Annotated in this window: 57 protein-coding genes (2 of these 57 running past the window's edge); 20 read left to right on the top strand and 37 right to left on the bottom strand. The window is 52.4% G+C overall.

Annotation, left to right across the window (positions count from 1 at the left end; genetic code table 11):
* The 3 genes in view from HYX42_RS08660 to HYX42_RS08650 are tightly spaced (at most 8 nt apart) and all read right to left on the bottom strand, a layout consistent with a single transcriptional unit that may run on beyond the window.
* On the bottom strand, window positions 1-875 hold the 5' portion of the coding sequence (locus tag HYX42_RS08660; protein ID WP_293401870.1) for a VOC family protein. Its footprint begins 55 nt before the window's first position; the window shows 875 of its 930 coding nt (coding positions 1-875); the start codon lies at window positions 873-875; the stop codon falls past the left edge of the window.
* 8 nt (window positions 876-883) lie between these two features.
* On the bottom strand, window positions 884-1198 hold the full coding sequence (locus HYX42_RS08655) for an NIPSNAP family protein (protein ID WP_293401867.1): 315 nt from the start codon (window positions 1196-1198) through the stop codon (window positions 884-886).
* On the bottom strand, window positions 1195-2112 hold the full coding sequence (locus tag HYX42_RS08650; protein WP_293401865.1) for an NAD(P)-dependent oxidoreductase: 918 nt from the start codon (window positions 2110-2112) through the stop codon (window positions 1195-1197). Before HYX42_RS08650 ends, HYX42_RS08655 begins: the two co-directional genes overlap by 4 nt.
* A 99-nt stretch (window positions 2113-2211) precedes the next feature.
* On the opposite strand from HYX42_RS08650, the gene HYX42_RS08645 reads away from it, so the two are divergent.
* A complete protein-coding gene (locus HYX42_RS08645; protein WP_293401863.1) occupies window positions 2212-3105 on the top strand; it encodes a LysR family transcriptional regulator in 894 nt (297 codons plus the stop codon).
* 10 nt (window positions 3106-3115) lie between these two features.
* Here HYX42_RS08645 and HYX42_RS08640 read toward each other — a convergent pair whose 3' ends face one another.
* From HYX42_RS08640 to HYX42_RS08595, 10 genes are all read right to left on the bottom strand, one after another.
* Window positions 3116-4324, bottom strand: a complete 1209-nt coding sequence (locus tag HYX42_RS08640; protein WP_293401862.1) for an ABC transporter substrate-binding protein — start codon at window positions 4322-4324, stop codon at window positions 3116-3118.
* Window positions 4325-4501: 177 nt separating this feature from the next.
* On the bottom strand, window positions 4502-5212 hold the full coding sequence (locus tag HYX42_RS08635) for an ABC transporter ATP-binding protein (RefSeq protein WP_293401861.1): 711 nt from the start codon (window positions 5210-5212) through the stop codon (window positions 4502-4504).
* A gap of 9 nt (window positions 5213-5221) precedes the next feature.
* Entirely contained in the window at window positions 5222-5974 is a 753-nt protein-coding gene (locus tag HYX42_RS08630) for an ABC transporter ATP-binding protein (protein WP_293401859.1), read from the bottom strand.
* Entirely contained in the window at window positions 5971-6951 is a 981-nt protein-coding gene (locus HYX42_RS08625; protein ID WP_293401857.1) for a branched-chain amino acid ABC transporter permease, read from the bottom strand. The genes HYX42_RS08630 and HYX42_RS08625 overlap by 4 nt, the downstream gene beginning before the upstream one ends.
* A gap of 3 nt (window positions 6952-6954) precedes the next feature.
* On the bottom strand, window positions 6955-7872 hold the full coding sequence (locus HYX42_RS08620; protein ID WP_293401855.1) for a branched-chain amino acid ABC transporter permease: 918 nt from the start codon (window positions 7870-7872) through the stop codon (window positions 6955-6957).
* Window positions 7873-7988: 116 nt separating this feature from the next.
* Window positions 7989-8309 carry a non-heme iron oxygenase ferredoxin subunit gene (locus HYX42_RS08615; protein WP_293401853.1) on the bottom strand — a complete coding sequence of 107 codons (321 nt, stop codon included), beginning with the start codon at window positions 8307-8309 and terminating at the stop codon, window positions 7989-7991.
* 1 nt (window position 8310) lies between these two features.
* Window positions 8311-8790, bottom strand: coding sequence for an aromatic-ring-hydroxylating dioxygenase subunit beta (locus HYX42_RS08610; protein WP_293401851.1), 480 nt, complete (start codon window positions 8788-8790; stop codon window positions 8311-8313).
* A gap of 2 nt (window positions 8791-8792) precedes the next feature.
* Window positions 8793-10064: an aromatic ring-hydroxylating dioxygenase subunit alpha gene (locus HYX42_RS08605; RefSeq protein ID WP_293401849.1), complete on the bottom strand. Its 1272-nt coding sequence runs from the start codon at window positions 10062-10064 to the stop codon at window positions 8793-8795.
* 25 nt (window positions 10065-10089) lie between these two features.
* Window positions 10090-10785, bottom strand: a complete 696-nt coding sequence (locus HYX42_RS08600) for a fumarylacetoacetate hydrolase family protein (protein ID WP_293401847.1) — start codon at window positions 10783-10785, stop codon at window positions 10090-10092.
* 81 nt (window positions 10786-10866) lie between these two features.
* Window positions 10867-11847, bottom strand: coding sequence for a 2Fe-2S iron-sulfur cluster-binding protein (locus tag HYX42_RS08595; RefSeq protein ID WP_293401845.1), 981 nt, complete (start codon window positions 11845-11847; stop codon window positions 10867-10869).
* A 103-nt stretch (window positions 11848-11950) separates the two neighbouring features.
* On the opposite strand from HYX42_RS08595, the gene HYX42_RS08590 reads away from it, so the two are divergent.
* Window positions 11951-12856: a LysR family transcriptional regulator gene (locus HYX42_RS08590; RefSeq protein WP_293401843.1), complete on the top strand. Its 906-nt coding sequence runs from the start codon at window positions 11951-11953 to the stop codon at window positions 12854-12856.
* A 28-nt stretch (window positions 12857-12884) separates the two neighbouring features.
* Here the strand turns inward: HYX42_RS08590 and HYX42_RS08585 are convergent, their stop codons facing one another.
* From HYX42_RS08585 to HYX42_RS08530, 13 genes are all read right to left on the bottom strand, one after another.
* A complete protein-coding gene (locus HYX42_RS08585) occupies window positions 12885-13853 on the bottom strand; it encodes a tripartite tricarboxylate transporter substrate binding protein (protein ID WP_293401841.1) in 969 nt (322 codons plus the stop codon).
* 312 nt (window positions 13854-14165) lie between these two features.
* Window positions 14166-14879, bottom strand: a complete 714-nt coding sequence (locus tag HYX42_RS08580; protein WP_293401839.1) for a GntR family transcriptional regulator — start codon at window positions 14877-14879, stop codon at window positions 14166-14168.
* An 8-nt stretch (window positions 14880-14887) separates the two neighbouring features.
* The gene (locus tag HYX42_RS08575) at window positions 14888-16051 is read right to left on the bottom strand and encodes a hypothetical protein (protein WP_293401837.1); all 1164 of its coding nucleotides are present in this window, start codon (window positions 16049-16051) and stop codon (window positions 14888-14890) included.
* A gap of 15 nt (window positions 16052-16066) precedes the next feature.
* Window positions 16067-16891: a TauD/TfdA family dioxygenase gene (locus HYX42_RS08570; protein WP_293401835.1), complete on the bottom strand. Its 825-nt coding sequence runs from the start codon at window positions 16889-16891 to the stop codon at window positions 16067-16069.
* A 50-nt stretch (window positions 16892-16941) separates the two neighbouring features.
* On the bottom strand, window positions 16942-17640 hold the full coding sequence (locus HYX42_RS08565) for an ABC transporter ATP-binding protein (RefSeq protein ID WP_293401833.1): 699 nt from the start codon (window positions 17638-17640) through the stop codon (window positions 16942-16944).
* A complete protein-coding gene (locus tag HYX42_RS08560) occupies window positions 17633-19408 on the bottom strand; it encodes a branched-chain amino acid ABC transporter ATP-binding protein/permease (RefSeq protein WP_293401831.1) in 1776 nt (591 codons plus the stop codon). The genes HYX42_RS08565 and HYX42_RS08560 overlap by 8 nt, the downstream gene beginning before the upstream one ends.
* Window positions 19408-20277, bottom strand: coding sequence for a branched-chain amino acid ABC transporter permease (locus HYX42_RS08555; protein ID WP_293401829.1), 870 nt, complete (start codon window positions 20275-20277; stop codon window positions 19408-19410). The genes HYX42_RS08560 and HYX42_RS08555 overlap by 1 nt, the downstream gene beginning before the upstream one ends.
* Before the next feature lie 49 nt (window positions 20278-20326).
* A complete protein-coding gene (locus HYX42_RS08550) occupies window positions 20327-21448 on the bottom strand; it encodes an ABC transporter substrate-binding protein (RefSeq protein WP_293401827.1) in 1122 nt (373 codons plus the stop codon).
* Window positions 21449-21621: 173 nt separating this feature from the next.
* Complete coding sequence (locus HYX42_RS23225) at window positions 21622-22422, bottom strand: amidohydrolase family protein (RefSeq protein ID WP_366931146.1); 801 nt, start codon at window positions 22420-22422, stop codon at window positions 21622-21624.
* Window positions 22423-22482: 60 nt separating this feature from the next.
* Window positions 22483-23472 carry a tripartite tricarboxylate transporter substrate binding protein gene (locus tag HYX42_RS08545; RefSeq protein ID WP_293401825.1) on the bottom strand — a complete coding sequence of 330 codons (990 nt, stop codon included), beginning with the start codon at window positions 23470-23472 and terminating at the stop codon, window positions 22483-22485.
* A 131-nt stretch (window positions 23473-23603) separates the two neighbouring features.
* Window positions 23604-24596: an ABC transporter substrate-binding protein gene (locus HYX42_RS08540; protein ID WP_293401823.1), complete on the bottom strand. Its 993-nt coding sequence runs from the start codon at window positions 24594-24596 to the stop codon at window positions 23604-23606.
* A 70-nt stretch (window positions 24597-24666) separates the two neighbouring features.
* Window positions 24667-25647: a tripartite tricarboxylate transporter substrate binding protein gene (locus HYX42_RS08535; RefSeq protein WP_293401821.1), complete on the bottom strand. Its 981-nt coding sequence runs from the start codon at window positions 25645-25647 to the stop codon at window positions 24667-24669.
* Between the two features lie 36 nt (window positions 25648-25683).
* On the bottom strand, window positions 25684-26994 hold the full coding sequence (locus tag HYX42_RS08530; protein WP_293401819.1) for a Rieske 2Fe-2S domain-containing protein: 1311 nt from the start codon (window positions 26992-26994) through the stop codon (window positions 25684-25686).
* A 131-nt stretch (window positions 26995-27125) separates the two neighbouring features.
* Here HYX42_RS08530 and HYX42_RS08525 point away from each other — a divergent pair, with 131 nt between their 5' ends.
* The 8 genes from HYX42_RS08525 (at window position 27126) to HYX42_RS08490 (ending at window position 35223) form a co-directional block, all read left to right on the top strand.
* Entirely contained in the window at window positions 27126-28115 is a 990-nt protein-coding gene (locus tag HYX42_RS08525; RefSeq protein ID WP_293401817.1) for a PDR/VanB family oxidoreductase, read from the top strand.
* Window positions 28112-29323 (top strand): Gfo/Idh/MocA family oxidoreductase, encoded by a 1212-nt coding sequence (locus HYX42_RS08520; RefSeq protein ID WP_293401815.1) that lies wholly within the window; start codon window positions 28112-28114, stop codon window positions 29321-29323. The genes HYX42_RS08525 and HYX42_RS08520 overlap by 4 nt, the downstream gene beginning before the upstream one ends.
* A gap of 591 nt (window positions 29324-29914) precedes the next feature.
* Entirely contained in the window at window positions 29915-31132 is a 1218-nt protein-coding gene (locus HYX42_RS08515; RefSeq protein WP_293401813.1) for an ABC transporter substrate-binding protein, read from the top strand.
* A gap of 80 nt (window positions 31133-31212) precedes the next feature.
* Window positions 31213-32073, top strand: a complete 861-nt coding sequence (locus HYX42_RS08510; protein WP_293401811.1) for a branched-chain amino acid ABC transporter permease — start codon at window positions 31213-31215, stop codon at window positions 32071-32073.
* A 4-nt stretch (window positions 32074-32077) separates the two neighbouring features.
* A complete protein-coding gene (locus tag HYX42_RS08505; RefSeq protein ID WP_293401809.1) occupies window positions 32078-33019 on the top strand; it encodes a branched-chain amino acid ABC transporter permease in 942 nt (313 codons plus the stop codon).
* The gene (locus HYX42_RS08500) at window positions 33016-33759 is read left to right on the top strand and encodes an ABC transporter ATP-binding protein (protein WP_293401807.1); all 744 of its coding nucleotides are present in this window, start codon (window positions 33016-33018) and stop codon (window positions 33757-33759) included. Before HYX42_RS08505 ends, HYX42_RS08500 begins: the two co-directional genes overlap by 4 nt.
* On the top strand, window positions 33759-34454 hold the full coding sequence (locus HYX42_RS08495; protein WP_293401805.1) for an ABC transporter ATP-binding protein: 696 nt from the start codon (window positions 33759-33761) through the stop codon (window positions 34452-34454). Before HYX42_RS08500 ends, HYX42_RS08495 begins: the two co-directional genes overlap by 1 nt.
* A gap of 22 nt (window positions 34455-34476) precedes the next feature.
* Window positions 34477-35223: an SDR family oxidoreductase gene (locus HYX42_RS08490; RefSeq protein WP_293401803.1), complete on the top strand. Its 747-nt coding sequence runs from the start codon at window positions 34477-34479 to the stop codon at window positions 35221-35223.
* Between the two features lie 60 nt (window positions 35224-35283).
* Here HYX42_RS08490 and gabD read toward each other — a convergent pair whose 3' ends face one another.
* The 8 genes from gabD to HYX42_RS08450 form a co-directional block, all read right to left on the bottom strand.
* Complete coding sequence (gene gabD, locus HYX42_RS08485; protein ID WP_293401801.1) at window positions 35284-36753, bottom strand: NADP-dependent succinate-semialdehyde dehydrogenase; 1470 nt, start codon at window positions 36751-36753, stop codon at window positions 35284-35286.
* Window positions 36750-37652: a 4-hydroxy-tetrahydrodipicolinate synthase gene (gene dapA / locus HYX42_RS08480; protein ID WP_293401799.1), complete on the bottom strand. Its 903-nt coding sequence runs from the start codon at window positions 37650-37652 to the stop codon at window positions 36750-36752. The genes gabD and dapA overlap by 4 nt, the downstream gene beginning before the upstream one ends.
* Before the next feature lie 28 nt (window positions 37653-37680).
* Window positions 37681-38226: a hypothetical protein gene (locus HYX42_RS08475; protein ID WP_293401797.1), complete on the bottom strand. Its 546-nt coding sequence runs from the start codon at window positions 38224-38226 to the stop codon at window positions 37681-37683.
* On the bottom strand, window positions 38223-39461 hold the full coding sequence (locus HYX42_RS08470) for an aromatic ring-hydroxylating dioxygenase subunit alpha (protein ID WP_293401795.1): 1239 nt from the start codon (window positions 39459-39461) through the stop codon (window positions 38223-38225). Before HYX42_RS08470 ends, HYX42_RS08475 begins: the two co-directional genes overlap by 4 nt.
* A 21-nt stretch (window positions 39462-39482) precedes the next feature.
* Window positions 39483-40004 carry a nuclear transport factor 2 family protein gene (locus HYX42_RS08465; RefSeq protein ID WP_293401793.1) on the bottom strand — a complete coding sequence of 174 codons (522 nt, stop codon included), beginning with the start codon at window positions 40002-40004 and terminating at the stop codon, window positions 39483-39485.
* 4 nt (window positions 40005-40008) lie between these two features.
* Window positions 40009-41127 (bottom strand): cupin domain-containing protein, encoded by a 1119-nt coding sequence (locus HYX42_RS08460; RefSeq protein WP_293401791.1) that lies wholly within the window; start codon window positions 41125-41127, stop codon window positions 40009-40011.
* A 74-nt stretch (window positions 41128-41201) separates the two neighbouring features.
* On the bottom strand, window positions 41202-42194 hold the full coding sequence (locus tag HYX42_RS08455) for an ornithine cyclodeaminase family protein (protein ID WP_293401789.1): 993 nt from the start codon (window positions 42192-42194) through the stop codon (window positions 41202-41204).
* Entirely contained in the window at window positions 42194-43069 is an 876-nt protein-coding gene (locus HYX42_RS08450) for a fumarylacetoacetate hydrolase family protein (RefSeq protein ID WP_293402440.1), read from the bottom strand. The genes HYX42_RS08455 and HYX42_RS08450 overlap by 1 nt, the downstream gene beginning before the upstream one ends.
* A gap of 230 nt (window positions 43070-43299) precedes the next feature.
* On the opposite strand from HYX42_RS08450, the gene HYX42_RS08445 reads away from it, so the two are divergent.
* The 3 genes from HYX42_RS08445 to HYX42_RS08435 all read left to right on the top strand — a co-directional run bounded on the left by HYX42_RS08445 (window position 43300) and on the right by HYX42_RS08435 (window position 46399).
* Window positions 43300-44244 (top strand): LysR family transcriptional regulator, encoded by a 945-nt coding sequence (locus HYX42_RS08445; protein ID WP_293401787.1) that lies wholly within the window; start codon window positions 43300-43302, stop codon window positions 44242-44244.
* A 397-nt stretch (window positions 44245-44641) separates the two neighbouring features.
* Window positions 44642-44956: a non-heme iron oxygenase ferredoxin subunit gene (locus HYX42_RS08440; protein WP_293401785.1), complete on the top strand. Its 315-nt coding sequence runs from the start codon at window positions 44642-44644 to the stop codon at window positions 44954-44956.
* 291 nt (window positions 44957-45247) lie between these two features.
* Window positions 45248-46399, top strand: coding sequence for a serine hydrolase (locus HYX42_RS08435; protein WP_293401783.1), 1152 nt, complete (start codon window positions 45248-45250; stop codon window positions 46397-46399).
* A gap of 19 nt (window positions 46400-46418) precedes the next feature.
* Here HYX42_RS08435 and HYX42_RS08430 read toward each other — a convergent pair whose 3' ends face one another.
* Window positions 46419-47402, bottom strand: coding sequence for a tripartite tricarboxylate transporter substrate binding protein (locus HYX42_RS08430; RefSeq protein WP_293401781.1), 984 nt, complete (start codon window positions 47400-47402; stop codon window positions 46419-46421).
* Between the two features lie 400 nt (window positions 47403-47802).
* Here HYX42_RS08430 and HYX42_RS08425 point away from each other — a divergent pair, with 400 nt between their 5' ends.
* The 5 genes from HYX42_RS08425 (at window position 47803) to HYX42_RS08405 (ending at window position 52099) form a co-directional block, all read left to right on the top strand.
* Window positions 47803-48552 carry a hypothetical protein gene (locus HYX42_RS08425; RefSeq protein WP_293401779.1) on the top strand — a complete coding sequence of 250 codons (750 nt, stop codon included), beginning with the start codon at window positions 47803-47805 and terminating at the stop codon, window positions 48550-48552.
* Window positions 48553-48627: 75 nt separating this feature from the next.
* Window positions 48628-49608: a tripartite tricarboxylate transporter substrate binding protein gene (locus HYX42_RS08420; protein WP_293401777.1), complete on the top strand. Its 981-nt coding sequence runs from the start codon at window positions 48628-48630 to the stop codon at window positions 49606-49608.
* A 28-nt stretch (window positions 49609-49636) separates the two neighbouring features.
* Complete coding sequence (locus HYX42_RS08415) at window positions 49637-50356, top strand: hypothetical protein (RefSeq protein ID WP_293401775.1); 720 nt, start codon at window positions 49637-49639, stop codon at window positions 50354-50356.
* Between the two features lie 95 nt (window positions 50357-50451).
* Window positions 50452-51426, top strand: a complete 975-nt coding sequence (locus HYX42_RS08410; protein WP_293401773.1) for a tripartite tricarboxylate transporter substrate binding protein — start codon at window positions 50452-50454, stop codon at window positions 51424-51426.
* A 16-nt stretch (window positions 51427-51442) separates the two neighbouring features.
* Window positions 51443-52099, top strand: coding sequence for an isochorismatase family protein (locus HYX42_RS08405; RefSeq protein ID WP_293401771.1), 657 nt, complete (start codon window positions 51443-51445; stop codon window positions 52097-52099).
* 65 nt (window positions 52100-52164) lie between these two features.
* On the opposite strand, the gene HYX42_RS08400 is transcribed toward HYX42_RS08405, so the two are convergent.
* Together HYX42_RS08400 and HYX42_RS08395 are read right to left on the bottom strand one after the other, a co-directional pair.
* Window positions 52165-52998: an IclR family transcriptional regulator gene (locus tag HYX42_RS08400; protein ID WP_293401769.1), complete on the bottom strand. Its 834-nt coding sequence runs from the start codon at window positions 52996-52998 to the stop codon at window positions 52165-52167.
* Window positions 52999-53141: 143 nt separating this feature from the next.
* Window positions 53142-54053 (bottom strand): LysR family transcriptional regulator ArgP, encoded by a 912-nt coding sequence (locus HYX42_RS08395; protein ID WP_293401767.1) that lies wholly within the window; start codon window positions 54051-54053, stop codon window positions 53142-53144.
* A gap of 84 nt (window positions 54054-54137) precedes the next feature.
* On the opposite strand from HYX42_RS08395, the gene HYX42_RS08390 reads away from it, so the two are divergent.
* Together HYX42_RS08390 and HYX42_RS08385 are read left to right on the top strand one after the other, a co-directional pair.
* Entirely contained in the window at window positions 54138-55427 is a 1290-nt protein-coding gene (locus HYX42_RS08390) for a D-amino acid dehydrogenase (protein WP_293402438.1), read from the top strand.
* A gap of 157 nt (window positions 55428-55584) precedes the next feature.
* On the top strand, window positions 55585-56497 hold the 5' portion of the coding sequence (locus HYX42_RS08385) for an alpha/beta hydrolase (RefSeq protein ID WP_293401765.1). Its footprint extends 8 nt past the window's final position; 913 of the gene's 921 nt are visible here — the first part of the coding sequence; its start codon is at window positions 55585-55587; its stop codon lies beyond the right edge, outside the window.

Here is a 56497-nt window from a genome sequence, read left to right as displayed (position 1 = left end):
CAAACTGCCGTTATTTCTTCCGGGCCCACGTTTAGAGGTACCCAAGCCGAATCGTCCTCAGGGATTACATCGATATCCCAAAAATATTCGACCAAGCTATTCCAAGGGTCGCGAATGTAGTGAAAGTAATTCGATCCGCCAACGTGCCGCCCAAGTCCGAACCCATCTTTGTAGCCGGCACGCAGAAGTGTCTGTGCTCCAATTTCTATTTGGTCGAGATCGCTAACCTCAAAACTTATATGGTGCAATCCTGTGTGACTGCTTTTTGCAAATGCGACGATATGGTGATCACCACCTGCACTTCCACGGAGAAAAGCCAAGATGTCATGCGCCCGATCGCTAACCTTCAGGCCGAGTACTTCAGTGTAGAAAGCCACCGATCGATCGACATCGGGAGTGAATTTGATTGCGTGCCCTAGACGCAGCGGCATGGCTCTTTTCTTCAATGCCTCGACGCCACAGGCACGTTCGCCAATACGCCGATAACGTCCGTGAGAATTGATTTCAGGTCCAGACTTTGTAGTATTTGTTTCTGGCTCAGCGACCTGGACATTTAGCCAATCCCCGTGTGGGTCCTGAAACCAAATGCCCTCCACCGGTATATGGAATGGAGATTTGTCGAGAACAACTACGCCGGCACTCTTGAGGCGACCCAACAAAGACTGCATGCCGATCTGATTCGTTCCAAACGACATGAAGCTCAGTTTCTTTTTCGGTCCTTCCATGAGCCTAATCTGATCCTGAGCCCGACCAGGACAACGGAAAACCAGATCCTTGCCGGAGACCCGAACTTCAAGTCCAAACAATTCGTAGAACGCGCGCCCAACTTCAAGTTGAGGAACAGTAATACCAACCTGCAATAGCGAGCGAATCATTGGAACTCCTACCTGATTGGCGAGAAAGAAGTGGGAGTCAGCAGAACATTCTCTTGATGTTCAACCATTGCTACCGCTTTACCGAGAAAAGTGCGCCACTCAGGCTTAGATGAGAGTTCCGTCCGTCTGCGGACACGCTCCTCGTAGGAGTCGAAACCCCACAACTGAACAACCGTGTTGAGTTCACCTACTTCTGATGAAAAGTACCCAAGGAGGTTGCCAAGAGTTTGTGACTGTATTTGCAATCCACCGTCCTCATATGCCTTCAAAAACTCGTGCATTGAACCAGGCTTGATCCTGTACGTTCTCTTCTCGACAATCATTGGATATCCTTATTAAATTTGTCTAACTTCTGCAGAGCTGAATCAGCCTCTATGAACTTGATGACAGCCGAAATGTCCTCACCGCCCATACCACCCTCCAGTGCTCGTCGAAAATAGGGCACCGATGCGCTAAAAAGCGGCGTAGCACAACCAAGTTTTGTTGCCATCTCGCCGGTGAGGTCCAAATACTTCTCAAGGGTGTCAAACGGGCCGGGAGCAGGTGAAAATTTTCGCGAGGCCATCATTGGAGCTCGTATGGAAAACATCGTGGAGTTTCCAGCGCCCTGTTTTATTACTTCTGCTACCCGGTGCGCATCAAAACCAGCACTAACGCCCAGGTTAATGGCCTCAGCGGCAGCCAGCGTATGTATCGTTAGCAGCTGGTTGGCTATCAACTTCATAGCCACCGCGGAGCCGTAGTCACCTAGATGGAAGCGATGCGCAGTGATCGCATCGAGAATTTCTGAGCAACGATCCAGCGTTTCTTTGCTGCCGCCAATGTAGAGGGCCGCTTTGCGCTCCCCGACCATTTGAGGAGAGCCACTTACCTCCGCCTCAAGGACCAGTCCACCAAGCGCTTGAATCTTCCGGGCCTGCTCCAATTTGAATTCGCGGCGATACGTACCCAATTCAATAATCACCTGGCCTGCCTTGAGGTTTGCGAGAACGCCTTCAGGCTGCTCAAGAATGTCAAGCTGAGCCTTTTCATTGGGCAGACAAAGCAGCAGCACGTCAGATTCGCGTGTTACATCTGCCACTGAGTCTTTTGCGTCGCCACCACAGGCCGCAAATGCCTCTCGGTCAGTGCGCCGGTATCCAACGACTTTGTAACCACTGTTGATGAGATTGATTGCGATTGGAAGGCCGAGCTGACCTATGCCGATCATTCCGATAGTTTGTTTAGGTGTGGTCACCTTTGTCTCCAATTTATCCCGAGAGTGTCAGTCTTTCTCAACAGGAAATCCATACCGATTTGATTATTCCTTGGTATAAGCCGCAGCTATACTTGGCCAATGAAAGATCTCAATCTTCTCTATGTGTTTGAGGCACTCTGGAGAGACCGTTCGGTAACCCTCGCCGCCGAAAAACTTGGCCTGACTCAAGCAGCAGTGAGCGGCTCCTTGAAGAGGATGCGCGAGGAATACGACGACAAGTTGTTTACTTTGGCGGGGCGAAAGATGGAGCCCACTCCTCTCGCAACCAGCATTGCAAATCAGGTGTTGGACGCGCTTTCTTCGATCCGAAAAACAAAGCTCAGCCCGCCAAAGTTTGACCCCAAAACATCTCACAGGATGTTCACCATAAGGACAAGAGACATTGGCGAGGTGGTATGTTTTCCTCCAATGATTCGAAGGCTCGCAGAGTTCGCTCCTGAGATTCGTCTGCGAACTGTCTTCAAGCCCATTGAAGAGACTGTCGCCGGCTTGGCTAGCGGACGAATCGATCTTGCTCTTGGATACCTCCCATCCCTGGAGTCCGGCATACATCGAAAGGTATTGATGAGTCAGCACTACGTGTGCGTTATGCGGCAAGGTCACCCATTGGCACGGAGCAAGCTGAGTCTCGATCTATTTCGCAAGCAGGATCATTTGCTTGTGGAATATGCGGGCAGCGGTCACATGGTTCTAGAGCGGGCCTTGAACGATGCAGGCGCCAAGAACCGGATCAAGGTGCGCCTACCTCAATATCTTTCAGCGCCGCACTTTGTCGTAAATTCCAATCTTCTATGGACCGCGCCAGCCATTCTGGCCGAAACTTTGGCGGCGCACTATCCATTGGTAATGAAAGCGCTTCCAATTGATATCCCCGAATTTGAAGTTGGGCTGTATTGGCATGACCGGTTTCACCGTGACCCCGCAAACAAATGGCTGCGAGACTTCATCGGGCAAGAGGCCTCGTTCGGATAAGTCCAGAGACCTATTTAAGTATCTTCCCATTCGGCCCGATCATAGTGATGTCTACAAATCGTGAGCCGTGATGGTTTGAGGGTGAGAAGTCCAGCAGATAACGATTCAAATCCAGGCCACGCATACCCTCAAGGGTTGTCACGAGTCTTTCACGCGTCAGATCTCTACCCGTCTTCTTCAGTGCTTCCACGGTAGTTCTGGCAGAGATGTAGCCCCACATACCCAAATAAGAAACTTCTTGCCGACCACCTGCCTTCATCAGCGCCTGATAATCACGCACCAAAGGGTTGGTCGGTGCCCAAGGATATGGAACGACTTGGGAAACAACTATCCCTGCACTCGCAGGCCCCAGTTTTTTCACCAAGACATCGGTACCAACACCTGAGAAGGTGAGGAATTGGGCGTTCACCCCAGTCTTCTTATAGGCTGAAATGAAGTCTGCAGCTCCAGCTGCAACCGCGCCCACGATAATGGCATCGGGAGCGACTTTAGATAACTGGGTAGCGGCAGCCACTGTCGTACCTCCCGAGATATCGAATGAAACAGACGCAGTGAGTTTCAGTGACTTCTTTTCCAGTGCCTGTTCAGCCGCAGCCTTGATAGCGTTTCCAAAGGGGTTGGAAAAGTGGGCAACTGCGATTCTCTTAACCCCTATCGTGAGCAGGTGGTCGACAATTTTAGAAATTTCGTCATCGAATCCAGCCGTCAGAGTAAACATGTACCGGTTAGGAACTTTGCGAAGAGTCGGCTCGCCGTTCATTGGAAATAGCAACGGGATCCGAGCTTCAGTAGCAATCGGCAAAGCCACTGCTGTATTGGCAACTCCCAATAGACCAAACAATGCGAAAACTTTTTCCTGCTCGATCAGCTGCGTCACATTTTTTGCTGTTTTGTCCGCAACGTACGCATCATCAACAGTTGTTAGCCGTATCGAGCGGCCATGAATGCCGCCCTCAGTGTTGATTTTTTCAAAGTAGGCCTTCGCGGCACCAGAAAACTCAAGACCGACAGGAGCAAGAGGGCCAGTTAAAGCTGTGGACTGACCCAAAACAATTTCCCGGTCAGTAACGCCCACTTCGGCGAATGCCGCATTTACAAAGAGCAATGCTGTGCTTAAAAGTAGCGGCCTCATGCAAGTATTGATGTGCCGGGGAAGACGATAGAGATCTCGCCCACCAGTACTTCGGCCAGCATTGCTCCGCCTAAAGAGAATCTTCACTACCGTCTCCAATCTAGTTATTTTGTTCCCCACTAAGCAATGTTTTATTTGCCTAGGCCTGAGCGGGATACACAAGTATCTAGTGGCGACTCGCCCTTCGCAATAGTCCCAGAGCTATAACTCGGTATCAGCCAAACTTATGCGTAAAGGAATGCGCTAAAGCAGCATCCCGACAAGCTATACCCCGAGATACTGCTCAATTACTTCTGGCGTTGCACGCAGCTGCTCCGAGCTTCCTTCCCAGACAGTTCTGCCTTTTTCAATCACGTAGTGTCGGTCAGCCAAACCCAATAATGCCTTTACATTTTTGTCGATGACAATTTGGGACAGTCCCTCTTTTTTTAACTCGCCCAATGCGTGCCAAATTTCCTGGCGTATAACTGGAGCCAGCCCCTCAGTGGCTTCGTCAAGTACAAGAAGATTGGGATTCGTCATTAAGGCCCTGCCAATAGCAAGCATCTGTTGCTCGCCCCCGGAAAGCTGAGATCCAAGATTCCGGCATCGCTCCTGCAGTCTAGGGAAGAATTTGTAAACACGTTCAAGTGTCCACAAACCCTGTTTGGTGTTCCCGACTCTCGCAGTCGCAACTAGATTTTCAGCAACAGTCAGGTTGGGAAATACCTGACGACCCTCTGGTACGAGTGCTAGACCCAGCCTGGCTATGCGGTAGGACGGTTGCGTAGTAACTGAAGCCCCCCTCACCTCTATCGTCCCACCAAGGGTGGGAAGTAGACCGAAAAGACAGTTCACTGTAGTTGAACGCCCCATCCCGTTTCGCCCGAGCAGAGTTATCACCTCCCCCTCAGACACTTCTAACGAAATGTCAAAGAGGGCTTGCGCCTTGCCGTACGAGGCTTGCAGCCGCTCAATGGATAGAAATTTAGTCACGACGTTCCTTTAATCGGCTGATTCTTCACCAAGATAAATTGCTCGAACTTCATGGTTGCGCTTGATTTCCTCGGGTGTGCCTGTAAAAAACACTTTTCCGTAAACGAGCACGCTGATGCGGTCTGCTAAAGCAAATACGGCATCCATATCGTGTTCCACAAGAAGAATTGCGTAGCGTTGCTTTAACTTCTTGAGCAACTGAACAACCGACGCTGATTCTTGACTGCTCATCCCGGCCATTGGCTCGTCAAGAAGCAAAAACTTTGGGCCTGCAGCCAGGCTCATTGCCAGCTCTAGTTGACGTCGCTCTCCATAACCAAGCTCACTTGCAGAGGTTGAAGCCCGGTGCGCCAATCCAACTGCGTCGAGAGCCTCCTCTGCAAAACCCCGTCCTTGGACGTTTTCCAGCATCGGCTTCCAGAAACTAAACACATGATCTCGCGCGGCCAACGCAGAAAACGTCGCATTTTCGAGGACCGTAAACTCTTCAAATATGGATGTGATTTGGTAGGAACGCAGCAAGCCACTACGCGCGCGGTGATGCGCCTGCAACCTCGTGATGTCCTTGCCGTCAAACCACACACGGCCTCCGTCAGAGGAAAGCTCACCACTGATTTGGTTAATCAGCGTGGTTTTCCCTGCACCATTGGGCCCAATCACAGCATGCAACTCACCTTGGTTTACGGTTAAGGAAACGCCATCGGTGACGACAAGCGAGCCGTAGCGTTTGGTCAGGTTATCGGTACGGAGTATCGTGCTCACAGCTTTTCTCCCTCGGCGGTGTAACGATCGACCGGTTTGTCGAAACGTTGAAGAACGCCAACAATTCCCCGCTTACCCAGGATTGCAACTAACACGATGAGAGGCCCGAAGATGACCATCCAATGCTCCGTGTAGAGCTTCAAGACTTCTTCCAAGCCGAGAAAAACAATTGCTCCGAGCAGGGGACCGAAAACTGACCCTATTCCGCCTATTACAAGAATAACAATCAACTCCCCGGAAACAATCCAGGACAGGTTATTTGGTGAAGCAAAAGCGTTCAAGTTGGCAAGTAGAAAGCCCGCAATTCCACAAGCTACCCCAGAAACCACATAGGCCAACAACTGGACGTTGAAAACTGGCACACCAGAAGCTTTAACGCGCCGCGCATTTTGCCTGGCCCCTCGCAGCGCCATACCAAATGGCGCCACCCGCAGCTTCGCAAACCACCAGAGAAAAAGGACAAGTACAAGAAAAGCGATTATGTAAATATTCGCAGCACTGCCAAGGCTGAATGTTCCGAATTTACTGGCACTCGAGATTGGCAAACCATCGTCACCGCCGTAGATCTTCAAACTCACAAACAGAAAATATCCCATTTGCGCGAAGGCCAGAGTGATCATGATGAATGCAATACCAGTAGTGCGCAGGCTTACAACCCCAGTCACCAGTGCAACCAGTGCACAAGTGCCTATACACACCAACAGATGAACCCATCCATTTCCGACGTCATAGTAAGACGACAGACCGACAGCATAGGCCCCCAGCCCTAGAAAAAGGGCATGTCCAAAACTGATCAGTCCACCGTACCCCAGCGCGACATTCAAAGCGCATGCGGCAATCGCATAAATAATGATCCGTGCAAAGAACGATACATAGAACATCTGCCCCGTCATTTGTGCGAAAAAGGGCACACCTGCCAGGCATGCCAAGACGAGTAAGGGGACCCAGGTGCTAGGCCGCGATATAAGTTTTTTCATAAGTCACCTGTTTGCGGGGAAAAGCCCCTGCGGGCGCCAAGCCAGCACGACAGCCATTAGCAGATAGATAAGCATGGATGCGAGTGCTGGACCTGCTGCATCTGCAAGAGACCGTTCCGTTACTTGCCTGAGAAGAAAGGGGAGAAAAGCTCGCCCGAGCGTGTCAACGATTCCAACAATCAACGAGGCATAAAACGCGCCGCTAACTGATCCAATCCCGCCGATGACTATGACCACAAGGGTCGTGATTAATACCGGTTCACCCATACCCGACTGCACCGAAAGAATGGGGCCAGCGATTGCGCCGGCAAACCCCGCGAGCATTGCGCCGACTCCGAATAACATGGCATTGAGCAAGCCGATGTTCACACCGAGGGCGCCAACCATTCGGGGATTCACTGAGCCGGCCCGAATGAGCATGCCAACCCTGGTTTTGTTGATTAAGAAGTAAGAGCCGATTGCTACAACTAAACCAGAAAAAATGATTGCGAAGCGGTACGCCGGATAAGTAAATCCATTGATATCCACTGCCCCACTCAGAGATTCTGGCACCCCAAGAAAAAGCGGCTGGGATCCCCAGATGATGCGTACCAGCTCGTTAAAGAACAAAATCAAACCAAAAGTGGCCAGTACATGATCAAGATGATCACGCCTGTAAAGCTTTGAAATCGCTACCACTTCGAGCAAAAGTCCCAAGATGAGAGAACCGAGCATGGCACCTAAGACGGCCAATGTGAAGCTGCCGGTGTAACCAAAAACTGTGGCCGCAAAATAAGCGCCCATCATGTATAGCGAACCGTGCGCCAGGTTGACGAAACTCATGATGCCAAACACCAGAGTTAGACCAGCGGCTAGAAGAAAAAGTAATACGCCGAATTGCAGTCCATTTAAGAGCTGCGCGAAGAATATCGTGCTACTCATACTGAAGCCCTCACTGACAGTTTTAGGGGCTGCTTGTTACTCACTGGCAGTTGGTGGAAGCTCTCAGTTTGCATCCCAGTCTCCTTATTTTTGTAAACAACACGGTGAAGCTCGCGCTAATCTTGCATGCTTAAAAACACGCGCCCATTTTCAATTCGGACAGGGTAAGTTTTGACGTCGGTATCTATGGGCTCGCACATACCTCGCCCGTCTCGAACATCGAACTTTCCTTGATGAAGCGGGCATTCAATTTCATGCCCGTCCAAGAACCCGTCGCACAGCCTAGCTTTACCATGGGTGCAAGCGTTTGCTGTGGCATAGATTGCTCCATCGACGTTGTAAAGGGCAACGTCGCGACCACCAATAATCAGCCCGATCACATCGTCCTTCGGTATGTCCGCCTGCGCAACTGCGTCTATCCAAGATTCAGTATTCATTTCAGATCGGGTAAATGATGGAGTTCGGAATCATCTCGCTGTCGTAGATGCAGTGGCGCGATTCAAACTTCAGCCCGTCCGGCGTTTTGACCACCACATCGAGGTATCGGCCGGTGTTGAACACCGTGCTTTCCTGCGAGAGCTTGGTGCGAAAGACCGCGTAGTTGGCTTCGCTTTCAAAACGCCGGCCGTCAGCCTTGTGGATGACGGGCGCACCGACCACATGGCGCTGATAGTACGGGTCATGGAACAGCGTCTCGCGGATGCCGTAGGCGCGGTCTTTCAGCATGCCCTTGCTTTCAAACATCAGCGTGGCCAGCGGAAAGCCGCGTTCGTGGTTTTCACGCGGCACCAGCTTGTAAGAGCATTCTTCGGTGAAAAACTCGGGCCACAAGTCCCAGTCGCCAGAATCGACGGCCTTGGCGTAGTTGGCGTAGAGCTGCGTGAGCTGGAAGTAGTCCTGAAAGTCGATGGAAATCATGTTCAGGCTTCCATGACTTTGCGCCAGTACTCGTACATGCCGCGTATCAGCGTTTCCGTCACCATGTGGTCAGTGTCTTCCACACCGCGACCGCCCAGTTCGGCCAGCGTGCGGTGAAAGGGCTTTTGCTCAAAGCCCTGCTGCGAAAACTCGATCACCTCGCCGTCGTCTGCCGACACAAAACCGGCAGGGCCGAACAGGTTGGACTGGCGCAGGCGGCGCTGTGTCATCTCGGGCGTGTCGTCTTCAAAACCAAAATGCGTCCAGACGAAATCAAACTTGCCGTGACCGAGCGGCTGGATGTGGCGGGTCGACACGCTGTTGACTTGCTGCTGCAGGATGACACTCGGGAACAGCGTCATCATCACCGCCGTCGGTCCGCCCCACCAGGGCTCGGGCACGATGTCGAGGAAGCGCGGGTCGTTGAGTTCCATGCTCTCCTTGAAGCTGGACACCTGCGTGACCTGCTCTGACTTGCCGGCGCTGCCGCGTGTTGAGATCATGGCCGCATGGCGATGGTGTGCGTCCATCTTCAGTTCGGACTTGTTGTCGGCACGCCAGAGGCCGAAGGTCACAAACCAGGTGTGCAGCAGGCCCGGGTGATAGGGGTCCTTGATGTTTTCCTGCATCAGCTTCCAGTTGCCGGGAATGCGCTGGCGGTTATAGCCCAGGATGGTGAGCTTGCGGCCGTCGAACAGGCGGTCGAAGTAGCCGAGGATGGTCGGACCCATAAAGTCTTCGAGTGACTCGATGTCGTGGTCGAAGCTGGCAAACACCACACCGCCGCGCGTGGCGACTTTCAGTTTGTTCAGGCCGTGGTCGGCTGTCTTGAAATCCTCCGGCATGCCGCCATTGACCTTGCCGTCCACCCGCACGCCGCGCCGGAAAGGCACGCCCAGCAGGTCGCCCTTGAGGTTGTAGCCCCACTGGTGGTAGGGGCAGACAAAGCCTTTCTTGTTGCCATGGCGCTCGCGGCAGAACTGCATGCCGCGATGCGCGCAGACGTTCTCGACCACGTTGATCTCACCATCGCCGCCTCGCGCCATGATGACCGAGCGCTCGCCTATCACCGTGCGTTTAAAGTCGCCATGATTGGGAATCTCGGCTTCCAGGCCGACGTAGCACCAGTGGTTTTTGTAAAAGAAACGTTCCAGCTCTTTTTTGTGAAGCTCTTCACCCGTGTAAGCCATGAAGGGAATGCGGCTGGTGCCGTCGGACTCCCATTGAAGTTCTTTCGGGAAGGTTCCGCTAGCGGTCGCTGTGGATATCGTCATCTTTGTTCCTCTCGCTTAAGAAAATTCAATCTTTCACACTAACCGTTATGCTGGCCAGGCCATCAATACTCCCCCTCATCACGTCGCCAGGCACAACAGAATTAACTCCCTCTGGTGTTCCAGTCATGATCAGATCGCCCGGCTCCAGAGCTTCGTATTGCGACAAATATGCAATTGACTCGGCGACTGACCATATCAACTTCGACACATCAGAGGACTGCCGGGACTGGCCATTGACCGTTACCGCGATAGATCCCATATTCAAGTGCCCAACATGCGAAGCTCTAGATATGCTGCCTATGGGTGCGGACAGTGCAAAGGATTTTCCAAATTCCCACGGCCGCCCTTTATCGCGAGCCTCCAGTTGGAGGTCTCTCCGGGTCATGTCCAGTCCTACTGCATAACCGAATACGTGTGAAAGCGCACTGTCTGCCGGAATATTGCGACCGCCACTCTCAATCGCGACCACCAGCTCTATTTCGTGATGGAAATTTTTTGTTTGTGATGGATAGGGCACCGCCACCGCGACTGAAGCATCTACCGCAGCGTTTGCAGGCTTCATAAAAAAGAACGGAGGATCGCGGTCGGGATCCTTTCCCATTTCCCTGGCATGAGCGGCGTAATTCCGCCCTACACAGAAAATTCGATTGACAGGAAATCGTTCATCTGTGCCCGTTACAGCCAACGTCGTAATGGCGGTAGGTTGCAGGACATATTTCATTTTCTACCTCTAAAACTTGATTTGAGAATTATTGAAAAATCAACGACGATCAAAAATTAGGCTATCGCCTGCGTTGAGCCATCATGTCCCGCTGGCATAAAAAGCATCCGCATACACCTTATCTGGATGCACGCCGAGCTTCTGGACCAACGCAGTTGCAGCCTCAACCATTGGCGGAGCGCCGCAAAGATAGGCTCGGAAATTTTCCAAGCTGGACCAATCAGATTGGATCGCTTCCGTGACCAGTCCGAACCTGTAACCTTCAGCAGCTCCGGTGCTCAAGACTACATGTACCTGGATTTGCGGGAAGTCTTTCTTGATGGCATTAATCCAGGTTAGACCATAGACATCGCGTTCGGAACGCACACCGAAATACAGGTGCACAGGGTTGCGCATTCCCTCAGCAAGCGCTCCTCTCATAATTGAGAGGATGGGTGCCAACCCGGTGCCACCGGCAACGCAGATTACTGGCCCTTCTTTGCGCCGTAGATAGGCTGACCCCATGGGGCCACTCACCCTCACGGAATCACCCACTTTTAATTCGTCGGCAACAAAGGTCGTAACCCTCCCACGATCCACCAATCGAATATGGAACTCCAGCTCGCTGTCCCCACAGAGACCAGCCATCGAGTACGGCCTAATATGTTCAGGCGTGAATTGCAATAGGGCGTATTGACCAGGCGAGAAGTCAAGTGGTTTGGAGGGCCTCAAACGCAATATCTTGATATCGTGAGTTGCATCCTCTATGGAGGCAACCGTCGCCTTGATGATTCGAGCCGGGTGAACAACAACCTCGTCAGGTTCCTGAATTTCTATTGCACAAGGTTCCGTAATAAATGTCTGGCATGCGAGAACAAAACCTTGCTCGCCGTCTAAAGGACGCGAGCCATCGCTACCTGATTCCAGTACGCTACCGCGCACGACCTTACAACGACATGTGCCACAACGACCCGCAAGGCAGCTGTAAGACACCGGGACCGAATTGGCCCTCAAAGCTTCGAGCAGATTTCCGCCAGGTTCGACGTCAATAGATCGCGCGAGGGGGCGTATTTGTACTTCCATTTTTTTTGCCTCCGTCGTGGTTAGCAAATCATCGATGCTCAGGTTATATCAGTCAATGCAATTAAAATGATTGCCGTCATCATCCCAATCAATGAATGAAAATATGGAACTTAAGGACATTGATCTGAACTTGCTGGTACTTTTTGATCAGTTGCTGACTGAACGAAAAGTCACCAAAGTCGCAGAAAATCTTGGCTTGGGGCAACCCGCTGTAAGCAACTCCCTCGCACGACTGCGCAAGTTATTAGGTGACGAGCTCTTCTTACGAACTCCCAGAGGCATGGAACCGACGCCTTTCGCGGAGCAGTTCGCAGAGTCGGTTAGCTATGCGCTTGGCATGATCCATGGCGCGATTAATCAGAAAGCCTCTTTTAATCCTGCAACCAGCCAGCGTCGGTTTTCTCTAGGCATGACAGACATAGGAGAGATATATTTTCTGCCGCGCTTAATGAAGGAGATTAGCCGTCAGGCGCCCCTTACAACCATCAGTACCGTTCGCAATACCGCCACAAATTTGAAGGACGAAATGGAGGCCGGTCATGTTGACTTGGCAATTGGGCTGCTTCCGCAATTAAAGAGTAGCTTCTTCCAGCGTCGCCTGTTCGTCCAGAAATACGTCTGCATGTTCCGGAAGGGACACAAACTCGATAAAGCCAAGATATCTGCTGCCGAATTTTTCGGTGCCGACCACGTCGCAATCGTTTCGGCCGGCACTGGTCATGGCAAGGTTGACGAGATCATTGACAGCAAGAGCAACAAGCGGAAAATCAACCTGACTGTGCCTCACTTTGTAGCAGTCGGCCACATACTCCAATCAACCGATATGGTGGCGACAGTCCCAGAACGACTTGCCGAGAGCATGGTGCAGCCTTTCAACCTGACGCATGTAGCGCATCCAGTAAAACTTCCAACAATAGCTATCAACCTTTTCTGGCATGCCCGGTACCACAAGGACCCCGCCAATCAATGGTTGAGAAGTCTGATTTTTGACCTCCACTCCGACCTATAAAAAGACATCCAACCTTAGGGAATTGTTATCAGTCGGCCTTGATGCCGGACTTTTTGATAATGGGTTTCCAGCGTGCAATTTCGCTGACGATTAAATCAGTGAATAGTTTTGGAGGTCCGAAGACGACTTCGACACCTTGTGCTTGCAAGGATGCCTTGGTTGCAGGTTCGGAAAGGGTGCTGTTGAGGGCTGCGTTGAGCCGGCTAATCACACCTTCAGGTGTTTTGGCTGGCGCCAACAGGCCGTACCAGGCACTTACATCTAGTTCGGGCATCCCGGCTTCTTTAGTCGTCGGCACATTTGGCAAAGAACTGGCTCGGCGTGGAGCTGTCACCACGAGAGCCTTGACTCGCCCGCTCTCAATTTGAGGGAGTGCAGACAACAGGGGCTCGATGATTACCTGAATTTGCCCTCCCAACAAATCAGTCATGGCCAATGCCGACCCTTTATAAGGTACGTGAGACATCTGAATACCCGTAATGGACATCAAGAGTTCTCCAGCAAGATGCTGTGAAGTGCCGTTACCACCCGACCCGAAATTGATGGAGTTTGGTTTGGCTCGCGCCAGACTCACAAAATCCTTCAAGGAATTGGCCGGGAACGACTTGTTGACAATCATGACCAAGGGCACGATGCCAAACTCGCCCACTGACTCAAAATCAGCCACAGGGTCGAACGACAACTTCTCATACATGCTTGGTGCCAACGAATGGGCGCTAGGCGTCAAGAAGAGTGTGTAGCCGTCCGGAGGTGATTTAGCCACCATTGCAGCAGCCAATGTCGCCCCAGCCCCGGCCCTGTTCTCTACAACCACTTGCTGTCCCAAGGCCGAGCTGAGCTTCTGTGCCATTAATCTTGCAATGACGTCGCTGGGCCCCCCTGCCGTGGCCCCCACCAGTAGCTTGATCGGCTTGGTGGGGTACCCGGCTTCCTGTGCCTTCCCTAGTCCAGGCAGAAAAAAAACGGACGCAAGCACCAGCGCTGGCAATTTGATCATCTTGTCTCCTATTGATTTAAGTCTCAATAGAGTTTGCAAGCAGCTGACCTAGGAAACAATAACGCAGGAACGATACGCTCTATTAAGTTTTCCGATACTGGAGTGGGGAGTGCGTACAAAAACTTGGACTTGTTTATGCCGTAAGTCCAAGACTCTCTCGGTATTCGGGGCTAAGAGAGCCGAGAGAGATCTTGATCCGCTTAGGATCTCTTCGTTATGACCCTGAAAACCTAAATTTCTGGAAAACTGAGCTTAAATCAGGCGTACAGGGCAGCTGGTTTTGGCAACATACCGCCTGAGGGCTCTAACTGCTTAGGCTACGTGACGGTCCTGCATTACCTGCCTCACTCCTTCAAGCAATCTCCGTTTGTTGTCCCTACTGCGTCTTGCGTGCTCTTTCATAAGGAGTTCCACCAGCGCACCGTCGCGAGCAACGATTCCCGCCAACACATCCTCATGGTCTTCTTGCGCACGCTCAATAAGTTTAAATTCAAGTTGGGGGAAGTCACCGCTTAAGGTAAGAGAGGCTGGACCTGCCAAGGGATTTTTGCCAACCAGATCAATAGCTGCTTGGAGGACCTGGTTGCCCGCAGCCGCAACAAGAATTGAGTGGAATTTTCCATTCATTGGGACCCACCGTGAAGCATCAATCAAATGGCGATTACCCTTTGCTTCCCGGAGTAATTCTCTTCCTTCTCGCACGCACATTTGAAGCTCCTCGATAACGCCATCACCGGCGCCACGCTGAGCCAATAGCCTGGCGGCCATCCCTTCTAGGTTTCCGCGAACATCAATCGCGTCGGCAATGTCATCCGGTGATATACCTCGCACGCGAAAGCCGCGAGTCGGTAAGCGCTCCAGAAATCCCTGCCGTTCAAGCTCTTCAAATGCCAGTCGAATGGGAGTTCGAGACACCCCTAGTTCGTCAACCACTTGAAGTTCCACCAGTCGTTCTCCGGGCGCGTAGGTGCCCGCGAGAATTCTCCGCTTCAAGCCATCTACAACAACTGAAATTTGTGATGCCAATTCAAAACCTAGTAAACGAAAGCCTCGAGAATTTCGATGGGATCGCCGTATTGGCTAGCCATTGCCACAACTGCATCATCCCGTAATGCGCACAGAAAACCTTTGTCCACCAACAGATTTTCTCCGGCAGTCACCGTGGAGTCAAAAGTTATTAGATCCATATGCACTGGAGGTTCCTCCCAATCCGGCATAACCTTGCGAATGTACTCAGACGGCTTAGCAAGATCAATTCCAAAGTGCAGTGCCCCTGGTGAGTTCGACCCTGCGGGATAAACAGTGTGACGAGGTGCTTTTGGGTTAAATCCGCAGCCTCCGCCTTCAATCATGCGGCCGCCGACCAGCATCTCGCGCAAGATGACCGCATCGGGCGATTCGCCGTCAACAGAGGTGACAGTGTCTCCACTGAAGCGCACCGCAATCTTCTCTTCAAATGGCTTGCTGAAACCCACCGCCCACTGAGGATACAAAACCCCCGACATTGGGATAACCGCACTGAAGTCATTTTTAACCGAGTTATGGTCCCAAAAGTTCGGCCCATGAGTAGGCAGATAGTGCACATAGCATCCGTCTTCATCGGCCAGCATCTTGCCGCGCCACCTGTTCGTAGCCAATTGGTTAACGCACATTTCAGGGGTAAAAGCGATACGGAAGTCGCTGCCCCTTTCGTCGGTAAATCGCAAGTCGAAGTTTTGTCCCTTTGGGAACCTTGCCGCAGTTGCTCTGACAATTTCCCCGATGACTTCAATTGGAAAGCGCGCCTGCGGGGTATGCAAAAGATCGTAGTCACGAAAATACGTAATCTTGACCCAGCGCTGTCCCTTGCGCCTCATTTCAATTGCCAAAGGATCCAATATCGAACAGAACCAGGTTGACACGACAAACGTCGCATTCTTAAGCAACGCGTGAACATCTCCCGGGATAGCTGCAACTTGCGTACTGGGCTCCATGTAAATTCTTGCGGTTGCACCCCTAGATTTGGCGATGCCGATGACTGCGTCGATTACCCGCGGATCCAGAAGTGGATCTGCAAGAATTAGAACTTTGTCTTCAGGCCTGATGGCAAATACCCGGGAAAAAATATCGAGCGCCTGGACGAAGTACTTTGTAGCTGTAATATCGTGCCTTACGGGCGTAGGAAGGCCGATATAGGTCCTATTGGATTCGTTGGACATCATTTGACCCTGATTTCAGACACTGATTGATTCGTTTTCATTGCCAATGGCACATCTGCGTAACGTGCGTGTTTCGGCGGCGTCGAAGTTGCTCCGTGCATGCTGAAGAAGCAGGTTGTCCCAAACAATCAGGTCCATCTTTTCCCACTTGTGGGCGTATACGTTTTGCGGATTGCTGACTATTTTGTCCAGCATGTCGAGTATCTTTTGGCTCTCGTCAGCCTCAACTCCAACAATGCACTTAGCCGTGTTGGAGTTGGACATTAGGGTGAGCTTGTCCGACCAAGGATGCTTTGCAATGATTGGATGTTCTGCAGACACGACAACGGCCTTGACCGTTTTCTTCATCTCATCACCATAGTCGAGCATGCCGTAGTCGAATTCGTGACGCACCTTGCGAGAAGCCAGATCTTTTTTCATTTCCTCTGGCATAGAAGCCACAACCTCAGCGACATTCACAAACAAGGTTTCACCGCCAACCTTAGGAATATCAAGGCCGTACAGCATGATGGCCTTCATCGGGTGCTGGTAATAGCACTGGTCTGAATGGAAGCTGAGTTCTCCCTTACCAAAAGTCCCATCGGATCGGGTGTTTGAAACGTAGGTGACTTCGGGAGCAGTCTTCTGAATTGGCCCCTGTTTAGAGATGTTGCCAAAATACTTTGCAAATCGCAGTTGATCCTGGTCCGTGATGTCTTGGTGCTTAAAAAGCAGCAGCCCGTGTTGATGCATCTTCTGCCGCAAAGTGGTTACTGTCTCTTCATCCAACGGTTTACCCAAGTCGCAACCTTCTACGCGCACGCCAACGGTGCTCGTAATGGGTGTGAAAGAAATTGTCATTGGTGACTCCTTAGAAAAGATTGATTAGGTCAGATTAGATTCAACGAATATCAAATTCCGAGAAACGATTCCTGAATGACAGGATCGTTTGCAAGCAACGAACTAACACCATTTTTTACGGCTTCCCCGGTCTCAAGGATATAAGCCCTGTCGGAACAATTAAGCGCCATTTCGGCGTTCTGCTCAGCAAGCAGCACAGCCAGTCCAGTTTTTTTTAGATTGAGGAGCAAATCTTCCAGCTGCTGCACAATGATCGGTGCCAGGCCCAGAGTCGGTTCATCAAGCATGAGGACTTGCGGCGAGGACATCAGCGCTCTAGCAATCGCCAGCATCTGTTGTTCACCGCCTGACATAAGTCCCGCTTGCTGGGAAACACGCTCACGCAACTTGGGAAAAAGCGCAAACATCTCATTCACCCGGCTATGCAGATCTACACCTGGTATTTTGCGAAACCCAAGCTCGAGATTTTCGAGCACCGTTAAACCAGAAAAGACGTGCCTGCCTTCGGGCGAAAGAGCGATCCCCAAGGCCACGCGTCTGTAGGTTGGAAGGCCCTGGAGCTTCCTGCCGTTGAGCATCACATGCCCACCGGCATTTGCAAGCCCTGCGATGCCCTTCAGTATGGAAGATTTACCGGCGCCGTTTGCCCCGATAAGGGCGACCACTTCACCTGTGGCTACATTTAGGTCCACACTCCTGACGGCTTGAACTGCGCCGTAGTTCACAACAAGGTTTTGGACATCAAGCATATGCGTCTCCAGCCACTTGATGCTTACGCTCACCAAGGTATGCCCGGATCACCTCCGGATGATTACGGACTTCTTCTGGACTGCCCTCCGCAAGCTTTTTTCCGGCATGCATCACAATCATCCTGTCGCACAACTTCATCATCATCCGTAGGTTGTGATCCACAACAACCAGCGTCAATCCAGCGCCGCGAAGCTTCAGCAATACGCTCGCAAGGCCCGCTGCCTCGGTGTGGTTTAAGCCGGCGGCTGGCTCATCTAACAACAAGAGACGCGGCTGTGCGGCGAGGGCAATGGCAATAGACAACATCTTTTGCTCACCGTATGGCATATCCGCCGCGATGGTGTCTGCCCGGTGAAGCAACCCCACCAAAGCTAGGCTTTGGGTGGCCAATTGAATGCGCGCGCGCTCTCTGTTCCTGAATGCTGCTCCCTGGATCACGCAGGAGACAATGCTTTCGGTGCCGTGCAGGTGGGTACCAATCAGTACGTTTTCGAAAGCGGTAAGTTGCCCGCAAACCAAAGCCTGCTGGAAAGTTCTAACGACTCCTTGGGCTGCCACCCAGTGTGCAGGCCGGCCCGAAATAGGCTGTTCATTCAGCACTACCTTTCCGGTGTCTACCGATACAAAGCCACTCAACAGGGTCAGGCAGGTTGTTTTGCCAGCTCCATTCGGCCCGATCAACCCGACAAGATTACCTTTCACGACCTCGAATGAGATGTTATCCACCGCGCGAAGACCGCCGAATGAACGCCCGATCCCCTCCACAGTCATGGCTACGTCGGTATGGACGCGCTCAGAGACCGGCATCAACTCAATTGCTGCAGTGGGCAGTTTCACTTTCTTGCGAGTTCGCCTTGGAATCATCGCCATGATGCCGCCCGGCTGCACGCGTATAGAGATCAGGAGCAAAGCGGCAAAAATTGCAATTCGATACTGGTCCACAAATCTCAATGCCTCGGGCAAGCCCGCGAATACCAATCCGCCTAAGATTGGACCAATGAGCGTAGCCTTACCGCCGAGGATGGCTACGAGAAGTCCTGTTGCTGATGTCATCGAGCCAAACAGATCCGGCGTGAGAACCAGAATTTTTGGCACTAGAAGTGCACCCGCAAGACTTGCCAGTCCACCAGAAAGAGCAGTGTTGGCAACACGGTATTTCAGCGTGCGAATGCCCACACTTTCCGCCAACTCAGGGGCTTCCTTTATGGCTGCCCACGCACGGCCGTACGGACTATTAAGTAATCTGCGAATGATGAACAGGCTCAATAGCAGGCATGCGATGCAAATAAGAAGGTAGTAGCGCTGGAAATCCAGGCCCATTCCGTCCAGAAAGCCGATTCTTGGACGCGGAACAAGGATGCCGAGCGGACCTCGCGTGAGGTCTATCCAATTGAGGGTAACGAGCCTCAAAAATTCTGCCACCGTGAGGGTTGCGATCGCGAAATACGCTCCACCCACGCGGATAGAAGCGAAACCCACCAAGGCTCCTAACAGCACACCCGGAAAAACGGCAATAGCAACGGCTGACCAAAATGAGACACCCACCAGGGTGCTTAGTAAACCGGCCGTATATGCACCCAGCCCGAAGTATGCAGCGTGGCCAAACGATATATTCCCGATGTACCCGAGTGTCAGATTGACACTTGTTCCCAGGAGTCCAAGCACTACGCCATAAACCAATATTCCGAGGTAGTAATTTGGCAAAGGGGTTGCAAGTACTACTGCCGCGAGCAACAGTATGGAAATGGTCCAAACGAAGTAGCGCACTATCTACGCCCCTTTGCAAACAATCCTTGCGGCCTAACCAATAAGGTAAGCAACAAAAGCGCGTAGATAGCAGCGGCTGCGAGTTCTTGTGGAAGGAAAACGCTGGACAGCGATTCCACGGCTCCAAGCAGAAGTCCACAGATGACAGCACCAGAAACATTTCCCATACCGCCAATAACCACAATCACAAATGCGCTGATGACAATGTGTTGACCCATAACCGGTGTGAACAAGACTATAGGTGTCAACAAACTGCCGGCAAGCGCCGCGGTTGCTGCCGCACCTACAAAAGTGATAGTTTTGATTGCGTCGATTCGGATGCCTACAACACGCGCGGCATGCGCGCTCTGGGCGACTCCACGAATTCTTTTGCCCAGGAGTGTTTTCCGTAGGATCAGCTCTATTCCGCAAAGCAACACGATGCCGACTACTATCACCAACACACGCTGCCAGGTCATCAGAATTTTGCCAACCTCAAGCGAACCCTCTAAGCCATCTACGCGAATTGGAGCGGGTCCGATAAATCCCAACGCACCATGTTCGAGCAAAAGGCTGATCGCAAAGGTCGTCAACAGCACAGTGGTAATGCCGTCCTTCTTTTCCAGCACAGGTTTTACAGCCACAAGATCAACGACCCACGCGACCACGCAAACGATGAGGATGGCCGCAACACATGCGTAGCCGTAGGGGACGCCGGCTTTCGATGACAGTAGTGCGACGGAGGCGCCACCGAGCATATAGAACTCTCCGTGCGCAAAATTAATGACATGCAACACGCCAAACACAAGCGTAAGTCCAAGTGCGACCAAGGCGTAGCACATGCCCAGAGCCAGCCCATTGGCGAGCTGTTGGATAAGTAGATCAATCATGAATTTTGCGCAGTACTTTGAAGGACCGCGCTACCCCAATCATTGGTTCTTATTTGGCCTGAACGATTGCGCCATTGCGCACTTCCAGGCTCAACAGGTCCCCAGAGCTAGCTTGTCCCTGGGCGTCGAATTTCACAGTACCACGGGGAGTGTTCCAGGTGCCTGCGCGCATGGTGGTCGCAAGCTTGGTCATATCGTCCGCGGTACCAGCCTTCTTGATCGCTTCGGCGGCAATCCAGACAGCTTCAAACGCCAACGCCTCGATTTTCTCAGGGGCTTTGCCGTTTTTTGCCTGGTAGGCCTTGACGAATTGCTGATTCAGCGGCGTGCTGATCGTTGGGGTATAGATGTCGGCACTGAACAAACCTTCAGCGGCTCCACCGGCGAGCTTTACGCCATCCATATTCATGAAGCCCGGCATGATACAGCGCTGCGTCTGAAGCTTGAACTCGGTCATGACCCGCAATATGCTGCTCCATTGCTCTGCATTAGAACTACCGATGCAGGTCAAGTCAGGATTAACTTGGCGCAGATTAGTCACACTGGAATTGAAGTCGGTCTGGGTCATCGCGAACATATCCGCGAATGCCACTTGCGAACCAAACAACTTCTTGTAGGCATCGGTGGTAAGGCGGCCGTAGTCATTGTTCTCAGCAATCAATGCGACCTTTTTCCCTGCAGGGGCTCTCCTTTTCAGGATTGCATCAAAGGCGGCGGCATCCATGGTGCTGGTCGAATTCAAGCGGAAGACCTTGTCGTAGCCCGACTTGGTGACGTCGGGATGCTTCGGAACGGCCGCGATGAACATGGCTCCTTCGCTTTTGATTACGGGTATCACCGCCAGCGCAACGCTGCTGCTCAGCTCACCGGTAATGATCTTGATTCGATCCTGGTCAATCAATCGCTGCGTTGCAGCCACGCCATCCACCGGATTCAAATTGGTGTCGTAGGCCACGACTTCGAGTTTCCGCCCGCCAAGGACACCACCGGATGCATTAACCATGTCGGCAGCCAACTGCGCGCCTTGAACGCCTTGTTTGCCATTAATGGTTTTAGTTGGAAAAAGCACTCCAATCTTGATGTTCTGAGCGTGGGCAGTCAAAGTGAATGCACCGAGACAAGCCATGCCGATTGCAGTTAAGAAAGCTCCAAATTTGCGACGTGTATTCATAAAAACGCTCCGATAAGTGTGGAATTTTGTTAGGACTCTAACTATTTATCGGAATTTTGCATGCATTAACGCTGATTAATGACGGTATAAACCCTATGAATTGACTTTTTTGCATGCATTTTGACATTTGCGCTCGCGCCTCTAAAGTTTTCACGGGATGGCCGAAGCCAAACTTAGGAATAGAGGCGTAGAGGGTTGTCCACGAGAACCTGATGCAGGAGAGAGTCGTCATCGCCGACACTGGCAAAGAGCAATTGCACCAAGTCGCCTAGCGCCGGAGGTTCATCTACCGAATTTCGCGGGTCTTTGTACATAACGTGGGGCCAATCGGTTGCCCACAACACGCGCTCAGGTGCATTAGCGAGTACTGCTCGGGCCAACGGTATAGCTTCGGAGTAAGCCGGAGCACCTGATGGAGCCCACCGATCCAAGCTTGAAATTTTCACCCAGCAATGCGGAAGCTGGTGTAAGGCCAGCAACGTTTTAACGGCAGGCTGGTCGAGGCCTTTCCCGGTACGGATATGTGCGCAATGGTCAAGGACCACCGGCAGTTCCAGGCTTGCAATCGTGCCGGCTAGCTCCAGGAGATTATTCGGCTCAAGGTGCAGGAGCAAGTGCCATCCTCTATCGGCAGCACGCTGTACATCGCGCCGAAAGCTCTCAACAGAAGGTCTGCGATTGAGAAATCCGACGTAGGTTAGGCGAATGGCTCTCACCCCTGCGGCGTGTAGGCGATCTAACTCTGCGTCTGTGGTGGACTCAGTAATGAGTGCTACTCCACGCCACTCGGGCACAGACTCCAAGTCCGCAATGAAGTCTTCGTCTCTTGCGGCGTGCAGACGCGACTGAACCATTACACCGCGCTGTACACCAATCGACCTATGCATTGTCCGCGCGGCTTCAACAGGCAAATGGTGACTGGTGCCCGGCGCGTTTTGTGTGTGAAAGTGAGTATCCCAAGCACCAAGAGGCATGCGCTCACGAATTGACGCCAATAGACTCTCAACCTGAGAGCGGGTTGTCGGCTCCATGGATCAATCCAAAGATGCACCGGAAGATTTGACGATTGGTCCAAGCCGCTCAAATTCGTATGCTCCAAAGCGGCCAAGCTCAGCAGAGGTGGTTCCAGCGGGGACGGCACCTCTGTCGGCAAGCATCTTTTGAGTCGTCGGTGATTGAAGAACCTTCCGTACTGCCTCACTCAGTTTGTCAACAATAGCCTTCGGCGTTCCTTTGGGCGCATAAAGCCCATCCCACGCAAAAAACTCATATCCCTTTACAGCCTGTTCATCGAAGGTGGGTACGTTGGGCGCAACTGCAAGTCGGGACTTTGTTGTCACGGCTAACAAGCGAACCTTGCCCGCCGCAACCTGCGCGGACAGATTTGGAACAATATCGATGACAAACGAAATCCGACCACCAAGCAAGTCCGTCATGGCTGCACCGCTGCCCTTGTATGGCACGTGTACGACATCAATAGAAGCCATCTGTTTCAGCAACTCACAACTGATATGTGTTGACGTGCCATTTCCCGCTGAGCCACATGTCAGCCTTCCGGGATTTTTTTTGGCGAACTCTATTAGTTCTTGTACAGATCTGAACGATGCAGAGTTTTCCACTGCGAGTGCAAGAGGAATCATTGAAAATCGGGAAATTGGTTCAAAACTTTTGGGAGTGAAACCCGGATTTTTATAAAGCCACTGGTTAATGGCCATCATCCCATTTGTGCCATACGCAAGTGTGTAACCATTCGGCTCTGCCCTGGAGGCAGCGACCATGCCGATGTTGCCGCCGGCGCCAGCCTTGTTATCAATGATGATAGGCTGCTGGAGCTCACGCGACAACGGATCAGCCACAAGCCTAGCCAACAAATCCCCACCTCCCCCTGCAGCGAACGGGACGATTAGTATTACCGGGCGTTCTGGGTATTGGTTCGCCTGCCCCAAGGCGCAAAAGGGAAACGTTAGAGCCGCAGCGAGCAACAGCCCAGACTGGGTAATAAAGCGCAGAGAGAAGTTTCTCATAGGTCTATAAGCTTTAGTTGCAACGACTTAGTCGGTGCTTTTACAGGCGACATTGACGGGCTCGGATGCGAGTTGGGACAGGCGCTACGAGGAAGGTCGAGAAAAAGACGCCGACGGCGACAATCAGAGACTTAAATTTTGAAGGCTTCAAGCGCTTCGGGGGCAAAAAGTTCTTCGGGCTTGAGCAGGCGCTTTGAAAGGCCCTGTTCAAAGTGGTAGCGCAGGAAGGTGCGCAGTGTTTCCTCATTCTTCTCGAAACCATAGGGCCAGAAGTCTTCACCCATCTCTTTTTTGACCTGCTCGACATGTGACGTTAGCCAGGGCAGCATCGCCTTGAGCGCCGCAGTTTCATAGAGATCTTCATAGGTGCGCTTTTGCGATTCTTCAAGTGCCTTCATCATGGAACGCGCCACCCAGCGGTTGGCTTCATAGACATCGCGGCGAATCGCCACGGTGTGCATGATTGGAAATATTCCTGTTTCCCCAAAGTAGTTGCGCTCCACCTGCTCGTAATCCTCAAACAGGCGCTTGACCTTGCCGCCACCCTTCAAAAAGCTGGACGGCATGCGTGCCGTATACAGCGCATCAATTTCGCCATCAAGCAGCATCTGGGCCAGCGTCTGTTCGGGGCCAATGCTGTGCACCTTGATGTTGGACGGCAAATCCAGTTTGATCTTTTCAGAACGGCCTGGCTCTTCTTCACCACCGGTGTAGTAAGTAACGCTGTCGACAGGTACGCCATAGTGATCCGACAAGATGCCACGAATCCAGACCGGAGCTGTCATCTGATACTCGGGGTTACCGACTTTCTTACCGATCAGGTCTTTAGCTTCACGGATGCCGGATTTTGCATTGACGTAAATGCATGAATGGCGGAAGAAACGAGAGGGGAACACTGGAATAGCTACAAATGGGCGCGGCTCACGGGACATCGACACGCTGTATGAAGACAGCGACATCTCGGCCACGTCAAACTCCTTGTGCCGAAGCATGCGGAAGAAGGTTTCTTCAACCGGCATGTTGAGGTAATTGAGATCAATGCCATCCGGCTGCACGCTTCCGTCCATCAGGGCCCGTGTGCGATCGTAATTCCAGCAGCCGAAGGTGAGTTTGAGTTTTGACATATTGAGGCGAAAGAAATGAACAAAAAAAGAGCCGGACCAAGCCGGCAAATAGGCAATACCAGTTACAACACTATTCGGCTTTAATACCTGCGGTGGCGATTGCTTTGGCCAACCTGGCATTTTCGGAAAGCACCGCCTTGTTGTAGTCCGCGGGACCAGCACCAATTGCTTCGATTCCAGCGTTACTCAGGGTGGAGACTAATTCCGGCATTTTCGCTACTTGTGCCATTTCTGAGGCGATTCTGTTAATGGCTGAAGCTGGCGTGCCACGATAGGCAAGTATCCCCACGATCGGCGCAAAGTCGAAATTCGGGATCGTTTCGGAGATCGCAGGCGTGTTCGGTTCTTGAACAGTTCTTTTAGCCGAGTTCACGGCAAGGAGCTTTACCTGCCCAGATTTCACAAACCCTGACAACGACGGCAACGCTGAAAACAAGACGTCAATTTCCCCACCCACCAACGCAGGCACAGACTGGCCAGTCCCCTTAAACGGTATGTGGGTAAGCTCAATATGAAGTGCCGCCTTGAGGGCCTCCATTGTTAAGTGGTGAGTACTTCCCACTCCAGACGAACCATAGTTCAGTCCTCCCGGTTTGGATTTGGCAAGAGCCACAAACTCCTGGAAGGTATTGGCTGGAACCTTGGGATTAACAGCAAGATATAGCGGCCCGCGTGCCGCCAGAGACACGGGCAGAAAATCTTCCTTGTAGCTGTAGCCAAGCTTCTTATATATCGCGGGATTGATGGAGAACATGGATCCATCAGTCACGAGAAACGTATAGCCATCTTTTGGCGACGACGCCAATGTCTGGGCTGCCACCACACCGTTTGCTCCTGGCTTGTTATCGACCACCACTGATTGCCCCAGCCGATCACCTAGTCTTTGCGCAAAAATTCTCGCAACAGTGTCAGGTAAGCCGCCGGCCGCATATGGAACGACAAACTTGATCGGACGACTGGGATAACGATCTTGAGCCCATGCTCCAGATCCGTAGATATTGCAAGCCAGGAGCAGGGCAACTGTGCTTAATAGTGTTCGGCGGTTGTTCATTTATTCACCTGTAAGTTAAGGGCTTCGGTATGACTGTCAGACTGAATAGCTCGGCTCCAGTGCCGGTGCCGACTTGTCGTCCCAGACATAGCGGGCTTCATACGCGCGCCAGTCGGTTGTTTTTGGAATGACGGCTTGATAAGCAACTACGCTTGGAGGTATCCGAAGGTCACCCGCGCCAATAGCCGGGGCCCCCTCCTGAAATGCCTTCACTGACTCGATCATTTGCTTGCGAAACTCAACCACTGCCAAGTCACTTGCACCTAACCGGTCATGCGTACGATCCGCGATCGGCCCCATGGTCACCCACATGGCGATATCCTGATTGGGAAAGCCTGTAATACCAGTGAAGTTTCCGGCCTTCATTGCGGCGCGGTCTTGCCAAAAACTATTGGCGCGGTTCCGTAGCGGGACATAGTTCTCATCAAGATCCACACCGACCTGCTGCCCCAGAAATTTCCGCCATGTGGCAGTGTCAGGCGTCGTATCGGGATGCCCCCATGCAATGAAATAGAACGCGGTGTTGGTGTCATCCATCGGAACGTTTATGTTCGCAACGTTATAAAGATTGTTAGGTGGTATGAGTGCAGTTGCCGGAGCGACAAACACAGTGGACCGTATGTACTCATTCGTGGCTGCATTCTTGATCGGACGCCGAATCGCTGCATACCTGAACCCATAGGAGCCGCGCTCCACTTGCATTCGAGGAGCTTTATCGGTTGATGGACGGAGCCAGTTCGTATCGGTGGCCTGCGCGCCCTCAACACGTGCCGGAACCATGTCCGAAGAGTGCAAGCTTGAACTGTGTGCGGAGTCGATCGCACCTTCCAGGATTTGAGCCCAATTGCACGGGATGAGCGCCTTTGCGATGGTGACTTTTGTATCGGCGGTAGGTGCCCAAGCTGGCGGTTGGAACTCCGGCTTAGTCTCAGCCGGTCCCATATAAGCCCAAACAAAACCGCCCCACTCTTCAACTGGATACGCCAGATGCTTGACCTTCTGTGCAAAACCACTGCTGGCCGGTTCAGACACCATCTCCAGAACGTTGCCCTCCACATCCATCTTCCAGCCGTGGTAAAGACAGCGCAAACCGCAGTCCTCATTTCGCCCGAAGACCAGCGAAACTCGGCGGTGAGGGCAATACTCGTCCATCACACCAACCCGACCGTTCGTGTCACGGAACACCACAAGGTCCTCGCCAAATACCCGCGCTTTGACGGGCTTGCCATCTGGCTCGCTAACCTCTTCTATCAAGCACACAGGGGTCCAGTGGCGGCGCATCAACTGCCCCATTGGGGCCTTACCTTCGACGCGGCAGAGCAAATCATTTTCTTCGTTACTCAACATAGGGAAAGTCCTTCATGTAGGGGGTTGCAAACTATCGATTGAGCTTGCCAAAAGATGGTCAATCAATTATTCTTAGGCTCCTAAGAATAATTCCAACAGTTGATTTTGTCAAGCCAAAAAGGAGATTCGCGATGATCGTTAACCCCAATCCAGGCCACGCCCAACAACCTGAGCCCGATTTTTTTGAGGTCAGGGTTGCAAGCAAAAGTAAGCTGGCTGAATCCATTTATCTGTTTGAACTTGCTGACCCGGAGGGCAAGTCCCTGCCTGCGTTCACTGCTGGCTCACACATCACAGTAGAAACTCCAGCCGGGATGCGCCGCAACTATTCACTCTGCAATGACCCCGCCGAGACGAACCGCTACCAAATCGCAGTCAAACGGGACGCGAAAGGAAGAGGCGGATCGGTCAGCATGGCTGATGACGTCATCAATGGTGCGTCGCTAAAAATTAGCGCACCACGGAACAACTTTGAGCTGACCGAGCGGGCGAGCAAGTATTTATTTATTGCCGGAGGTATCGGCATTACCCCAATCATGTCCATGATGCGGCACCTCAAGGCTTCGGGCAACGATAACTTCAGGCTTATCTACTCGGTTAATTGCTCAGAGAGCGCTGCGTTTCTCGATGAGTTGAATGGACCAACCTTCGCGGGCAAGGTTGACGTGCATTACCACCGTGGTGACAGGGAGAACGTTTATGACTTCTGGCCCATTTTTGAGACGCCTACAAATGAACACATCTATTGTTGTGGGCCGCGCCGTCTCATGGAGGAAGTCGCAGACATGTCCGGCCACTGGCCAACCGCCTCAATACATTTCGAAAGCTTTGGTATTGACGCTGCAGCTTATGCCGCCAATACCGCGTTCAGGGTAAAGCTTCAACGGAGCGGTCTCGAATTAAAAGTAGCCGAAGACCAAACCATTCTGGAGGCCTTGCGAGGCGCGGGAATAAAGGTCCCGAGTTCCTGTGAAAGTGGCACGTGTGGGTCTTGCCGGACAAGGCTTGTTGCAGGTGAGGTCGAGCACCGTGACATGGTTTTGAGCGAGGAGGAAAAGCAAGACAACATCATGGTTTGCGTTTCTCGAGCAAAGTCCCCTGAACTGGTTCTTGACCTATGAGCTCTGCGGCAATAAACATCGGGGTGATCGGCTTGGGACGCGCATTCACGCTCATGCTACAAACATTCCAGGACAAACGAGTGAAGCTCATTGCGGCCACCGACCCGCTGCCCGAAGCACGGGCTCAGTTCAGCAAAGACTTCAGCGCGATCACCTATGAATCAGCCGAGGAACTCTGCACCAACCCATTAGTTGACGTCGTGTATATCGCCTCGCCTCACCAGTTTCACGCAGACCATGCATGCCTAGCCTCTTCCTGTGGAAAACATGTGCTTGTGGAAAAACCTATGGCTCTGACCCTCGATGAATGTACGCGGATGATCGAGGCCGCAAAAAAGGCCAACAAGCATTTAATCGTTGGCCATAGTCATAGCTTTAACACTCCGATCAAACGCGCTCGCCAATTGATAGACAGCGGCGAGCTGGGCGAAGTGAAGATGATTCATGCGTTTAATTTCACCGACTTTCTGTACCGCCCGCGACGTCCGGAGGAACTGCGAACGCAAGAGGGCGGTGGCGTCATACACAGTCAAGCGACCCATCAAATCGACATCATCCGTCTGTTAGGCGGCGGGATGGTAAAAACCGTGCAGGCTCACACGGGCATGTGGGATAAATCGAGACCCACTGAAGGCGCTTATTCGGCGCTTCTGGGTTTTGAGGGAGGGGCTTTTGCTTCCGCGACCTACAGTGGCTATGGTCATTTTGATTCCGACCTGCTGCTGGAAAACATCGGGGAGATGGGACAACGCAAAGTTCCCGGCGACTACGGCTTGGCACGCCGACGTCTTTTGGTCAACAGAGATGGGCGCGAAGAAGCAAATTTGAAAGCGGCCCGCAACTACGGCGGAAAGCTCTATCAGACACCGGCAACTACCTCGCAGTTTTCCCATCAGCATTTTGGGAACTTTATAGTGTCCTGCGAAGGAGGAGATCTGCGACCTACGGCCACCGGAATCGAAATCTTCACGGACTATGAGTACAAGGTCGAGCCATTGGCGCCTCCCGACATTCCACGAAAAGAAGTTATAGATGAACTTGTAGATGCAGTTCTGCACGGTGTTGCACCAGTGCATAACGGTGTGTGGGCTCGTGCCACCACTGAGGTATGCCTAAAGCTGTTAAGTTCTGCAGAATCCGGCGCCATTGAAACACTGGCTTATCAAGCTCCAACTCAGACACCTTATCAACCCCTCCTACATCAGTGAGATCTTAGCCACCCTATTTAGGCTACTCGTCGGATCACTAGTACCGACTTGCTTATGTGGATAGTGACGCTGAAATCAGTCTCATTAGTACTCTGCAAGCTAAAAATTGTAAGCCAGTCATGTCTTGCGGTAAGACTGCTTCAAGCACCATCCACTTAACACGGCGTCCAGCTCTCAAAATAAGTACTGCCTTCGAACTGGAATTCGATGCGAAGTTTTGGTGATGTGAGCTTACTTTTGCAAGATCCACGGTCCTCTGTTATTTGGCGGGCGAGTTATCAATGCCCCTTAGCTTATTGCAGCTCTCCGACATTACTTACCCCTACTCCTGGGCGGCCAATGGGCAATTAAATCCGTCCGACCGACGCGGAAAAGTTAGTAAGCGATCACAACATGCACAGAATCACCGTTCGTCTAGGTATTCGGGGAGCATTTGAAGTTCCCTGCGTCACTTGGGGACTTTGGGAATAACTGTTGTTCCATGTTACGAGTTGCGACCTAAATTGCGCTCCATAGAATGGCCCGACACCCAGCTCCGCAGCGAACGGATACAGGTGACAGCGTTTATTTGGCCATATAAATGGAGACAACATGTCTGATAATTTCTCAAACTCGAGCGGAATCTCTCGACGCGATTTCATCACCAGCACGGGAGCGCTCGGCGCCGCTGTCTTAGGTGGTATTTCCCCTACTGTTCTCGCCAAGACCACCGCTCCAATACGGATTGGCAATCTGAACTCCTTCTCAAAGGTTTTCGCCGCGCTTGCCAATAGCAATCTCAATGGAATGAAGCTGTATTTCGATCAGATCGGAAACACTATTGCCGGGCGAAAAATCGAAATCCTGAGAGAGGATGACGAGATTAATCCGCAGGTAGGACTCCAGAAGCTACGCAAGCTTCATGAGAGCGACAAATGCGACATCATTACTGGTCTTCAGGCCAGCAATGTTGCTATGGCGGCAGTAGAGTATTTGCGGCAGAGCAAGGCCTTCATGCTTTGTTCAGGCGCGGGTGTCGCAGCGCTCTCCTACACGCAACTGCCCTATTTTTTTCGCTGCTCGGTCTCGACGTACACCCTTCACCAAGCTATGGGCGAATGGTTTTACGACAATATTTCAAAAGAGGTCCTGCTGACCGCCTCAGATTTCGCGGGTGGCCGTGGATCCCTCGCCGAGTTCAAAGCTGGCTTCCTGCCGAAGGGAGGGAAAGTTATCCAAGAAATTTATCCGCCACTGGGTAACAATGACTTCAGTTCTTACCTGGCAGCAATGCGGAACGCAAATGCACCTGCCTCGTTTTCGTTCTACGCAGGCACTGACGCAGTGCGGTTTGTCAAGCAGTATGACGAGTTCGGTCTGAAACAGCGCTCTCGACTGACAGGGTCTGGTTTCATGCTCGACACCGACACCTTGCCAGCTCAAGGTCGGAGCGCACTGGGCGCAATCAACGTGCTCCACTACGCGGACACGCTTGATAACGCGGCCAACAAGAAATTTGTAGCCGACTATCGTAAGAAATTCAACGAGTACCCCAACGTTTACAGTGAATATGGCTACGTCGCTGGGCAGGTGCTACACGCTGCAATTCAGGCCGTCGACGGCAACACCGAAGACAAAGACAAACTACGTGCGGCGATGATTGCCGTTCGTCTAGCTGCGCCGCGCGGTCCTTTCCGTTTCAACGCTGCCACGCAAAGCCCTACTCAGAACGTCTACCTCCGCGAGGTGGCCGAAGTTGAGGGACGGCTTACCAACAAGGTGATTCACACAATCCCAAACGTTGTCGAGCCGGTTAACAAGCCTTACTGAGAATCAGCGTATCCCAGCGCTCGCCTCACTGCTTACTTCAGGAGGTGTCGCGGCGGCTCCCTCAAAACATCGAAGGTGCTATGGACTTCATCATCACCCAGCTCATCAATAGTCTTGTGTTCGGCAGCCTTCTCTTCATCATGGCTGCCGGACTTTCGCTCATATTCGGCTTGATGAATGTGGTCAACGTCGCGCATGGATCGTTTTTCATGCTTGGAGCCTTTACTGCTTACAGCATCATTCAGTGGTCTGGCAATTTCTGGCTCGCGCTCGGCGTCGGTTGGGTACCCGCCGTGATCCTGGCCGCGCTTATTGAGCGATTTTTCATTAAGCCTCTTTACAACAGGGGCCACTTAGACCAGGTGCTCCTGACGTTCGGCTTCATCTATGTGCTGGCCGATATAAGCCACTATCTGTGGGGACCGGAGATCCGCAACATATCTCCGCCTGAAGGTCTCTCCGGTGTTATCGAAGTGGCCGGGATATTCATCCCTAAATATCGCTTATTTCTTGTGGCATTTGGTGGATTGATAGCTGGATTGCTTTGGTGGTTTCTCGAACGCAGCCGTATTGGCGCAATGGTACGCGCCGGAGTTGATGACGCAGACACGGCGTCAGGTATTGGCATTAATGTTCCTCTGCTGTTTGGCAGCATCTTTGCGCTTGGCGCGGGACTGGCCGCATTGGGCGGTGTCGTTGCCAGTCCAATTCTTGGCGTGTACCTCGGCATGGACATTGAGATCCTCATTCCCGCGTTCATTGTAGTCGTGGTCGGCGGCATGGGTAGCCTTCGCGGCGCATTGGTGGCGAGTATCTTGGTTGCGGTAGTTGATACGTTCGGTAAGGCATATTTCCCCAACTACTCGCTCTTCATGATTTATCTGCTCATGGTCATCGTGTTGTTGACTCGACCCCAGGGACTGTTCGGAATTGCGAGGTGATGACATGAAATTTTTCAAACCCGCCATATTTTTAACTCTGTGCGTCTTACTTGCGCTGGGCCCCTTCGCCGGCGACTACGCACTGGGCATCATCGCGGAAATTCTGATCTACGGCATCTTCGCGATGAGCCTAGGCTTGCTCATAGGCTATACCGGCCTAATGTCGTTCGGGCATGCAGCCTTCTTTGGCATATCAACTTACACGGTCATCGCGTTGGGAGTTCATCTCGGCATCTCTGGTTGGTGGGGCATGGTCGCCGGCATTGCTATGGCCGCATTGACAGCAGGATTTGTAGGACTTTTCTGCATACGGGTTAGCGGCATCCCATTTCTAATGCTGACCATGGCGTTCTCCCAATTGCTGTTTTCGTTAGCACTCAAGTGGCGTGGTGTTACGGGCGGAACAGACGGCCTCACGGGGTTTGTGCGTCCAACACTATTCGGAATGAGTCTGGACGATGCTGTAGCCAGGTACGCCGTGGTTGCCGTGGGCTTTCTTATGGTCCTGGGGTTCTTACACCTCCTTGTTCACTCTCCACTCGGTTCCATCTTTATCGGCATTCGGGACAACGAGCAACGCATGCGAGCTATCGGCTATCCGGTGCAGCGCTTCAAATTTCTGGCTTTCACAATCGCAGGGACCTTAGCCGGTGTGGGAGGTGCACTTTATGCATTCTTCAATGCCTTCGTGTCGACTGACATATTGCATTGGGCTTTATCAGGCGACGCCATCATTATGGTGGTGCTAGGGGGAAGCGCTACCGTATTTGGCCCCGCTATTGGTGCTGCTATTTTTCTGCTACTTAAAAATATAGTGAGTTCGAAAAATGAGTATTGGATGCTGTGGATAGGTGCCACATTTATCCTTTCTGTCATGTTCTTGCGTCAAGGTGTGTGGGGCTACTTGATCAACTGTGTGCTGTCCGCGCTGGGGAAACGCAAATGACATTACTGAAAACTGAAAACCTATGCAAGGCCTTTGGGAGCTTAGTTGTTACGCGAGATGTAAATGTCAGGGTGGCCAAGGGGGAGCGGCATGTCATTATCGGGCCGAACGGCGCGGGTAAAACTAGCTTGGTACATCAGTTGACTGGGCAATTACAGCCCACGTCAGGCAGAGTACTTTTTAAGGGGATAGATATCACTGGTGCCGCACCCGACCGCATTTGTCAGCTGGGGGTCGGTCGCACATTCCAGAAGAACAACCTTTTTCGTAGCCTCAATGTTCAGGAAAACGTACGGCTCGCGGTACAGGCCAAAGCGGGTGGATGGTACGAGTGTCTTCGAGGCGTTTCAATACGCACAGCACAACGTGAACGCGCTGACATGATCCTGGAACAGATCCAGTTAACGCACGAGATACATAGGCCTGTTTCCAACCTGTCATATGGCGAACAACGCCAACTTGAGGTTGCGATAGCTCTGGCAGCGGAGCCTGAGTTACTGCTGCTAGACGAGCCGACTTCAGGCATGTCGCCCGCGGAAACTGACCGCATGATCGACTTGATCCGATCACTACCTAATTCGCTTGCTCTGCTCATGATCGAACACGACATGAAGGTCGTTTTTTCGCTTGCAGACACCATCACAGTTATGTACTACGGTGAAATTCTCGCCACCGGAAAACCGAAGGACATTCAGGGCAATGCACGTGTCCGCGAAGTCTATTTGGGAGGAAAGCACTGATGCTCCAAGTCAACAACATCAACTCCTACTACGGTGACAGTCATATCCTTCACGGCGTATCGCTAGAAGTCCACGCTGGGAAGGTGACCTCACTCTTGGGCCGAAACGGCGCTGGAAAGACAACTACGCTCCTGACAATAATGGGTTACCTAGCACCACGAAACGGAACGGTTACTTACCAAGGACGCAACATTAGCGGTAGGCCTGCGCACAAAATCTCACGCATGGGTCTTGGGTTCGTGCCACAGGAACGCGGTGTATTTCCAAGTCTGAGCGTCGAAGAAAACCTAACGGTAGCTGCTCGTGCAGGAAAGGACAATCGCTGGAACCTCACGCGTATCTACGAACTTTTCCCGCGCTTGCAGGAGCGTCGTGGCAATCTGGGGTTCCAACTATCCGGTGGTGAACAGCAGATGGTATCTATTGCCAGGGCACTCATGCTCAATCCCGAAGTAATTCTCCTAGACGAACCCTCCGAAGGGCTTGCACCGCTTATCGTGCAGGAAATAGTCGAAATCGTCAAACGCCTCCGCAAGGAGGGACTTGGAATCCTCTTGGTCGAGCAGAATCTTGGTGCGGCACTAGAACTCGGAGATGTCCACTACGTGCTATCCAAAGGTCAAGTGTGCTTCGTGGGTAGCAGCGAAATGCTCAAACACGATGATGGTGTGCTTAGCGCTCATCTAAGTGTCTAGTTAGCGGCGAAGGATTGATCTAATGGACAGGGAAAAGGACATTTTTTTGGTGACAGGGGGCGGGCGTGGTATAGGTGCAGCCTGCTCTAGACGTGCAGCTCGCGACTGGCAAGTCGCCATTTTCTACCGCGATCGCGAAGCAGATGCTGATCATGTTGTGCAGGAGATAAAGCGAAACGGCGGATCAGCTTTTGCTATTCAGGCGGATGTGGGAGATGAGACGTCATTAATGCGCGGTTTCGAGGCTGTTGATAAGAGGGGAAGATTGGCAGTGCTAGTTAACAACGCAGGCATTACTGGTGGTGTATCCCGCGTCGAGGCTGTATCAGCTTCCGCGCTACAAGAGGTGTTCCGTGTAAACGTGACCGGAGCGTTCCTCGCTGCACGTGAAGCGGTACGGCGCATGTCGACCAAACGAGGTGGCCAAGGCGGCGCAATAGTCAATGTGTCATCTGGTGCTTCGGTGCTCGGTTCGCCGAACAACTGGGTTCACTATGCGGCCTCTAAAGGTGCCATCGACACGATGACCATCGGTCTATCGAAGGAGGTGGGCGCAGAGGGTATAAGGGTAAATGCAGTTCGGCCAGGAGTTGTGGACACGGACATTCAGCGCGGACGCAGTCCAGAGCAATTGCAAAAAATGATAAGTGCGGTCCCTCTGGGGCGTATGGGAACAACTGAAGAGATCGCCGAGGCAGTTGCGTGGCTGGCGTCGCCAGCTGCGGCCTATGTAACAGGCTGTCTGCTTGATGCGCGGGGCGGACTCTAAGGATGGGTTCCCCTGGGAGAAAAACCACCTTGGATCCGCATTTTCACAGCTTTAAAATCACTAAATGCTCATACAGATGTACTTGAGCTCGAGATAATCCTCGATGCCGTAGTGCGACCCTTCACGACCCAATCCCGACTCCTTGACGCCACCGAAAGGCGCCACTTCAGTAGATATCAGACCGGTATTGATGCCTACGATGCCGTACTCAAGCCCCTCTGCAACGCGCCAAACACGACTGATATCACGGCTGAAAAAGTAGGATGCCAACCCGAACTCGGTGTCGTTGGCCATGGCTATGGCTTCTGAATCTTCGTGAAAGCGGAACAATGCAGCCACAGGACCAAACGTTTCTTCACGCGCGACCTTCATGTCAGGTGTCGCGTTGATCAGCACCGTCGGTTCGAAATAACACGGACCCAAGGGGTGCGACTTACCGCCTAGGATGACACTCGCACCTTTTGCAACTGCGTCGTCCACATGCTCCTGCGTCTTCGCTACTGCCTTTGGGTCAATAAGGGGGCCAAGCGTAACGCCAGGCTCTCGACCATCGCCGACTTTGAGTTGTGCCACACGGGCCGCCAACCGTGTTGCGAATTCATCGTAAATGCCATGTTGAACTAGCAAGCGGTTGGCGCACACGCAGGTCTGTCCAGCATTACGGTATTTTGAGGAAATAACTCCTTCAACTGCCGCGTCTAGGTCAGCATCGTCGAAAACGATAAAGGGAGCATTACCTCCCAATTCCATTGAGGTCTTCTTCACCGTCTCAGCGCATTGGCGGAGCAGTACCTTGCCAATTTCCGTGGAGCCGGTGAACGTAACTTTGCGAACCAGCGGATTTGACGTCATCTCCCCGCCAATACTGGAGGCGCTACCTGTAATTACGTTGAAAACTCCTGCGGGAACTCCTGCACGTTCAGCCAGTTCGGCCAATGCCAACGCCGAGAAAGGCGTGGCGGTAGCGGGTTTGAGAACCATCGTGCAACCAGCTGCCAGAGCGGGGCCGGCTTTGCGGGTAATCATGGCAGATGGAAAATTCCAGGGGGTGATCGCCGCGCACACACCAATTGGCTCTTTTGTCACGATGATGCGTTTGTCAGTCTGATGCCCCGGGATCGTCTCACCATAGACGCGCTTTGCTTCCTCGGAGAACCACTGGAGAAACGAAGCGGCATATGCAATCTCCGCTCGAGACTCTGCAAGCGGTTTGCCCTGCTCCCGTGTCATCAGCATAGCCAAGTCTTTCTCGTTCGCCAACATCAACTCGTACCACCGATGCACAATTCCGGAGCGTTCCTTTGCAGCTAGCGCTCGCCAACCAGAAAGTGCGACGTTGGCAGCGGCAATGGCGCGCCGCGCCTCCGCGCTTCCCATTTGAGGTACCGTGCCAATAACAGCGCCATTGGAGGGATCCGTAACCTCCAGTGAATTTGCATTGTCGGCCGCACACCACAAGCCATTGATGTAGCAGTTCTGTCTGAAAAGTGCCTGGTCCTCAAGCTCGACGGCGTTCAACAAACGGCTCATCGAAGAAGTCCCGCGCGCTGAAGAACATCGTCCAATCGCTTTTCCAACTCAGGTGTAGCAGGCAGCATGGGTAGGCGATGCTCATTTCGCTCAACGATGCCGAGGCGCTTCATCATGTACTTCAGCGGCGTCGGATTTGTGTCGTAGAAGATGGAGTGGTTCAGACCATACAGTTCAAAATGCAACTGCCGCGAAAGCTTCATATCACCGGCTAGGATCGCATTGCAAAGCGCCGCGATGCGGGCTGGCACCAAGTTAGCAACCGCATTCATGGTGCCATGCGCACCGAGCGCCATCATGGGGTAGGTGAATTCTTCGAGGCCCACGAAAATGCGGAACTCTGATCCGAGGTTCTGAATCATGGATGTCACAAACCCATGGTCGTTTACTGCGTGTTTGATGCCCACGAAGTGCGGAACCTTGTCAGCGATCTGTTGTAGGGTATTGATCTCCACAGAAACCGCCGTACGCCCCGGAATATGATAGAGCAGCAACGGAAGGTCGGTATGCTTGCCGATATCGTCGTAATATGCCACCAGGCCGCGCTGCGAGGGACGAATGTAGTATGGCGTCACGACCAATAGCGCGTCAGCTCCGACCCTAGTGGCGAACTCGGTGAGTTCGACCGTTTCAGCGTGCGACTGTGAACCGGTCTGAGCGACAACTGGAATGCGTTTTCCAACAACTTCAACTGCACACTTGACAAGACTATTGCGTTCGTCGAGTGTCAGCGTCGACGGTTCTGACGTTGTGCCATTCACCACAATTCCGTGGGTGCCGTTTGTGACTTGAAACTCTAGCAACTTTGCGTACGTGTCGAAGTCAACCTTTCCGTCGCGGAACGGCGTGGTGATGGGTGGGTATGAACCGACGAGGAAGTCAGGCTTCAGTTTGATCATTGCAATTTCTTTCAGGAAGACCGAAAAATTAGAAAACGGATGGAACGGGGAGGGTAAGCGCCAGTGCATTACAGAGGGTGGCTATGCTCGTGAAGCGCGTGATTTGCAGTAGCGCAGCCGCCGCCTTCTGGGGACCGATGATGGCAGCAGCGTCGGCGATGTGGTGCTGACATCCCTTTCCAAATTGAGTCAGCATAGCTAATGCAAGTGTTCGCAACGCCGTCTCATTGCTGTTCAAAAGTGACATGTCGGCGCCATCACGACCTTCTGCTGCGGCGATCCAGTTCAAGTCAAGGCCCAGCTTTAAGCTCAACCTCTCATGCTGAATACGCTCATAACTATCACCCAGCGCAGTACATACAGCCAAGGCCAACACTTCGTTTTCGCTGTCTGCCAAGGGTGATTTCACGGCTTTGGTGTACGCCATAAAACCCTGCACAGCTCCAGGAACGGCACTAAACACTTGGAAGAACTCACCAAAATACCCTAAGCGTGCAACAGTGGGTTCGAGGTCGGCGCGCAATGAGGCTTCGATGTCGTCGAGCGTGAGGCGCTTCAATCCATCGGTGCTCATAGTCCCATCGCCTCTCGGTAGTATTTGTAGAACGCCCGAATAAGTACCTCGGTGACCATGTGGTCTTGGGCCTTAACATCACGCCCTCCCATCTCGAGAACCGCGCTATAACTTTCTGCATGATGAGCTCCGCCCTGCGACTCGGAGAGTACCTCTCCGTCTTCCATCGCCACATAACCTGCTGGTCCGTAAAGGTTGGCGTGCCGGATGCGCAGCCGCGTCATTTCTTCCGTGTCATCTTCATAGCCAAAGAAAGTCCACGCGAGCTCAAATGAGTCAACGCCTTTAGGTATGACATGACGCATGCCGAAGGTGTTGGCCTGCTGGTGGATGACCACACTCGGAAAGTGCGTGATAGCGACCACTTGACCATCTGAAAATTCACTGAGCGGCGTTACTGTGTCTGTGTCATTAAGTTCAAGTGCATCCTTGAAGCGCGCGATGTCAGCATTCACATCCGTCTGTTTCTTACCCACATTTCGAGAGATCATCAGGCTATGTCCCGATGTGACTGGTATCGACTCCGATTGGGTATCTGCCCGCCAAAGCCCAAAGGTAATGAGAAAGGAATGCAGCAATGTTGCGTGGTAAGGATCTTTTAAATTTTCGAAGTAAAGCTTCCAGTTGCTAGGAATTAGCTGGCGGTTGTAGCCAAGCAACTTGAGCTTGCGGCCTGGGAAGTGGCGATGAATATGTGCCATGACTTCAGGGCCGCTGTATTCCGCAAAAGGAAGCGGCTCTAAATGGAAGCTCGCCCAGATGGTCCCATTCTCCACATGGACCCGCAAACGTGTAAGACCGTGATTAGCGTTGTCGAAGTCGGAAGGCATCCCACCCTTCTTCAACACGCCGCGCTTAAGCGGAACGCCCTGCAGTTTTCCGTCTAGTGCGAAATTCCACTGATGGTAGGGGCAGGTAAACGATTCTTCCTTGCCTTTGTTTTTCCAGCACAGCCGCGCACCGCGATGTGCGCAACGGTTTTCCCAGACGTGGACTTCGTCATGCTCCCCACGTACAACAACTACTTGACGCTCGCCTATCCAGCTTCGCTTGAAAGAGCCCTTTTCAGGAATCTCACACTCAAGCGCTACATAATTCCAACTGCGGCCGTAATAGAAGAGGTCCAGCTCGCGTTGATAAATTTCGGGGTCGGTATAGATCCAGAACGGCACTCTGGCGTATCCCTCCACAGGCCAAATTCGGTCGTCACCTTCGGCGTTCAGACTTTTACCCATGCTTGTCTCCTCTTGTAATGTTTAAATCGGAACGATCAGGGACCGCCGGACATGGTGGTTGTCGTAGATGGCGAGGTGTTGCCGGAATTTCAAATGACCATCTGTTCGAACCAGAATGCTCAGGTATTGACCGACCATGAAAACTGTCGGGTCCTTATCGGACATGGCTTCCGTGATGAGGAAGTTGGCGCATGCGTGAATTTCGCCAGCGGCCACCGTCGTCACACGCACTCCGCTGATGAAGTGACGCCATAAACGGGGTACGTACACCTGGGTCTGCCGAAGGGCAATCACACGATCACGCACCATTGCGATGCCATCGCAATAGATCGTGGCCTGAGGCAGGTTTTCGGAGAAGTTTTCGCGTGACACCACCTGATAGGTGCAATCTTCAATGAAGAATTCAGGAAAACGCTCCACTTGATCATCATCCAGATACCAACCCACCTCCTCATATAGCGAGCGGACCTCTTCCGTCAAGGTGCGCAGTTCTGTAGGTTCGGGCAAGTCACCCGACATCATGGTTTTAAGCCGTTCGATCATGGAATCAAGCGGCTTTCAACTGGTTATTCAGATTGGTCTGGATCCCACTCTTGTTAGAGCCAAGCTTATGGATGGGCTCTTTAAGAGTTTCCTGCCACAGCAGCGATTCCATCGCAATGTGAAGGGGGTGGTCCTGAATAGTCAGCGCCATGAAGCCTTGGCCACGGGAAGCATGGTTATGCACCGACCAGCCTGGTGCCGAAAAATGCAGATCGCCCTCCTCCCATTCGATCTTCTCTCCATTGACCACGCTCTTGCCTTCGCCCCACATGATGTAGTTGATCGCTGCAGAACTGTGGCGATGCGGGCGATCGACCTTACCGGCCGGGAGCTTCGCTATAGTTGCGAAAAAGCTGTGCGACGTGCCAATACGACGCTCGGTCGCAGGGTTGTAAAGCACGTAAAGATGGCGCCCGGTGTAAGCGTTGTCCATGCCGTATACCGTTTCGAGGTGCGGCGCGACCTCCTTCCATGGCCAATGCAAGGATTTGGATTGCAAAGTGTCGATGTCAACTAACCACTCGTAACCTAGCAACTGCGCGCCATCGCTGCCCACGGAGATCGGTTTGGCCAGGTCTCTCGCGCGCTGCCCGCCTTCGACGGCCTCCCCGACTACATGGCTAAAGGTCGAATGCTTGCCGAGATCAACAGGTGTCGAGTCGGTGTAATGCACCTCCAGCTTTTCAAGCAAGGGGGTATTGCTGTACGACAGACGGACGAAAAGGTCGGCCGAATCGTTGCGATAGCTGAAGGGTTCCATTGATGGCGTGTTCCACACATCAAATTTTTCCGTCTTGAACTGTGTGTTGCCTATCACCGCCACTCCACTCCCGCGAATACACATATCCACCCGAGTAGAACTGCGCATGATTGGCTCAGTCTGCTCGCCAGGCTTTAATACTTCAATATGGACATCAATTCCCGGTGCAAATGCAGGTACTGGGCCTTTGTTCATTGGATGACTGACGGATGCTGCGCGGCGCCCATTGGCAGGGCGAGGAAGGCTTGCAAGTCGCTCGATTTCCGCGTTGATGGCAGCCTTAGGCAGTACTACGGTAGGCCAAAAATCCTGTTCGCGTGCAGGGGCGCCGCTGACATCGACCAGCTTTATCCGTTGTTCCATTTGAAGTCTCCTTGTTGGATTGTCGTTAATTGTGGAAGTCCCACTCATCGCATCACACCGAGTAGGAAGCACGCTTAAAAGCGCAAGGGAACGGCATCCATAAGTGGGATGCTGCTGCCGACACTACTCTCTCGCGCGCGTTCATAGGCCAATATGGCAACCGATAGATCGGATATACCCATCCCCATCGACTTGAACATCGTAAGGTCACAGCCTGCCGGCGGCCGCTTGTTCTCCGCGATGATTTTGCCCAATGCGTGCACTCGACTCCATTGGCCCTTACCTTCTCCAGCCTCGAAATAGTCAATCAATTCACGTGAGGCTTTTTGGACCCCTGCCACGTCGTCGACGGCAATAAAACCGGCACGTGCCACAACGTCCTGATGTAGCTCTGCGTTAGCTGGAAGGATTGCGCCTACAGCATTAAGATGCACCCCAGATGGCAACATACTGCTTTTGACAAACGCATCCTGTGCCCGCGTTACCACCGTAACGATATTGGTGCCTTCTGTCGCAGCTTCGATGCTTGAAGCTGCCGTCACTTCTGCTTTGAACTTCTCGCGTAGTTGAGCCACAAAGGCCTGGCGCTTCTCGGGAGTGGGGCTCCAAACTCGCAGCCGCGACAGTGGCCTTACTGCATTAACCGCGGCAACCTGCGCCATGGCCTGGCGACCGGAGCCGATAATCGCCATGTCATTCGCATCGACACGTGCCAGCCATTTTGTCCCGAGCCCCGTAATGGCAGATGTTCTTAATTGACCTAAGGCATTAGCTTCCATCATCGACAGAAGTTGGCCCTCGACTGCATCGAACAAGATAAACACCGCTTTGGCACCGCGTTTGGTGTGCACCCAGTTCTTATAGCCGCCGTAACCCAAGGTTGGAAGGGTCGAGCCAAGCGAGTGCATGGATGAACCATCGCCATAGGCCGCCAAAGCCTTGGGGATGTTCTGCCCTTCGCCTTTGCCCTGCGACCGCAGGCCTGCCTCAAGCGCGTTAATCGCATCACTTTGCGAAACCAGCGATGTCACGTCCTTTTCACTAAGCCAAAGTGCTTCTTTTGTCATCAAAACTCCTGTGGAATGGTTTCATCGACCACTGGATTGCGCAGAACGCCCAGCCCGGTGATTTCTACTTCAAAAACATCGCCCGACCTTAGCCAGCGTTGCGGTTTGCGCGACATCCCTACGCCAGCTGGTGTTCCTGTGGCAATCACGTCGCCTGCCTCCAATTCAGTAAAGGTGGAAAGATAGGCAATCAGCCTGGGAACGGGAAATATGAGCTGCGCAATTGAGTCGTGCTGCATTACCTCACCATTCAGTCTGCCGACAATTTCGAGTTGTCGAAGGTCACCGATTTCGTCCGGCGTGACAATCCAGGGCCCAAGGGCCCCGCTGCGATAAAAGTTTTTCCCTGGCGTGGCTTGTGCTGAGTGACGCTGCCAGTCACGTATAGAGTTTTCAGCCATACAGCAATAGCCCGCCACATGTTGCATCGCAGTTTCCTCCGAAATCCTTCGACCACGCTTGCCGATAATGATGGCCATCTCGGCCTCGTAATCGAATTGCTCAGATTCGGGCGGGCGCAAAATCGGCTCGTTTTGCCCAACGATGGAGTTGGGGTAACGAACAAATACCGAAGGGTTACTCGGCACGGGCATGTTGACTTCTTGCGCATGCAGAAAGTAGTTGAGTCCTACGCAAAGAATCTTGTTCGGATCGGGTATGGGCGGTAATAATGTCAATCCATCTAACGGCAGACCGCCGTGATGCGAGTTGGCCATTAGCCTCTGCTCCAACGACGGAACACCACCGGCAGCCAGCGCCTGACGTAGGGAGGAAGCTTCTGGAGTCGCGAGGTCAATCACGCGATTGCCGATCACCGCGCCATAAGAGGCCCGTTTTCCAGTTGTTTCTTGGACGATAAAACTGACCAGCTTCATTTCGCATCCTCTCAGTTGCTGTTGCCGGCGAAAATCCGGTGCAATCAAGAGTTTCGAGCGGTTGACCCACTCCGCGCAATGCCATTCGAGGAAAAGCATTTGTTCCGCAAATGAATGTGCGGTACAGCTTTACGGGGATAAGGTTGCTGGCGATGCGGTGATTACAATTAGGACAGCCGGCGCGCACGGACCCTGTGAGGCTCGTTTCGCAACTCGGCATGGGGTTCACGATGCCGCCACCACATAACTTCACTCCAAAAGTCAACGCGAAATTGGAAAACCCGTTTGAGGATCTAACCTCTTTGCGAATTTTTCACCAGGCAGTTGAATTAGGTAGCTTTTCCGAAGTCTCTAGACGTATGGACGTTATGCCGGCGATGGTAAGCAAACGAGTGGCAAATCTCGAAGCAAAGCTAGGTCAGCGCTTGCTTAACCGAAATACCAGGCGTCTGGTAGTGACTGAAGCTGGACAACTGTTGTATGACCACTGCACGCGAGCGTTGATGGCATTGGATCAAGCTGCAATCGACATTTCTAACTTGCATGACACACCAACCGGCCACCTTCGCATCACGGCGCCTCTCATGCTCGGAGCATCCCGGCTTGCACCTGGCCTACCGAAATTTCTCAAGCAGCACCCCCTGCTCACTGTTGATCTAAACCTGTCCATTGAGAAAGTCGACTTATATCAGCAGCGTATCGACGTCGCTGTACGCATAGCCGATACCATTGACCCTGGCCTTGTTGCCATCAAGCTTGCCCCTTATCGACGTGTTTTTTGCGCGTCACCCGAATACCTTTCGCGCTTTGGAACCCCAAACGTTCCAGAAGATCTTGTCAATCACAATTGCTTAATATCGCGAGGCGTAACACTCAACAACCGCTGGCCAATTAAGCGAGGTGAAACAGTTGACGAAATTGCAGTGCAAGGAAGCCTTGTCTGTGATAGCGGAGGTGTGTTGAAGATTGCTGTGATGGGTGGGCTGGGCATAGCGATGAATTCGAGGCTACTCGTCGAAGATGAATTACGTGCGGGAACGTTAGTTGAAGTAATGGCGGACTTCATTCCACAACATCGAGCAATATACGCGGTACTGCTTCAGCGGACTGATTCTTCTCGAAAGTTGGCTGCCGCAGTAGAGTTCTTAAAGGAATGCTTCGCAGACATCAGTTAGGTCTCGCCTGCGCATAGCTAATTGCGATACCCATATTAAACATGGAGTGGAGCGTCACCGCAAAATCCCATTAATTGGCATCCAATTACAAAATTAGCATGGCTCACGCACGCCTTCAATTTCATGGTTATTGCCTCGAGCGGCTCGTCAGCGTCGCTTGGGGAAAGCGCCCTCTGAATAAATCCATAGTGATTCACTGCAAGCTTTGATGTTTATTGGGGTGTAAGGGAGGCTAGCAGCGTGCAACTACTTTCATATCGGAACAACTTCTGTTCCGAAGTGCGTCTTGCCTATCACCTACGGAAACCGGAACATACAGATTTCATAGGGTGTTGCAAGGTCCGTCCGAGATCAGCGCAACTTTACGCCGCGAGCTTAAGAAAATTGGAGACGACCAATGAGTGAAAAATGGATTGACGTGGGAGCGAAGGACGACATGTGGGAGGGAGCGGTGACTGGCGTCTATGCTGCTGGTAAGGAGATTGCCATCTACCACGTAGAAGGAAACCTATATGCAACTTCTGGCGTGTGCACTCATGGGAACGCAAAACTTTGCGACGGCTATCTGGAGGGGCATGAAATTGAATGCCCCCTTCATCAGGGAAGGTTTGACGTGCGCACCGGCAAAGCAATGTGCGCACCGCTAACTGAAGACATACGAGTTTTCGCCCTCAGGTGTGAAAATGGCCGCGTAGAGATCAGCCTAAGCTGATCGCTGGCGTAGCGGGCCACCTTACTATCTGGTAGATGCTGTTAGATTGGGCGAAGGAACGCCCATTCGAATCTGCCTACTAATCGCACTCCGAACAAGACAGACCCCCTATTGCCAGCAATCTTCTAATTAAGCATCGTGCGTATTTCCGGTGAGCTCATGCTCGGTATCGAGGGCCTCTCGTTTACTTTCATGAGCTTAAGAGTAAGCCTGCAGCATGAGCCCATGTAAGTACCCTTGAAATTGGGCACACTATGGGGATAGCGAAATCACTTAGTTCAAGAAAATACGATGCGATCTATAGCAAACCCCGCACGACACATTGAAATTCAAGGCGAGTGCCATCCTCGTTTCTCACTGGTAAAAGATGCGTTCTATCGCAACTTCACTGAGCGGGGAGAGGTTGGTGCCGCGGTGGCCGTAACCCTTGATGGAGAATCTGTCGTCGATCTGTGGGCTGGCTTCAAGGACGCGGCGCAAACCAGACTCTGGGAGTCAGAGACGATCGTCTGCGTGCAATCAGTGTCGAAGGAGATCGTGGCTTTGGCGGTACATATGGCAGTAGACCGCGGTCTGTTGGATGTGGATGCGCCAGTAGTGAAATACTGGCCTGAGTTTGGACAGCATGGGAAAGAGGATACAAAGCTTCGTTGGCTGCTGGATCATAGGGCAGGTATACCCATCACAGACCATGCGACCCCGGGAATGGCCTATGACTGGAATGCCATGATTGAAAGCCTTGCCCGAACGGTGCCACTTTGGAAGCCAGGAACTATGCCTTGTTACCACTCCGCCAACTACGGCTTTCCGCTGGGAGAGGTCCTGCGACGTGTTACCGGAAAATCAGTTGGTGCTTTCGTGCGGGAAGAGATTGCCAGCCCCTTAAATGTTCCTTGCTTTATTGGCCTCACGCCAGATGAAGAAAAGAATGTGGCGACGTTCCTGGATCAGGAAACTCATCCAAGTTCCGCTTGGAGCCTTGAGGGCGAGAATATATTTGCTAAAAGCTGGAAGATATTCTGGGACGATGAAGACTTCAATAGTGTTGGCTGGCGCCGGGCAGAAATTCCGTCCGTCAACTGTCATACAAACGCAAGGGCGCTCGCAAAAATCTGCGGTTTGATGTCGCTCGGCGGTGAACTAGGTGGCGTGCGACTCTTGAGTCAGTCAACCCTTGAGAAAGCCGGTGAGGTGCAGTGGACCGGAGTGGACGTTCAGAATCGAAACCTTTCGCTGTCCCTGGGTTTCCTCATGCCGCTACCCGGGGCTAGAGTTACCAGTCGCAAATCAATGGGGATGGCGGGAGCTGGGGGTGCGACCGCATTTGCCGATCCCGAGAACCGGATAGGATTTGGCTACACCATGAACAGCATGGACCCCTCACTTGCCAAGCCACGACCGGCGGCACTCCAAGCCGCCCTCATTTCCAGCCTGGGCCAATAACTCGCGCGGAGCTTGCGAACTATTGCGGTTGCAAGCCGATTGACTTGATTACGCCGCCATACAACGCTTTTTCGCTTCTGATTAACTGCAACGCACTATCGGGTGTACCGACCTTGGGATAGGTACCGAGTTCCTGCAGCCTGGCGATGACCTCAGGCGATCGCATGATTTCAGCAATTTCTTGATTCAGCCGTTTGGTGATGGCTTCAGGGGTTCCTTTGGGCGCGAGCATCACAAACCAGCCTGAAATGTTTAGCCCGGGCACCGTGTCTTTAGCCAGCGGTATCGACTCAAAGCCAGGGACCGGCGTTTCCGAGGCGACTGCCAGCGCTTTCAAACGACCGGCCTTTATCAATGGAATCAAAGGTGCAACCCCGTCCACCAGAATGGAGATATCACCTCCAATGGTTGACTGAAGAACCACAGAAGACGTGGGAAACGTAATGATCTGGAATTGCGCTCCAGATTTGGCATTGAGGATCTCATTAGCCAAGTGAGTCAGCGATCCTTTCGCTGTATTGCCAAGTGGAATTGTGTCGGGCTTGGCTTTAGACATTGCAATTGCCTCTCCAAGCGTCTTTGCTGGGAAGCTTGCATTGGCCGCGAAGAGCATGGGCGTTGTCGCAATGGTTCCGATAACCTCGAAATCCTTTTCCGAATCGAACGTCGCCTCTTTGTAAAGAAATGGAGTGATAGCGGCGACCGACCCCTGAATGAGTGTCAGGGTGTAGCCGTCCGCAGGCATTCTCCGGAGAGCATTCATATTGATGATGCCTCCGGCCCCAGGTTTGTTCTCAACGATGAACGGTTGCCCGAGATTCTTGGCCAAGCGATCCGAAACAATTCGGGTAATGATGTCCAGGGAACTGCCGGCACCGGCAGGCACGTACACCCTTACAGGCTTTGATGGATAACTCCCTGTCGTAGCGGTTTGAGCCTGCACATGAACAGCCGAGCCCAGAAGCCATGCAAACAGAACAAAAAATCTTGCAGTCTTTCTCATCACTACCCTTTAGTTTGGTTATGTCATACGGGATGTATTTGTCTCCCGCGCTCGCCAATCCACTGGCCGTTAACTGTCATTCTGCGCCAACCGAATTCAACATGTATGTGGATTTTTCAATCCTCAGTTGCACCCGCAGACAACCATCACCAATAAATGGAAGTCTCGTCGCCTCCAAACAAATACCGACCAAACGCGTCATCCGCGTTCGCATAGGTTTGCCTGTGCCACGCTGTTGCCCTGAACAAGCAGCCCACACTCGCCGGCCTCCATGACCCCACCAGAAATGACGAAATCCGGAACTAGCAACGGTTAAATATTCCTTATAGAGAAAATCATTCCTTTAAAAGGAATTTTAGTGTAGCATCAAGCCAAGACTTAACTTTTTGGGAACGAGCTCATGAGAGATGCTCTAGGTTTTCGTCAACGGTTAGCAATCATTGCGCCATCCACCAACACCATCGTTGAACCAGAAATGGGTGCGATGAGGCCCAGGGGAGTGACGAACCATTTCGCTGGAATTCTGGTGAAACAGAATTCAGTTGCTGGTGATGATGCGTTCAATCAACTTATGGCGGACATCAGGGCCGCCATGGACAGTGCCGTAGAGAACGTGATGACCGCGAAGCCAGACCGGCTTGTGCTAGGCATTTCATCTGAGTCATTTTGGGGTGGCTTGGCGGGAAGCCGGAAGTTGCAGGACGACATGGAAGCCCTGACGAACGGTGTGCCCGTAACTTCAGCGGCCACCGCAATTACAGAGGTTCTGAATAAGGTCTACAACGTTAGACGAATTGCCATCATGACGCCCTACATGGAATCTGGAGACCATGAAGTAAGGCGCTTCTTTGAGGAAAGCGGATTCGACGTATTGGGGATCAATGGCTTGAGATGCACATCTGCAACTGCGATAGCGCAAGTCCCCGAATCGCAGATGCGCGAGTCGGTACTCGAGCTAAATCGCCTTGAGCCACAAGCAATCGTGCAGTTAGGCACAAACCTCCCGTTCGCAAGATTGGCTAATGGCGCCGAATTTTGGCTGGGCAAACCAGTACTTGCTATCAACACAGTCATCTACTGGCATGCCCTTAGGTCAAGCCAGATAGAAGACCAGTTGGACGGATTCGGAACACTGTTAGCAAACCACTGAAGTCATGGCCGATTTAACCCAATTGGCACCTACCTCAATCGATTTCTCTCTCACCCCTGTCGAAAGGCTTTCATGATGTCTAGGCTCAAACGCACTGTATTGAAGATTTTCCTGGCAATTCCCGTTTTAGTGGTCTCGCTCGGGGCATTAGCGCAAGTTGGGGAATATCCCACTGGGCCTGTCCGAATCGTGGTTCCTTTTCCTCCAGGCGGCCCTTCAGACGTCCTCGCGCGAGTAATTGGTCAGAAGTTGTCGGTCAAGTGGGGGCAGCCAGTGCTCATTGATAACCGACCCGGCGGCCTGACGGTGACCGGTGCGCTTGAGGTCAAACGGGCGCCGGCAGACGGGAGCGTCATATTGACTGCCATCGACGCGACGTATGCCATCAACCCCTTTATCTTCACAACTCTTCCATATAGCCCCATGGAAGACTTCGAACATGTTTCCCTCATTGCAACGCAGTCTGCCGTCTTGCTTACAAACAAAACTGCACCAGCCCAAAATCTCCAAGGCCTTATCGAGTACGCCAAGAAAAATCCAGGCGCCTTAAATTATGCCGCAGCTACCACTTCACTTCAGCTGGCGGGTGCCTTGTTCGACAAGATGGCCGGTGTAAAAACCACAATGATTCCCTACAAGGGCAACGCCGAGGCCGCGAAGGCAATCTTGTCGGGAGAAGTGCACTTCAGTTTCGACGGCATTGCCGCAAATGCGCCCCACATCAAAAGCGGCACGCTTCACGCCATCGCAACAACAGGCCTGAAAAGATCTCCAAGTCTTCCGGATGTCCCCACACTGGACGAACTTGGCCTGAAAGGATTTGAACTCCGGATATGGAACGGTTTTTCCGTACCCAAGAAAACTCCCAAAGCTGTGATCGACAAAATTCAGCGCGATACCAAGGAAGCACTAAATGCACCTGACGTAAAAGAAAAGCTGCTCGCTCTCGGTCTTGAGGTAGTCGGAAGCACACCGGGAGAGTTCATGGACACCATCAAAAAAGACAGCTCCCGATATCAGCCGATCATCAAGGACATGGGGTTAAAGGTTCAATGACCCAGATCACCGCGTCACGGAGTGAAGCATGAGAATTGGCGTAATCATCCCCTCGGCAAATACTGTTGCGGAGGGAGAGTTGCGAGAAATATTCTCCTCTGCGGTAGGGCTTCACTTCACGCGTCTGGCGCTCAATGGCAGTTCCACCGAGGACCTCGAGCAAATGACGGATGGACTCGAGTCAGCCATTTCGTTGCTGGCCGATGCAAAAGTCGACATCATCATATTTCACTGCACCGCAGTCTCCACATTCAGTGACCAGATGGAAATCTCGTTGCAGGACCGAGCGAAGAACATATCGAAGTCCATACCGTTCATCACAACCGCGACCGCCATGGTTCACATGCTGAAGCAACTCCAGGTTCAACGCATTGCCCTTGTCACTCCTTATATCGAAGAGATCACAAGACGCGAAATCACCTACTTGTCTGCGCGAAATATCAGTGTTCTTAGCCACCACTCCGATGGAATCGCTTCGCCGCATCAGATGGCTGCAGTGACGTCGGAATATTGGGCAGAAAAGATTGTTCAGCACGCATCGCCGGCCCTGGATGGCTATCTGCTGAGTTGTAACGGCATCAGGTCGCTAAATGAACTGGAAGCGTTGGAAGCTCGACTAGGTAAGCCGGTTATCACCAGCAACACTGCGCTTGCGCACTACTGCTTTAGTGAACTGGAGAGCACAGACGTCTCCTGTTGCATTGCACAAAAAATTAACCTGCCGAAAAGCTTGCTGTCAATCAACTGAATCAGCTTTCCAAATGATGGCCGGATACCCGTGCACGGGACTTTCGCCGATTTCCAAACCGCAGCGTTCGCTGTTTTTTTAAGGGCACTACAGTTATGAAACGAAGAGATCTTCTCGCATCGCTGACAGCAACAGTTCTGTCTGCTGGGTCAAACACGCTTTGGGCTCAGAACCCCTATCCCAACAAAGCCGTCAGGGTTGTCGTGGGTGTCCCCGCTGGCGGCAGTGTCGACATGGTTGCCAGGTTGATCAGTCAGTCGCTTGGCGATGATTTAGGCCAATCGTTCTTTGTGGACAATCGCGCAGGGGGATCTGGGATCATCGGCACCGATTTTGTGGCCAGAGCAAATCCAGACGGATATACGCTGGGGGTAGTCCCGGCGGCCTTCATCGCTACCAACCGGAGCCTGTTCAAAAAGCTTCCATACGACCCAGAAAAAGACTTTGCGCCGATTTCCAAGCTCGTTAACCAAACCATGGTCTTGGTCACAAAGCCCAACTCCAAGGTGGGTTCGCTTGAGGCATTGGTGGCATTTGCAAAGGCGACACCTGGGGCTTTGACCTATGGATCGGGAGGAGAAGGGTCTCCTCATCATCTTTCGGGAGTCCTCTTCTCAAACAAGGCCAAAATCAGCCTGAATCATGTTCCATACAAAGGAAGCGCACCGGCTATTGTGGATCTTCTAGCGGGTCATGTAGACATTGCTTTTGCGGGAATATCCGAGGTTCTGCCGCACCTACGCAGCGGCAAGTTGATCGCCTTGGGCCTGCTGGCGCACCAACGAAGTCCTCTTCTGCCTGATGTTCCGACACTGGAACAGAAAGGTTACAAAGGCGTTGAACTGAGCGCCTGGATGTGTCTGGTAGCGCCCGCCGGTACCCCGCGAGAAGTCGTAAGTCGATTGAATGCCAGCGTTGCCAAAGCCTTAGCCGGGACCGCTGGATCAAAGTTGCAGGAAGTCGGCCTGGAAGGTTCAGCAAGTACACCTGAACAGCTGGCCGAGTTGATACGCACAGAGAGCGCCCTACACCGCGAGTTGGCGAAGGCGGCCGGCATTGTTCCTCAATAACGAAAGAGCAATAGCAGTGCCTACAGCCAATTCGAATGCTTTGAACGAGGAAGCACTATCAGCAAGAGGCTTTGGCGGTGTCATGGGATTCGGAGACGCCGCCGCACTTCTCGTTATTGACATGATGGTGGGCTTCACAAATCCAAAACTTCCATTGGGATCCAATCTGGACGCCGAACTTGAAAACATCAATCGTCTGGTGGTCGCTGCTGAAGCGAACAAAAGGCCGGTCTTCTATTCAGTCGTTGAATATGACGATGGAGATTGTCGTGATTCAGGCATTTGGGGCAGGAAGATGAGCGGACTATTTACTCTTCGCCGAGGATCAGAAAGTGTCGCTCTCGATTCCCGGCTTCGTATGAGCTCGAATGCTTCAATTTTTGTCAAGAAATATGCCTCCTGCTTTTTTGGCACAGACCTTTCATCCAGACTTCAGGCTCAGCGTATTGACACCCTGGTTATCGCGGGCTGCAGCACGAGCGGATGCGTGCGGGCCACAGTAGTTGACGCAGTTCAACACGGATTTCGTCCAATAGTTGTCGCTGAGGCAGTTGGAGATCGATTGGCCGGTGCCCATGAGCAAGCGCTTAAAGACATACAACTTAAATACGGTGATGTCGTTTCAACTGATTACGCAGCCAACGGCTTAGGGGTAAGCCAAAGTAGTACTTAGGTCCAGAGTAAACGTCGCCGGGCCGCATGGCGTAAAGCACCCATGACATTCTTCCGGAGAATTCGTCAGGGGCGCCAGCCCAGACGATGGCTCAACTGCGATGCAGTCTTGCGCAACGATTCACAAGCGTGGCTTCCGTGGGAGAAGTCCACGGCTGCGTCAACTGCGAGCACATTGAGGGTGGCGACAATTCCGATGTGGTTAAAAACGGGCGCACTTAACCCGCTGATACCAGACAGCACCGTGTCTTTGCTTCTAGCCAGCCCATCTGTTCTCACGCGCCGCAGCAGTTCTTCGACGTCCTCTTTTTTTCGAACTCCCATCCGCTTGAGAATTGGTGAGCCTGCACTCAGTTCCGCATCTATTAGTGACTGTGTTTGACTCCTGTCCAGATAGGCAGCGAGCACCGGCCCACTTGACGAGCTCAGGACGGGAAGCACCGAACCCGCGCGAATAGTGATGCCAATAGGTCTCACGCACTCGATAATCCGTACGATTGTTGGATGTCCAGCTATCCACGAGGTCAGCGTAACTGTCTGTCCAATTTCATCCCGTAGTGCCGACATGTACCTACCAGCAGTTTCAGGCACTTCAACCCGCCTCAAAGCGCTTAACCCAAGCTCAAGTGAGCTTGTGCTGAGGTCATACTTTCCCGTCAGCGGCTCCTGTTCTACGAATCCCAACCTAATGAAACTTGCCAGATATTTATGCGCCTTACTGGTAGCCATATTTACAGATTTCGCCAGTTCCGTCAGAGTCACAGCCCCAGTGCCCCGAGCGAGCTCAGTCAAAAGCGGCAAGCCAACCTCAATCGATTGAATACCATTCTTCACGGTATCCAATTTCTCATTGGCCACTTCCCCAGGATCTCTCTTACCAGTTTTTTTCATCATCAGCATTTGTTTTGTGTCTCAAGAATGCTAACAAAATCCACAGGTGTTTTAGTGCAAAACTCCTTTAGGCCGATTAATAGCCAAGGAGAAGCAAAGATGAAGTAAGTGATTCTGCTGGAATCTCTGAATGCCACCGCGGTGGGGTGAAATCAGTTTTTCAGCGACTTACCCGCATTTTCAACGAGCGCCTTCGTCAGACCGTGCAATATTGCGGAATCAAGATTCCAGCAGTGCCAAAACAGTTCAACCTGCACTGAATTTGTTGGCGAGATGTTTATCAAGCTTCTCTGCTCAAGCAGACCCCTAACGAGCAATTCGGGAACCACACTGGCACCCCATCCAGACAATACGGCGCGAACCTGGCCTTCGGAGCTGGGTATAAAAAGCTGATTAAGCGAGACATTTTTAAGACCTAAAACCTTGCGCACCAATTCGGTTTGCATATGATCCTTTCGGTCAAATGAAACGAATGGGACAGCGTTGAAATTCTGCCGCCCTAACCCATCCGAAAAATGCTTATTCGCAATTTCTTGACTGGCTACAGCAACATACCTCATCGATCCAAGTCGCGTCATCTTGCAACCCCTTAATGGCTGCTTGACGGTCGTGACGCAGCCCAGCACTCGTCCTTCACGGAGCCATTCCTGAGTGAAGTCCTGATTGTCTGCAATAACTTCTACGTTCAATCCACTTGACACCAGTCCATCGATAGCGGGAAGTGCCCAGGTCGCGATACTGTCAGCATTTATGGCAATTGAAATGCGTTCAGCCTCAATGTTCTGATCGTTTGCCCTGGGCGTCAAAGCATGCAGGTCATATTGCAAATCCGTATGCAGCAGCCTTAGCTGCTTGGTGTGCTTTAGCAATAGGCGACCGGCAGCGGTCGCTCTCACAGGTTTACTCCTGACAACCAAGACCGTACCGGCCTGCAACTCAAGTCCGCGAACTCTTTGGGAAACAGCAGACTGCGTAATCGACAGCCTGACTGCGGCCTGCGCGTAGCTTCCTTCCTCCACAACTGCGGCAAAGCATTCCAACGCGGACGGATCAAATAGATTCATTTCTTGAACATTAGCCAAACTAATGTTAACGCTAAAAAATTAATTGTCCTTTTAACTCAAGCCGCGTTGAGACAGACTCCAGTCATGAAAACACTTGTACTTGGCGCGGGGGTCATTGGGGTTTGTACAGCTTGGCATTTGCTGGAACTAGGACATGAAGTGACTGTGGTGGAACGACAGTCCGGGGCCGCGCTCGAAACTTCGCTTGCAAATGGTGGACAGATATCCGTCAGCTATTGCGAGCCGTGGGCTAGTCGAGAGGCGCCTATGAAGTTGCTCAAGTGGATGTTTCGCAGCGACGCGCCACTATTATTTCGTCCGCAGCTGGATTGGCACCAATGGGCTTGGGGACTTCAATTCCTCGCTCAATGCAACGATGCTGCATTCGAACGCAATGTCAAGCAACTGGTCGCGCTGGGTGCATACAGTCACGCAGCATTGAAACAAATTATCAGCTCGACCGGAATTGAATTCGAGAGGCTCGAAAAGGGAATCGCCCACATCTTCACAGAAGATGCTGCGGTGGAGAGCGCTATCAAGGCGTCAGGCTTGATGGCGCGATTCGGTGTTGATCGAAGGGTGGTAAGCCGTCATGAACTACTCGAGATCGAACCCGCGTACGCCCAGTTTGGAAGTCAAATCAAGGGAGGCACTTTTACTCCGAGCGATGAAAGCGGCGACGCAAAGAGGTTTACCCAGGCCTTGGCCGCACGCTGCGCTGAGCGAGGGGCAGTATTCCTCTACCACCATGATGTTGAAGAACTTCAATCTGCCGGAGCGAAAACGGATGGAGCGAAGGTCACTGATCGTCTCAGCGGGATCAGCCGCCATCTGAAAGCAGACAACGTGGTAGTGGCGCTGGGTTCATATACATCCCCCATCCTTAGAAGACATGGCATCAACCTGGCCATATATCCCGGCAAGGGATATAGCGCGACTTTCAGGATTCTCCGGCCAGAATTGGCTCCCTCTGTGAGCGTTATCGACGATGGGGTCAAATGCGCCATCACCCGTCTAGGGGACCAGCTCAGAGTTGCCGGAACCATTCAGCTCTCGGGATTTGATCTTTCGCTGGACTCACCGCTCGCTAGAGCACGGTGCCAGATGTTGGCCGAGCGTACTGAGTTGCTTTTGCCAGGCGTCTGCGACACACGCAGTGAACAGAACGGGGGTAACCCCCAATTCTGGACCGGTCTCCGTCCGTCCACCCCCACCAACGTTCCATACATTGGCCGTACTCGAGTGGCAGGACTTTGGGTCAATGCGGGTCATGGCACCTTAGGGTGGACACATGCAGCCGGATCAGGAAAGGCTTTGGCGGAACTAATTTCAGGAAAAAAACCTGAAACCTCCTTTGGCTTTTTTGGATATTGATGCCTCTTTTTAGGGCATTTTTTCGCACGCGAAATACTTGCATGAATATGCAACCAGACATTGATAAAAACACATAACTGCACGCAATGGTTGTCTCCATAATCATCCAACGGAACTGTCTTTTGACCCCTTTTGTGAGAGTTTAAAGAACCCCAATATGACAACAAATCCAATGGAGCAATTGCAAAGTCGAAGGATGCCCGAGCGGCAGGAAATCGACATTGCTGGCGTAAAAACGGCCTATTACGCCGCAGGAGAGGGGCCTGAAACCATTGTGTTGATTTATGGAGGCAATTTCGGCACGGCCGATTCAGCCTCAAGTGCGCTGGTTTGGGACTTGAACTTCAGCGAGCTCGCCAAACATCACAAAGTCATTGCATTCGACAAATTAGGGCAGGGATACACCGGCCCTCCGCTGCGCGATGAGGACTACACCATGTCAGCGGTCGTACGTCATGCAATAGGTCTGACTTCAGCCTTGAATCTTGAGTCCTTCCACCTCGTCGGGCATTCGCGAGGCGGGTTTGCTGCGGCACGAATGGCACTTGAAATTCAGCACAAGGTCAACTCTCTCACCATTTGCAGCAGCGGCACCCTGAGCTCCGGTGTAGGCGCGAATGAAGTGGTGTTGGCTATGCCGCCATTTCCAAGCGGCTCCCGCGACGCGGCCCGTTGGATATACCAAAACTACTCGTCCAAACCGGAGGTCGTAGATGAACAGTGGATGGACGGCGTGATGGACGTCCTCGCCACAGAGGCGTATCAAGCGGGCGTCAAGAAGTATTCGGGCGAATCCCTCGGAGTCAGCCTTTTTGTCCCCGAACTGGCAAAGCTTAAAAGAGAAACGCTTACTTGGATTCGCGATGGCCGGCTTCAACGCCCGGTACAAATGATCTGGGGAGCGAACGACAAAACGGTGCCTATCGAGCGGGGTCTGGAACTATTTGAACTGATTGCGGCTCACGAACGCCGTGCGACTTTTAATGTCATCAACGATGCCGGCCACTTTACCTTTCGGGAACATCCGGAACAGTTCAACGAACTGATTAGCAGCTTCGTTCAACTCTACA

The sequence above is a fragment of the Polaromonas sp. genome, from assembly GCF_016185115.1.
In the GTDB taxonomy this organism is placed as follows: Bacteria; Pseudomonadota; Gammaproteobacteria; order Burkholderiales; family Burkholderiaceae_C; genus Polaromonas.
Note: the sequence above shows the minus strand (reverse complement) of the source record. Positions and strands in the feature narration are given on the sequence as shown.

Excerpts from the sequence above, each read along its gene's own strand:
- HYX42_RS08415 (WP_293401775.1), top strand. The coding sequence starts at position 49,637 with ATGAGAATTGGCGTAATCATCCCCTCGGCAAATACTGTTGCGGAGGGA.
- HYX42_RS08530 (WP_293401819.1), bottom strand. The coding sequence starts at position 26,994 with ATGTTGAGTAACGAAGAAAATGATTTGCTCTGCCGCGTCGAAGGTAAG.
- HYX42_RS08490 (WP_293401803.1), top strand. The coding sequence starts at position 34,477 with ATGGACAGGGAAAAGGACATTTTTTTGGTGACAGGGGGCGGGCGTGGT.
- HYX42_RS08510 (WP_293401811.1), top strand. The coding sequence starts at position 31,213 with ATGGACTTCATCATCACCCAGCTCATCAATAGTCTTGTGTTCGGCAGC.
- HYX42_RS08395 (WP_293401767.1), bottom strand. The coding sequence starts at position 54,053 with ATGAATCTATTTGATCCGTCCGCGTTGGAATGCTTTGCCGCAGTTGTG.
- HYX42_RS08605 (WP_293401849.1), bottom strand. The coding sequence starts at position 10,064 with ATGACGATATCCACAGCGACCGCTAGCGGAACCTTCCCGAAAGAACTT.
- gabD (WP_293401801.1), bottom strand. The coding sequence starts at position 36,753 with ATGAGCCGTTTGTTGAACGCCGTCGAGCTTGAGGACCAGGCACTTTTC.
- HYX42_RS08410 (WP_293401773.1), top strand. The coding sequence starts at position 50,452 with ATGAAACGAAGAGATCTTCTCGCATCGCTGACAGCAACAGTTCTGTCT.
- HYX42_RS08445 (WP_293401787.1), top strand. The coding sequence starts at position 43,300 with ATGCCGCCACCACATAACTTCACTCCAAAAGTCAACGCGAAATTGGAA.
- HYX42_RS08585 (WP_293401841.1), bottom strand. The coding sequence starts at position 13,853 with ATGATCAAATTGCCAGCGCTGGTGCTTGCGTCCGTTTTTTTTCTGCCT.
- HYX42_RS08625 (WP_293401857.1), bottom strand. The coding sequence starts at position 6,951 with ATGAAAAAACTTATATCGCGGCCTAGCACCTGGGTCCCCTTACTCGTC.
- HYX42_RS08610 (WP_293401851.1), bottom strand. The coding sequence starts at position 8,790 with ATGATTTCCATCGACTTTCAGGACTACTTCCAGCTCACGCAGCTCTAC.
- HYX42_RS08460 (WP_293401791.1), bottom strand. The coding sequence starts at position 41,127 with ATGGAACAACGGATAAAGCTGGTCGATGTCAGCGGCGCCCCTGCACGC.
- HYX42_RS08575 (WP_293401837.1), bottom strand. The coding sequence starts at position 16,051 with ATGTCCAACGAATCCAATAGGACCTATATCGGCCTTCCTACGCCCGTA.
- HYX42_RS08430 (WP_293401781.1), bottom strand. The coding sequence starts at position 47,402 with ATGAGAAAGACTGCAAGATTTTTTGTTCTGTTTGCATGGCTTCTGGGC.
- HYX42_RS08535 (WP_293401821.1), bottom strand. The coding sequence starts at position 25,647 with ATGAACAACCGCCGAACACTATTAAGCACAGTTGCCCTGCTCCTGGCT.
- HYX42_RS08595 (WP_293401845.1), bottom strand. The coding sequence starts at position 11,847 with ATGGAAGTACAAATACGCCCCCTCGCGCGATCTATTGACGTCGAACCT.
- HYX42_RS08540 (WP_293401823.1), bottom strand. The coding sequence starts at position 24,596 with ATGTCAAAACTCAAACTCACCTTCGGCTGCTGGAATTACGATCGCACA.
- HYX42_RS08465 (WP_293401793.1), bottom strand. The coding sequence starts at position 40,004 with ATGATCGAACGGCTTAAAACCATGATGTCGGGTGACTTGCCCGAACCT.
- HYX42_RS08515 (WP_293401813.1), top strand. The coding sequence starts at position 29,915 with ATGTCTGATAATTTCTCAAACTCGAGCGGAATCTCTCGACGCGATTTC.
- HYX42_RS08600 (WP_293401847.1), bottom strand. The coding sequence starts at position 10,785 with ATGAAATATGTCCTGCAACCTACCGCCATTACGACGTTGGCTGTAACG.
- HYX42_RS08475 (WP_293401797.1), bottom strand. The coding sequence starts at position 38,226 with ATGAGCACCGATGGATTGAAGCGCCTCACGCTCGACGACATCGAAGCC.
- HYX42_RS08645 (WP_293401863.1), top strand. The coding sequence starts at position 2,212 with ATGAAAGATCTCAATCTTCTCTATGTGTTTGAGGCACTCTGGAGAGAC.
- HYX42_RS08505 (WP_293401809.1), top strand. The coding sequence starts at position 32,078 with ATGAAATTTTTCAAACCCGCCATATTTTTAACTCTGTGCGTCTTACTT.
- HYX42_RS08500 (WP_293401807.1), top strand. The coding sequence starts at position 33,016 with ATGACATTACTGAAAACTGAAAACCTATGCAAGGCCTTTGGGAGCTTA.
- HYX42_RS08550 (WP_293401827.1), bottom strand. The coding sequence starts at position 21,448 with ATGAATACACGTCGCAAATTTGGAGCTTTCTTAACTGCAATCGGCATG.
- HYX42_RS08590 (WP_293401843.1), top strand. The coding sequence starts at position 11,951 with ATGGAACTTAAGGACATTGATCTGAACTTGCTGGTACTTTTTGATCAG.
- HYX42_RS08455 (WP_293401789.1), bottom strand. The coding sequence starts at position 42,194 with ATGACAAAAGAAGCACTTTGGCTTAGTGAAAAGGACGTGACATCGCTG.
- HYX42_RS08495 (WP_293401805.1), top strand. The coding sequence starts at position 33,759 with ATGCTCCAAGTCAACAACATCAACTCCTACTACGGTGACAGTCATATC.
- HYX42_RS08555 (WP_293401829.1), bottom strand. The coding sequence starts at position 20,277 with ATGATTGATCTACTTATCCAACAGCTCGCCAATGGGCTGGCTCTGGGC.
- HYX42_RS08615 (WP_293401853.1), bottom strand. The coding sequence starts at position 8,309 with ATGAATACTGAATCTTGGATAGACGCAGTTGCGCAGGCGGACATACCG.
- HYX42_RS08570 (WP_293401835.1), bottom strand. The coding sequence starts at position 16,891 with ATGACAATTTCTTTCACACCCATTACGAGCACCGTTGGCGTGCGCGTA.
- HYX42_RS08565 (WP_293401833.1), bottom strand. The coding sequence starts at position 17,640 with ATGCTTGATGTCCAAAACCTTGTTGTGAACTACGGCGCAGTTCAAGCC.
- HYX42_RS08545 (WP_293401825.1), bottom strand. The coding sequence starts at position 23,472 with ATGAGAAACTTCTCTCTGCGCTTTATTACCCAGTCTGGGCTGTTGCTC.
- HYX42_RS08470 (WP_293401795.1), bottom strand. The coding sequence starts at position 39,461 with ATGGGTAAAAGTCTGAACGCCGAAGGTGACGACCGAATTTGGCCTGTG.
- HYX42_RS08440 (WP_293401785.1), top strand. The coding sequence starts at position 44,642 with ATGAGTGAAAAATGGATTGACGTGGGAGCGAAGGACGACATGTGGGAG.
- HYX42_RS08435 (WP_293401783.1), top strand. The coding sequence starts at position 45,248 with ATGCGATCTATAGCAAACCCCGCACGACACATTGAAATTCAAGGCGAG.
- HYX42_RS08390 (WP_293402438.1), top strand. The coding sequence starts at position 54,138 with ATGAAAACACTTGTACTTGGCGCGGGGGTCATTGGGGTTTGTACAGCT.
- HYX42_RS08450 (WP_293402440.1), bottom strand. The coding sequence starts at position 43,069 with ATGAAGCTGGTCAGTTTTATCGTCCAAGAAACAACTGGAAAACGGGCC.
- HYX42_RS08420 (WP_293401777.1), top strand. The coding sequence starts at position 48,628 with ATGTCTAGGCTCAAACGCACTGTATTGAAGATTTTCCTGGCAATTCCC.
- HYX42_RS08655 (WP_293401867.1), bottom strand. The coding sequence starts at position 1,198 with ATGATTGTCGAGAAGAGAACGTACAGGATCAAGCCTGGTTCAATGCAC.
- HYX42_RS23225 (WP_366931146.1), bottom strand. The coding sequence starts at position 22,422 with ATGCCTCTTGGTGCTTGGGATACTCACTTTCACACACAAAACGCGCCG.
- HYX42_RS08520 (WP_293401815.1), top strand. The coding sequence starts at position 28,112 with ATGAGCTCTGCGGCAATAAACATCGGGGTGATCGGCTTGGGACGCGCA.
- HYX42_RS08620 (WP_293401855.1), bottom strand. The coding sequence starts at position 7,872 with ATGAGTAGCACGATATTCTTCGCGCAGCTCTTAAATGGACTGCAATTC.
- dapA (WP_293401799.1), bottom strand. The coding sequence starts at position 37,652 with ATGATCAAACTGAAGCCTGACTTCCTCGTCGGTTCATACCCACCCATC.
- HYX42_RS08400 (WP_293401769.1), bottom strand. The coding sequence starts at position 52,998 with ATGCTGATGATGAAAAAAACTGGTAAGAGAGATCCTGGGGAAGTGGCC.
- HYX42_RS08425 (WP_293401779.1), top strand. The coding sequence starts at position 47,803 with ATGAGAGATGCTCTAGGTTTTCGTCAACGGTTAGCAATCATTGCGCCA.
- HYX42_RS08525 (WP_293401817.1), top strand. The coding sequence starts at position 27,126 with ATGATCGTTAACCCCAATCCAGGCCACGCCCAACAACCTGAGCCCGAT.